This window comes from Scrofimicrobium canadense, from assembly GCF_009696615.1.
GTDB classification, from domain to species: Bacteria; Actinomycetota; Actinomycetes; order Actinomycetales; family Actinomycetaceae; genus Scrofimicrobium; species Scrofimicrobium canadense.
Genome location: NZ_VULO01000008.1, coordinates 57672 through 115342, shown reverse-complemented (window position 1 = coordinate 115342; position 57671 = coordinate 57672). Strand labels below are relative to the sequence as shown.

The window sequence follows — 57671 nt, the reverse complement described above, 5'->3', positions numbered from 1 at the left end:
CTGGGCCACCCCGGCACAGGATCCAGCAGCTATGGCAGTTAAGGGGTACGAAGTAGGAGCAGCTATTGTCGCGGGTAATCCTCCGGCTGACTCCCAAATCCTTATTGAGCCCTTCACAGTCGACAAAGATAACGTGAACGAATACGCCGGTTGGTGATTCCGTAGTTCTGAGTTATGAGGAATAGATGGACATGAGTGAGAAAACGACTGATGAGTATCTGCTTCAAGCAGTGGGTATCAGTAAGAGATTTGGGGCGACGCAGGCGCTAGACAACGTTGACTTTGATCTCCGACCAAGTGAAGTGCATGCCTTGATGGGCGAAAACGGTGCCGGGAAGTCGACACTCATGAAGATCTTTTCAGGAGATTACGCTCCGGATTCTGGGGAAATAGTGGTTGGTGGAAACCGTGTGGTCATGGCATCGCCCAGAGATGCGATGACCCACGGTATCGGAATCATCCATCAAGAGCTCAACACGTTGCCAGAAATGACAGTCGCCGAAAACCTGGCTATCGGGCAAGAACCCGTCAACTCGTTCGGAATGCTAGACCGGCGGAGGATGATTGAGGCAGCTCAGCAAAAACTGGCAGCTGTTGGAGCGGACCTGGATCCGCGTATGCCTATCGGGAGACTGTCGGTTGGTATGCAGCAAATGGTTGAGATCGCCCGAGCGATAGCCGAAGATGTCAACATATTGGTGTTGGATGAGCCAACGGCAGCACTGTCGGTAACTGAATCACGACGTCTTTTTGAGCTGATTCGCGGGATGAAGGCCAAAGGAATGGGCCTTATCTATATATCTCACCGTATGGAAGAAGTATGGGAACTGGCTGATAGGGTTACCGTTTTTCGCGATGGAAAATTGGTTGGAACGCGTGACATGCGAGCTCTTGGCGACGAAGAGGTTAAGCCGCGCGACATCGTTCGGATGATGGTAGGTCGTGATGTCGATGACCTTTATGGAGATCAAAAGGGTTCCATAGGCGAACCGCGAGTGATAGTCCGTGAGCTACAAGGAAATGCGGTTGGGCCTGTATCTTTTGATGTGAGAGCGGGAGAAATCGTGTCATTCGTCGGGCTAATCGGAGCAGGGCGAACTGAAGTAGCCCGAATGCTCTATGGAGCAGACCCGTCCATTGGGGGCAGCGTGAGTTTGGATGGGAAAGAGGTGAACCTCCAGAGTCCGGCTGCTGCCATGGCACAGGGAATCGGTCTGTTACCCGAGAGCCGGAAAGAACAGGCGCTCTTTCAAGAAATGTCGGTTAGTGATAATACCGTCATATCGACTTTGAAGAAGTTCTGCACGGCTGGAGTACTCGACTCCGGCAAGATTAAGCAAAGCGTGAAGAATACCTTTTCGGCATTACAGGTGCGTGCTGCATCCCCGGCTGCGGAAGCACGAAGCCTCTCTGGTGGAAATCAGCAGAAGCTTGTCTTTGCGCGGCTGGTCGAGCAAGCCCCTGCCATGCTGATACTTGACGAGCCCACACGCGGAGTCGACATAGGGGCAAAAAGCGAAATCTACCGGATCATTCGTAGCATCGCGGACAGCGGTACAGCTGTCATGGTCGTATCCTCAGATTTGCCTGAAGCCCTAGGGATTAGTGATCGTTTGATGGTGATGCGCGGAGGTCGCATTGTTGCTGAGCTATTGGGCGTAGACGCCACTGAAGAGAAAGTGATGGAGCACGCAACTGGCGTGTATTCCAACGAAGCTGAAGGACGTGAAAAATGAGTACACCAGCCATTGATACAACGGCTGCTAACAAATCTTCTCGGGGCATCTCCTATTGGTGGGATCGAGTGGGTATTGTCTTGGTGCTGCTTTTGCTCATCGTGATTATGGGGTTGTTGGCTCCTAATTTTTTCACAGTCGACAATGGCCTTAATGTGGTGCGCGCAGTCTCAATCAATGCGATACTTGCCGCTGGAATGACTCTTATTATCCTCACTAGCGGAATCGATTTGTCTGTCGGGTCAAATCTGGCTGTTGCAGGAGTTGTTGGTGTTCTCTTGGCCACGGCAGGAGTCCCTGCCTTCCTGGCGGTATTGGGTGGAATGCTAGCAGGCGGAATCGCGGGATTTCTCAACGGGGCGCTGGTTGCGTGGTTGGCTCTTCCTGCGTTTATTGTGACGTTGGGGTCCATGACGTATCTGAGAGGCACTGCCTATTCACTTCTTGGGGGAATGCCACTTGTTGCATCCGATCTCAACTACGGTGGGATTGGTAATGGTGCTCTCGCGGGTATCCCTGCTCCCGTTGTCGTGATGGCGATCGTGTATGTAGCTATCTGGTTTTTGCTGGAGAGGACGCGTTTTGGACGCCACATCTATGCTGTGGGAGGCAATATTGAGGCCGCGCGTTTGGCCGGTATTAATACCAAGGCAGTATTGACATGGGTCTATACAATAGGCGGAGTTACTGCAGGGTTGGCTGGCATTATTTTCTCTGCGCGAGTGTTATCAGCGCAGCCCACCGCCGGAACCGGTTATGAACTTGATGCCATTGCTGCTGTTGTTCTGGGCGGAACCTCGTTGGCGGGAGGCAGAGGCAGGATCCTGGGAACTTTAGTGGGGGCACTAATCATTGGAGTGCTTTCCAATGGCCTAGTATTGATGAATGTTCCGTTCTTCTATCAGTTGATCGTCAAAGGTGTTGTCATTGTCTTGGCGGTTGCTTTGGACTCATTGAAGGGATGGGGCACCAATAAGTGATGCTGTTCTGACGTACTCTGGCTGGGAAGGAAATCTGTGCGTAAACGTCCCGCGACAATGAACCACGTTGCTGAACGTGCGGGAGTGAGCCTGAAGACTGTTTCTCGGTACGTCAATGGCGAGACCAATATTGCTCCTGAACTGGGGGAAAGAATTGCTGCTGCGATTGCAGAACTAGGTTATCGGAGGAACTTGGCTGCAGCCAGCATTCGTCCGGGGCAGGCAAGTCGATTGATTGGTCTGATTATTTCCGATCTGGCGAACCCCTATTATTCCGCACTGGCAGCGGCCGCAGAACAAGAAGTGATGGCTCAGGGTTATGTCTTGGTGGTCTCAAGTTCCACTGACGATATCGCCCGCTACGATCACTTGGTGAGTCGTCTAGTGGAGCAACGTGTGGATGGGTTGATCATTGTCCCCCCGCGAGGAGGCCATGATCGGATTGACTCAGATTCGCTGCTCTCTCCTGCTGTTTTCCTCGATAGGCCGCCGCTGTCGGGTGGTGCTGACTGTGTGTTGGCGGATAACCGCGGGGGGGCCAGAAGTGCCATTGAAGCCCTACTTAATGGTGGTCTACGTCAGGTTGCTTTCCTGTCGGATTCCCTCGAAGTATTTACTATCCGTGAGCGTTGGTTGGGGTACTTGGAGACGATGGCATGCCATGGTGTCGATCCGGTTAGTCTTCCGAACTGGACGGGTGCTCATTCGCGTGAAGAAGCCAAGGCCGGAGCGATCAGACTGTTACAGGAAACCGAAGTGGAAGCTTTTTTTACCGCGAATAACCGAGCTACATTAGGTGCGTTAGAAGCCATGCAGGAAACTGGAATACAGAGACCGATTATCGGCTTTGACGACTTTGAAAGTGCCAGTCTTATTGGCGGTGGTATTAGCGTTGTCCGTCAGCCAGTGGAAGAAATGGGGAGAGCCGCGGCGCAGATGCTGTTGGCGAAGATGACCCGCGAAACTAGCCAGCAGCAACAGGTGGTTCTTCCTACCGAGTTGGTTCTTAGAGGATCAGAGGCCCGATAAGCGATTGACACGGCTATAGGAAAGATTCTAGTCTACTTTCAGACAACGTTGTTTTACGAGTTGTGGCCTACGACCACACAATGAATGAAAGGATGCATCCAGCAATGGAACCGCACATGTCTTTAGCTCATTCTGAGCATCATGAATGGCTGCGCAAACAGCGTCAGCAACTATTGGACTTTTACCAGCCAGAAGTGTGCAGGGAAGAAGGGGGAATGGCTTGGCTTTCTGAATCAGGAGAGCCGATAGCTAGCAAGGGAGCGCAGCTGTGGTTAGGTGCCAGGATGATCCATGTTTTCGCTCTAGCTCACCTCAATGGGCGGCAAGGAGCTGCGGAGGTAGTTGAGCATGGGTTGGACTTCTACTGTGGTGGTCCGGGCAGTGACCGGGAATATGGAGGCTGGTTTCCGGTAGTGGGAGGCGATAGTCCAGAAGACCAGAAAGAACTATACGGAATTGCGCATATGCTGCTGGCGGGCAGCTCTGCCACAGTTGCTGGGTTTACACGAGGCCCCGAATTAATGGATGAAGCTCTGCGGGTTATCGATAGTCACTTTTGGCAAGAATCTGAGGGGCGGTGTGTTGAGGCATACGACAGGCAGTTCTCGGTTTTGGACAGCTACCGCGGACAAAACGCCAATATGCACCTCACTGAAGCCTATATAGCTGCCTACGAGGCTACGGGAAACAAAACGCTCTTGGATCGCGCTACTTCAATAGCGAGGTTCATCGCGGGGCGTGCAGTTCTGGACACTGAGAGTCCAGCGCCGTGGAGGTTACCGGAGCACTTCACTCCCGATTGGGAGCCGATCCCTGATTACAACAGAGACGATCCACGTCATCCTTTTCGTCCCTACGGCACGCAGGTGGGGCATTGGCTAGAGTGGTCCAAGTTATGCATGCAGCTGTGGGGGCTTGAAGTGGACGAGGCATGGTTGTTGCCTACAGCCGAGACGCTATTTCACCATGCTGTCGCTGAGGGATGGCACGCCGATGGTGGTTTTAGCTATACGCTTGACTGGGATGGAAATCCAGTCGTTCCCGAAAGATACTTTTGGCCTCCTGCGGAAGCGATCGGTGCAGCAAAACTGCTACATGATGCGACTGGAGACCAGAAATATCTCGACTGGTATCAACGGTTCTGGGAATTTGTTAACAATCGTTTAACCGATCACGACCGCGGTGGTTGGTACCACGAAATAGGCGCTGATGGGACGCCTGCTCGACATACGTGGGAAGGAAAACCCGACCTTTATCATGCCTACCAGGCAACTCTCTATGCGGAAGTTCCGACTGGCTACGGTCTAGCAACGTGTTTACGGGATGAGCCCACAGGAAATAGGGGACAGGTATGAGTGGCATAGGTGTTGCTGGCAATCTCATCCTCGATCGGTATATGGAAATCGAAGCATATCCAGAGCGCGCCTCACTGACAACGATCCATTCCGTGACTCCGTCACCCGGAGGATTAGCGTATAACTGTGCCGTTGACCTGGCACGGTTGGATCCCAGCCTTCCGATTTCGGTGGTTGGTCTAGTGGGCGACGACAGTGATGGTGATGCCATTGTGAGCCATTTTCACCCGTATCCTTCGATTGACACATCCCGTATCCGCAGAGTCGGACAAACATCATTTTCGGATGTGATGGAGGACGCTCAAACTCGCGAGAGAACTTTTTTCCAGTTCCGTGGAGCCAACGCACTCTTGGACGAGGAAGACATCAACTTTGCGAGTGCCGACATTGATCTATTACATGTCGGGTACATTCTTCTACTAGACCGGCTAGATGCCCCGGATCCGGAATTCGGAACCCGTATGGCCAGATTGTTGGCCCAGACTCAAAGTCGCGGCATCAAGACATCTGTCGATGTTGTCAGTGAAGTATCGGATCGATTCCGCAGCATCGTTCCAGCCGCATTGCGATATTGCGACTACTGCATTGTCAACGAGGTGGAGGCTTCCCGAACGACGGGCATAGAGATTTCACATCAAGGAACGGTTGACGTTGAGGCACTGCGGCGAGCCGCACAAGCCATTGTAGAGATGGGAGTTTCCACCTGGGCGGTTATTCATTGGGCTGGAGGTGCGGCAGGGCTGACGCCTGATGGTGAGTGGGTTGTACGACCTTCTATACGGCTAGCCCCCAACGAGATTGTCACTTCGACAGGTGCTGGTGATGCCTTCGCCTCAGGCGTGCTCTATGGGGCATGGAAAGAACTCAGCTTGGCCGAGTCTATAGAGCTGGGAAGTGCGGCAGCTGCTGGGTCTTTGCACCACGGAAATTCCACGGATGGCGTAGGTCCGTGGCGAGAAATGCTTCAAGCGTACGCTGACGCCGAGTATGAGGATTTGTCATGAGCCAGTCATCAGCGGTGATTTTTGGTGCCGGTGCGGTTGGCAGGGGATTCATTGGGGAAATTTTTAACGAGGCTGGCCTAGAAGTAGTCTTCATCGATGTCGATCAAGCCTTACTCGATGAGCTTGCGAGAGATGGCAGCTACACACACATTACCGTCGACAAAGGTACACGTGATTCCAAGACCATCGCACCAGTCAAAGCTATCCACTCTGAAAATGAGCAGGCAGTAGGTATCGCCATCAGCCACGCTGAAATTGCCGCTACTTGTGTAGGGCCACGAGCCCTTCCAGCAGTCTGCCGGACCATTGCGAGAGCCGTGAGACTCCGAGTAAACCAGGGACGACCTCCGCTGAACCTACTTCTGGCCGAAAACCTTCATGATGCGCCCCGCAAAGTGAGAGAGTGGCTAAAGGCAGCAGATCCAGCCATGACCGACGCGTTTATTGACCAGCACCTCGCACTAATATCGACGTCAATCGGTCGGATGATTCCAGTTGCAGACCAGTCACGAAGTCATCAGAAGATAACGACTATCGAAGTGGAACCGTATAGATTCCTTCCGCTAGATGTGACGGCCGCCAAAGGCCAATTGGTGGACGCTAAGGCTTTCGTTATCGCCCCTGATATTCCATTCGAGTACTACTCTGATCGGAAGTTGTATGTGCACAACATGGGGCATGCGATGTGTGCGTATCTCGGTGCCTGCTGTGGGGACACATATATTTGGCAAGCAATTGGCCGAATTGAGGTCCGTTTCTTTGTTCGCGCTGCAATGATTGAATCTGCTACGGCTGTCGCGGCTCGCTACGGGCAACCAATGGGGCCCCTGTTAGACCACATAGACGATCTTTTGCACCGGCTTGCCAACGAAGCTCTTGCGGACACGGTTGCGCGAGTTGGACGCGATCCTCGGAGAAAACTATCCCCGGAGGACCGATTTTTGGGTGCGGTGCAACTGTGTCGACAGGAGAGTATTCCTTCACGGTTTATTCTCACTGGTTTAGCCGCTGCATTGAACTATATGGAAATGAATGAACCTGGGTCTAGTGTCACTATGCGTGAGGTCTTCTACAAGTCGGACCTCCTAAGTGAACAAGAACGAGAACAGGTGTTTGCCCAGCTAGAAGCATTTCAGGGCGGATTCGATTGTGAACAGCAGCTAAGGATTGTTGATCAGCCATTCAAACGTTCTTGGGTGGCCTAGTAATTGAGACGGTGCTGACAGAAAACATGACAACAGAAGATATAAGGAAAATGGAACGTACTCAGTGGGCAGTTAAGTTCGTTGGAAAAGATGATATTCGAATTGATAAAGAGCATCCTGTGCGGCCTGTGGGCCCGAGACAACTACTACTAAAAATAGAAGCATGTGGAATTTGTTTTTCGGATACGAAACTTCTGCGATCCTACGACCAACATCCGCGAAAAGCAGAAGTGGTCGGCGGAATTTCTGGAGAGGAGTTACTCGAAATTCCCTCATACGTGCCGGGAAGTCAGGCGACGGTGCCGGGGCATGAACCGGTTGCGCGAATTATAGCAGCAGGGACTGATGTTCGTCATTTCTCTGTCGGTGATCGCGTATTAGTCCAAGCTGACTGGAAGCATCTTCCAACTGCCCACTCAAATGCTGCGTTCGGGTACAACTTTGAGGGTGCTCTGCAAGAATACGTAGTAGTCGATGAGCGTTGCGTTGTAACGAAATCCGGCGAAAAATTTCTTTTGCCTGTGAGTGAAACTCCATCGGCGGCTTCAGTGGGCCTTGTTGAGCCGTGGGCAACAGTCGAGGGTGCGTATTCTCAGGAAGAGAGGAAAGGACCCCTGCGGGAGGGGAGAATGCTTATAGTATTCGAATCGTCTTCCACTGACAGGAAGCTTGAAGCCTTCTTAGAAGAAGCCTCAGCTGGTGAGGTGGAATATGTTGATTTGTCCCAAGGCGACCAACTACCAAAACCTTCAACTGAGGGATTCGATGACATCGTTTATTTCGGTTCTAAGGCCGTAACTATAGAAAAACTCGAACCTCTCTTGCGGGCTCATGGAATTCTCAATGTTGTTTTGTCGGGGGAAACCATCGAGCGTGAGGTGGCGGTCGATATTGGTAGGATCCACTACGATTTTATTCGCTACTGCGGCACAACTGGCAGCAACCCAGCGGATGGGTATCGGTGGATTCCAAGTAGCGATGAGTTGCCACCTCGTGGGCGCATACTACTGATCGGCGCCGCCGGACCCATGGGAAGTATGCATGTTATTAGAGCAATTTCGCTGCTGGGGTCCAAATCGGAAATCATAGGCACTGATGTCAGTGATGAGCGTTTGAACCATTTAGCGTCCCTAGCGGGCCCAGCAGCAGAAAGTCGAGGCATCAATCTGCAGCTAGTCAACACTGCTCAACGTCCTATGGGGGATGGTTACGACTATGTGGTGTGTTTGGTTCCTTCACAGCAGTTAGTGGCGGAGGCGATTCAGGCTGCCGGCTCTTCCGGTGTGTTGAATATTTTCGCAGGGATTCCCGCAGGTACCCTAGGGCCGATTGATCTGCAACGAGTCATCGCTCAACATATTTTTCTGATTGGCAGTTCTGGATCTACCACCGCAGACATGCAGACGGTTCTGTCCCGCATCGAAGCAGGGACACTGGATACGACCGTTGCACTGGGGGCAATCACCGGGATGGCCGGTGTGCCGGAAGCTTTCCAAGCGGTCCAAAACCGAACGGCACCAGGCAAAATCATGGTGTATCCCCAGCTGCATGACTTGGGTTACCTCACCATGAGTGATTTGATGCGCACCTACCCATCGGTTGCACGCCTTCTGAGTGATGGACGTTGGACCCCTGCAGCCGAAAAAGAGTTGCTCGAGTGCTGTGGCGCGTGACGGAGGGGAACGCGCATGACCGCGCTCCCCTCCGAATTAGATTGCCTGACGAAGACCTTTCACATCATCACTCTTCCACCTGATAATGCCCACCGTTTAGCCGAAACCGCAGAGTAACAATCTGGAAGGGCCGCAAGGAAAAGGAGACAGACTTCGCCTCGGCAGTAATGCGCGGATTATCCAGGGGTTGCTCTTGCAAGTTGACGGCCGCAACGGAATCAAAATCGAAGTCACCCATCACTGTCGCCGCAGCCCGCGTCCCATGAGCTTCGTATGCGCGCACTATGACATCGCCTGAACGGTCTTCGGCTAGTTTGACTGACTCGATCACTACCGCAGGATTATCGACCTGCAGTAGTGGCGTTGGTGCAGATCCGCATGGAAGAGGGATCAGTGGCAGGTTCAACTGGTATCCGTCAGCTATCGCTTGCGGGATTGTCGCCCCAATGCGCAACCGAGTGACGAAAAAATGTTCACCTTGATCTGTTTGCGGATCAGGGTAGAGGGGTGCGCGAAGTAACGATTGACGTATCTGAGTGGTCGTTCCGCCGTCGTCCTCTCGCGTCCAGCGCCCAAAGTCGTGGCCGTACGTAGCGTCGTTAGCGAGAGAAACGCCAAACCCGGGCTCGCCTACATGCACCCAACGATGCGCAGGCGTTTCGAAGCGGGCGATATCCCAGGACGTGTTCGTGTGGAGAGGCCTATGAATATGTCCGAATTGTATTTCGGAGGTGGCCTGCTCAGCTCGAAGATCAAGAGGGAACGCCAGTTTCAGCATCTTCTCTTTCTCGTGCCAGTCGACTTTTGTGGTGATTGTGATGAGGGGAGCATCGGCAGGGATTGAGATTTCTTGAATGATTGTCGAGGCGCCACATTGTCTGTTTGTAATGATGCGTACTTCGCTGCCGGCTTCCTCTATGTGCATAGAAGTCACGTCTTCGAGATTTATCCGGGTTTCGCGATCAATAATATCAATATCCCACGCATCCCACTGCGCTGGGGTATCACGGAAAAGCTGCAGCTGGTTGAGTGGTGTACTTGGCGGCACCACTTGACGGCCCGATGTTTTATCAACGATTGAGGGTAAAGTCCCGTCCTGTGCAACCGTTACTTCCAGTGCTTGAGTGATGACCGTATGTGATCCATCATTGTTGTCGCGAATCTCAGGGGTTTGTTCAATGGAGTTTCGCTCAGCTGGGGTCCCGGCTGCCAGCGCCGGAATCCCCTGCACAGGGAATGGGCCGTAATTGAGAACCGAGCTCTTGGAATCACTGCCGTATCGTGGGGACAAGTGCTGGTCAGCATCCTCAATGATTGCTTTGAGTTGCTCTGCCAACTCAGCATAGGTTCGTTCTACCTCGTCATGAACCCATCCGATGGAGGTACCTGGAAGAATATCGTGGAACTGGTAGAGAAGGGCTTTTTCCCATATGCGGTCAAGAGTCTCATATGGATATTCGTATCCGCCTCGAACGGTCGCTGTGGTTGCCCAGAGTTCTGCAGCTCGCAAGAGCGACTCAGTAGTCCGGTTCCCACGCTTAGTCCTGGCCTGTGAGGTGTATGTGCCGCGATGAATTTCGAGATAAAGTTCCCCAGACCACACGGGGGCGTTCGGATACTCAGCTGCCGCCACTTCAAAGAAAGCTGATGGGGAAGAGAGTTGTACTTTAGGCGATCCCTCGAGGTCGCGGGTGCGATGGGCAATCCCTAACATTTCGCGGGTGGGGCCGCCTCCGCCATCGCCGTATCCGAATGGTACTAGGGAAGTAGTGCCAACTGCCTTATCCGCATATTCATCTTCAGCGTGTTTGAGTTCTTTTGCGGTGAGCTCACATGCGTAAGAGTCGACGGGTGGGAAATGGGTGAATACTCGTGTTCCGTCTATACCTTCCCACCAGAAAGTATGGTGGGGCATGCGGTTGACTTGATTCCAGGAAATCTTTTGGGTGAGGAAACGTGAGGCACCGGCAAGACGAATGATCTGCGGAAGGGACGCCGAATAGCCGAAAGAATCAGGTAGCCACACTTCGGGCTGTTCAATGCCGAATTCGCGACGAAAGAATCCAGCGCCTCGGACAAATTGGCGAGCCAGGGCTTCGCCGCCAGGTAGGTTGGTGTCGGACTCTACCCACATTCCACCTACGGGTACGAAGCGTCCCTCGGCAACTCTCTTTTTGAGCCGTGCAAAAAGTTCAGGATAGAGTTCTTTGATCCAAGCGTATTGTTGGGCTGAGGAAGCCGCAAATACGAACTCGGGATCCTTATCCATCAGATCAAGAGCATTGGAAAAGGTTCTGGCGACTTTTCTTGCGGTCTCGCGTATCGGCCATAACCATGCGGAATCGATATGAGCGTGCCCGACCGCATAGAGAGTGTGAGCGGAAGCGGTTGCAGGAGAAGCGAGAACGTCGCGTAGAACCTGGCGTCCCGCCTTGGCCGAACCAGCAACGTCATCAGGATTGACAGCGCGAAGGCAATCACTCAGCGCCGCAAATATCCGCGCGCGACGCGATGACGCCTCGTCCAAGGTGAGAGCTAAATCCAGCAGAACCTGAATGTCTCTTTCTAACGACCACACTTCACAATCAAGGAGGCCTAGGGCAAGTTCCTTTACGCGGTAACAGGTGCGCGCACGGCTGGTTTCTTTTCTTCCAAGATAGGTCGGGCGAAAAGACCAGTTGTCGATGACGTCAGGGTTTGAAGCCGCCTCGAGGAAAATGTCAATGTCAGTCGCTGCCCCGGGAAGAGAAATGTAACGGTTATGGGGTTCTACTGCTTTGATAATCGAACCATCGGATCGATACGCCATTCCTTCGCATTGGAACCCGGTTTGTGTGGTGTTGAATCCGATATCTGCAATTATTTCAGGAGCTGTTCCTTCTTCGCTCAGCCACTCATTGGGTATCTTGCCGGTGAGGTGAAACCATGTGGTTCCCCATGGCTCTCCCCATGACTGGCCGTTGCCGAAGGAGGTGAAGGTCTGGTGTTTGGCTTCCGCGAAGGGTACTGGTTCTCCAGGAGCTTCCCACCTGGTAATGGTCAACGGTGCACGTTGGCGGTATTTTGCCGGGGAGATGCGATCTCGAAGAAGGCGTTCAATCCGGGTCTTGATCAAAGGAGTGTTGTCGTGCATGAAACTTCCTGGCTACGTTGGAGTAAGTCGATCGATACTTAGTAAATCATATTTATTAACGTGGTGGCAACGATAGGATTGGACAATGGAATCACTTGGCAGCAATATCACTCGCGTTGGCTCATACAACCAAAGGTTGGTGCTGTCACAGGTCCGGCGTGCAAGAGAAACTAGTCGGGTGGAACTGGCGCAAGCAACGGGACTCAGTACTCAAACTGTGGGAAATATTGTCCGCAAACTTCTGTTAGAGGGGCTGCTGGAAGTCTGCGGAACCGAGATGCAGGCGACAGGTAAGCCTCGCGAACTTCTGCGATTGCGGGCTGCAGGGGCCCATGCTTTTGGAGTGCATCTTGACCCCGCGCTACTCACCGTGGTCGCAGTTGATCTTGAAGGATCGATTCAATGTGAAAAATCCTTTGGGCTAGACGGAGATGAAAAGCCAGAACGTGTCATGGAGATGGCTGCGCAGGCAATATGCCGAATGTCCACATCGAAGGAACTTGCTGGGCGCCGATTGGGCATTGGTCTTGCAGTACCCGGCCCCGTCGATATGGGTCGCGGAGAAATCTTGTCACCACCACATCTTCCCCGGTGGGAGGGAGTACCGATAGTGGGACTCTTGAAAGAGTTGACCGGAATGCCAGTGTGGATGGCTAAGGATGTGATGGCTGCTGTCACCGCTCTTCGATGGCTCGATGCTGACTTGGGTGACGACCTAGTTTTGGTATATATCGGAACGGGCATTGGACTGGGCCTTGTTAGTGGCGGCTCTATTGTCAAGGGTTTCTCTGGAAATGCGGGACAGGTGGGGCATATAGTCGTGGATACGTCAGCTGACGTTTCTGTGTGTGAGTGTGGGCAGGTGGGGTGCGTTGCGCAGGTGCTTGCTCCGAGTGCTTTAGCTGGGCGTGCTGTGGCAGCCGGTATTAATGTCGATCCGGCGCACATAAGTCTCACAGCCGCGTTGAAGGAACTCGTTGATGTGGCCCAGTCTGGAGATGCCAGAGCTTTATCGTTGATGGATTCGGCACTGACTGGCTTGAGTCAGTTGCTGAGAATTGCGGTTGATTTTATCGACGCCGACCACGTGGCTTTCACCGGTCCTTTATGGCCCCAATATCGGCGAGCAATGGAAGTGCTAGGCCGAGAGCTGCACGATATTCGGGCCGCCGCTGGCGCTGTGCATGTGGTGGAAACTGAGCTCGATCGCCATGAAGGGGCCGGTATTATCTCTGGAGCTTTGGGGGCCGGGATTATGGTTCTAGATCAAGAATTGTCGCCGCATCCTGAGAATCTGTTTATCCAGCTCTGACAAAAACAGTTGACGACGAAATTCTGAAGGCGGTTGCATCTACAGAGTCTATGCGGGTAGACTCTCGAAAAAGCAGAATATATGACTAGATTTAGCGAAAAAGCCTGGTAGTTAGAATTTGCATCTACTGGGGTGGATTATAAATGTTAGGAAATGTCATGGGCAAAGATGCGCTTGCACGCACGATCCACGCACGCGCCGGTGGTTTATCTTTGGTGTTGGACACAAGTTCTCAGCGGATTCCCCGAATCGTCTATTGGGGAGCAGAACTCACAGGTGAAACGTCTGTAACTCTTGAGGCACTAGTGTGTGCTTCCCGCGAGCCGTTGGCAGGCAACGCTCCAGACCTCCCCGCGGCCACCGGGATTGTTCCGCTAGAATCTGATGGATGGCTGGGTCGGGCCGGACTCAAAGGTTTTCGCTCCGGCGGGGTCGACTGGTCGCCACGATTCGATCTAGTCTCGGTTGAAACCCCAGAGACCGACGGAGTGAAATCTGACGGGGTACTTGAATGCGGTGCCGGAAAACTCATTTTCGGGCTGACCGATGAGCGCGCTCATCTTGATCTAAGAATCGAGGTGGAGCTTTTTCCCCAGGGACTCTTCCGAACTCGTTGTAGGCTGGGCAACAGCGGCGATGGTGTCTACCATCTTCAAGAACTAGGGATCGCTTTGCCCCTACCTCTCACAGCTAATGAAGTCCTCGATATGACGGGGCGTTGGGGGAAAGAACGCCATCCTCAAAGGCAAGATGTTCAGGTGGCTTGCCGGTTACGTGAATCCTGGAGAGGGCGCACTGGCTTTGACGCACCCGATATGACGATGGTGGGTGAGAAAGGATTCTCCTTCCAGTCAGGAAATATTTGGGGCTTGCATACGGCGTTTTCGGGGAACCACCGCACGTGGGTGCAAAAACTTCCTTCGGGGGAAGAAATTATCGGTGGCTCTGAAGCCCTATATCCTGGCGAGGTGTCTCTCGAGACGGGAGCAGAATACGCGACGCCATACTTCTATGCTCTTCACGCGGTGGGGTTGGATGACGCAGCAAATCGCGTGCAGTCGTGGATGCGTAGCCGCAACAACCACGTGAAGACCCCTCGTCCAGTGACAATAAATGTTTGGGAGGCGGTGTATTTCCGTCATGATCTTCCTGAGCTACTTGCTTTGGCAGATAAAGCAGCATCCATTGGTGTCGAACGATATGTCCTCGATGATGGCTGGTTTCGAGGTCGACGAGATGACCACCAAGGCTTGGGAGATTGGTACGTCGATGAAGAGGTATGGCCGCAGGGTTTAGGGCCACTAGCCGACTACGTTCACAGCAAAGGAATGCAGTTTGGTCTGTGGTTCGAACCAGAGATGGTCAGTATGAACTCAGATCTTGCACGTAGTCATCCCGACTGGGTGATGGGGGCGCGCGGAACAGACTCAGAATCGCTCCCGCTAGAATGGCGGCACCAGCAAGTCCTTAACATTTCGATTCCTGAGGCAAGAAAGTACCTAGAAGACAGGATTGTCTCCCTGGTCAAAGAGTACGGAATCGACTACATCAAGTGGGATCACAATCGCGACCTCATCGACGCTGGAAATCTCCAACAAGAAGGACGTGCCGCTGTCCATCTTCAGACGCTGTCGACATATAAGCTACTTGACGACATTCGGTCGCAGTGCCCCGGATTGGAAATAGAATCATGTTCCTCAGGCGGCGGTCGTATCGATCTAGAGATTCTTCAACATACGGATCGCGTATGGGTCTCCGATTGTATTGACCCTGTAGAACGCCAAGAAATGACTCGGTGGCTGGCGCAACTTTTGCCACCTGAGCTCATGGGAACTCATGTGGCGTCTCCGCATTCGCATACAACAGGACGTTGGTCAACGATGTCGATGCGGGGTGCCACCGCTCTATGGGGACACTTCGGTATCGAGTGGGACATATCCAGTGCCGACCCTGAAGAGATTGAAGAACTGCGGCAATGGATTTCTTTCTACAAACAACAACGAGCTTTTCTTCATAGTGGGTCGCTAGTTCGGTGCGAGACACCGGATGACTCTTTGTGGTTGCAGGGAATCGTCGCCCCTGATAAAGATAGGGCTCTTTTCCAACTAGTGACACGTCATCGTCCATCTATCTCTCCGTGGGGGCGCATCACCTTTGCGGGTCTTGACGACAAGAAGACCTACCAGATTCGCCCTATTCTCATTGGCGCAGCTCCCAGCGGTCTGCAAATGGTTGATTGGTTTGGAGCCGAAGAGAACTTCTACGTCTCGACAAACCAGGGAGTTATTCCAGTAGATACCGATCTTCCTGGTATCACTCTTACGGGGGCAGCATTGCGTCATGTGGGAGTGCAAACACCGCTTATGCACCCAGACCAGGCGTTACTCATCGAAATATCCTCAGAAAACTAGCACATTCAGCGTGGACTCCCAGGTGGAGTCGACAACCCATAACCGCACCAGGAAACCGAAGGAGGTTCGCCCATGCGAAACAATAGAGGAATACATGTAGCAGCAATAGTCGCTGCCGGTGCCATGGCATTGGCAGCATGCAGTTCAGGTGGTGACCAATCAGGTGGTGGCTCTAGCGGGGCACTTGACCTATTTCTCAATATGCCAGCGGGTAGCCCGCAAGAAGAAGTAATGAAAGAACTAGTCGCGACTTTCGAAGAGAAAGAAGCGGTCAAGGTCAATCTCACAACGGCAGCGGCAAGTTATGAAGATGACATGAAAGTCAAAATGGCGTCGGATTCAATGCCCGATGTCATCTCAACGCATGGATGGTCGGTTTTACGCTATAGCCCCTTCCTCATGCCACTGGAGGACCAGCCTTGGGCTGAATATATGAATCCTTCTCTGGACGAGGTGATGCTCGACTCAGAAGGTCACCTGTATGCGTTGCCACTGGAGTACGGGACCACCGGTATGTTGGTGAATTATGATGTCCTAGAGGCAGCCGGTGTCGATGCTGAGGGAATCGATTCGTGGGATAAACTCAATGAGGCGATGGCCGCCGTAGCCGAGAAAACTGATGCAGTTCCTTTCACCTCGGCCGGTAAAGACAAGAATGCTGGCGATGTCGGTAACTTCATTGCTTCTGGGCAGTACACGCAACAAGAACTACAGCAGTTCGCAGACGGTACCTTTGACCCTCAGTTGTGGGAATCAGGGGTGACTAATCACCTCCAAGAGTGGACTGACAAAGGCTGGATCAATCCTGACTATGTCTCCGCAACCTACGATGACATGGCACGTCAGCTGGCCGAAGGAACTGCAGCCTTTGCAATGTCATGGCCTTTCGTTCTTTCCGATGCCTATGATTTCAACCCAGATGTGAACCTTGGCTTTATTCCTCTTCCAGGAATAGACGGTCCCTATCTTGTCGGCGGCGAGGGCGTGAGTGCGTTTGGCGTGGCAAAGGATGCCAAAAATCAGGAAGAAGCACTGAAATTCCTAGAGTTCTTGGCAGAACCCGCCAATGCGAAGAAACTTCTTGAAGCGTCTGGAGCATACTCAGGACTGACCAACGTCGAGGTCGATCTAGGCAATATCCAACCTTCATTCGACAAATACGTAGCGCCTGGGACTATCCCCACCAAGGCATTCTTCGACCGTGTTTATCTTCCAAATGGAATGTGGAACACGATCATTACCAGTACCGATGGGGTATTTACTGGTCAAATGGATTCGGCGGCGGCTGCTAAGCAGATGGAAGAACAATTCAAAACACTTTACGGTCAGCAAGGCTGACCCTGCGGTGGCATTCGGGAGAAAAGATCCTTTGAGTGCCACCGTATCTTTTCGTCAGCAACGATGCTGACACGGATAGAAGGAGCGCAAGGTGAGTGTCCAAACAATGACACTTCGAAAGTCCAACCGCTTGCGAGGGGCCTCCATTAACCTGATGTATTTCCCCGCACTTGCGATGTTTGCAGTATTCCTGGTGTGGCCCGTAATTCAGGGTGCGATTTTGTCTTTCACCAACTGGGACGGATATTCGCCCTCGTACGCAGACGTTGGTTGGCAAAACTATCAGCGACTGTGGTCAGACCCGAATTTTATGGTGGCTCTTCGCAATACTTTTATTTTTGGTATCGGATCAACCATCATCCAACAGATTGTTGGTCTCTTTTTGGCAGTACTGCTTGATCGTGCTGGACGCAACACTAATGTGATGCGCGCAATTGTCTATTTGCCAGTATTGATCTCACCCGTCGTCATGGGAACCTTTTACTACTTGATTTTTCGGTACCGTCAAGGTGCCCTCAACGACATTATGGAAGCTTTTGGGGGAGGGGCGGTTGCCTGGCTAGCTGATCCAGGATTTGCAATTGTGGTAATCGTGTTCATTAACTCGATGCAGTTTGTTGGCGTCTCTATGATCATCTATCTGTCGGGTTTGCAGGCTATTCCCCAAGAAATCTATGAGGCTGCAGCATTGGACGGTGTCAGTCCATGGCAGCGTTTCACAAAAATCTCCTGGCCCATGCTTCACCCGGCCTTTGCCTCGTCTGTCGTCCTCAATCTCATAGGCGGTTTGAAGCTGTTTGACATTGTCAAAGTGCTCACTGATGGGGGACCGGGATTTGCCACAAACTCCGTATCCACGCTCATTGGTCGGACGTATTTCGGTAGCCAAGCTGCGGGATACGCGGCGGCACAGGGAGTGATCCTCTTCCTCGTAATTGCCATCTTTACTGTGTTTACCAACAAATGGCTTGATCTGCGCGCAAATCGGATAGGAATGTGATGGTGATGGATAAAGTAAAGGTCAAACAACCAGGTACCCCTACACTCGTCGTTGCGCTCTTACTCATCGTTGTCCTAGTTCAGCTTATTCCTTTCTACTTGGGATTAGTCACAGCATTCAAAGACCCCCACGACCAAGGATCAGTGTGGGCACTTCCGTTTTCTAGTGGCACTCTTGAAAACTTTGCGATTGCATGGGGCGCAGGCCATATTGGTCAAGCAATAATCAATTCTGTCATCGTCACGCTAGGTGCAACTCTGATTGTTGTCGTCCTGGGAGGGCTGGCGTCATATCCTTTGGCCAGACGAAGAACCAGTGGAAATCGCTGGATACTCCTGGGGACCCTCGCCGTGATGATGATTCCTCCCTTGAGTATTCTGGTCCCATTAATACGCCTGTTGAAGAGTCTGGGACTCATGAACACCTATCCAGGTCTTATTTTGCCGCTGGCTGCTTTAGCGCTCCCGCAGGCAATTTTTCTTTACACACAGAGCCTTCGCGGAATTCCTGAGAGTATGGAAGAAGCTGCCAGGATTGATGGTGCAGGAAAACTACGGACGTATTTTTCAGTTGTCTTACCGATGATGAAGCCCGTGACGATCAGCGTCATTATCTTGACAGGTACGGCAATATGGAATGAGTTTGCCCTGTCAACCTACATCATGACTACAGATGAAACCCGTCCTTTGGCTCCCGCAATTGCGTCGTTCTTTGGCTCAGCAGGGTCCAATGTCAACGCTGCGATCGCAGGATCGATGATGGGCGTGCTTCCAGTTCTCGTTATTTACCTCTTCTTGCAGCGCTATTTTATGAAAGGTATGACTGACGGCGCCGTGAAGTAAAATAGGAGTTTCTCAGTACTAAGACTCTGCAGGAGGTCTGCACATGGGCGCGGCCAAAAGGCGTGCAGTCACTCGCGAAGATGTTGCTCGACTGGCTCAGGTTAGCACGGCGGTAGTAAGTTACGTCATCAACGACGGTCCACGGCCGGTTGCTGAAGACACCCGAGCGCGCGTGCGTTGGGCCATCGACCAACTGGGCTTTAGACCCAATGCGCGCGCCCGGGCGTTGAGTCTTGGGGCCTCTTTTACCTACGGTGTGATGGTTCCTAATGTGCAGAACATGTTCCATGCGGCAATAGTGCAAGCACTTGAAGACGCGTTGGCCGCGCGGGATTTATCGATGCTTCTTGCTCATGCTCGCGGTGCGGCCCGCATGGAGGAGCAAACGCTCAACGACATGATTGGTCGTGGGGTGGACGGGGTTATTAGCCTCATGACCTACACCTCTGAGATCGAGTGGATGGAACGCAACCTATCGGTTCCAGCAGTACTTATGGATCGGCAAAGTCCTTTGAAAGGTCTGGTGACAATCTGCCCGGACTTTGAGGAAGGGGGATTCATAGCAACCGAGCACCTCATCAGTCATGGCGCGCGAACGGTCGTCCCCGTATTCGGCCCCATGCATGCGGGAGAGCGCAACTCCCGCCTTATTGGGTATCAGAGAGCCATGGAGGCTGCTGGTTTGCCAGAGCAGAAGTCGGTAATAACTGCTTGGTCAATGAGGGGAGGCTTTGAAGCAGCCCAAGTCTTACTGGACCGGGGACAGCTACCCGATGCAGTCTTTTGTTTCTCTGACATGATGGCGGTCGGTTTTCTTAGCGCTCTGAGCCTTAGAGGCTTGCATGCGCCCGACGACATAGCTGTCATATGTTTCGATGGAACGGACGCGGCTCGATATAGCTCTCCGCCATTATCTTCGGTAACTCAGCCCGTCCAAGCGATGGCTGAGGCGGCTGTCGCAGGAGTTCTACGTCCAAAATCAACAGATATAGACCACCAAGTATTTCCCGTCTCACTCACAGTCCGACAATCGTGCGGGTGCCAGTAGTCCCAGGTCGCCACTCAACCAGCTTCCACTCACCCGCGATATCCTCGACTCCTAGCTGATCCGGCCTCGGAACTCTCGACCGAACATCCAGAACGCCATTTTCATATAGCACAATGTCGTGCGCAAGTATTATTCCATGCCTGCTTAGCTTACTCATGACGGTGTGGTTAGAGGCCTCTTGCTGAGACTGCAGTCAACTGATTCAATCGCCGCTGTTAGGGAAGCTGTACCTGATGCAACTGGGGTCGGAACTTCATTTTCTGCAGGTTTCTCGCCGAAGTATTGAGAGTTGCAGAGGCAGTCGAGTATTCTGATGCGGTCTTGCATGTGACGGCTGTCCCGCAGCTACTGGACTGCAGCTACGTGCTAAGTGCTCAGCCAGAATTGTGCGCGCAGTGCCCGCGGTGCTAACGCATGACCCGGGCGAACATCAGGTCCACATGATCGACTTCCGAGTCCGTGATGTGCTAAATCAATTGAGATGAAAGTGTCGTTAGAGGGCGGGAGTTCCCAAGAGTGTGGAGTCTCGGCAATAATTGAGTTGCTCCAGTCTGAAACACTAATTGAGCAGTCATCGGTCTCGAACTTGATTGCTAAAGTCTTCGAAGAAAAATCTAATGTTGCCCATCGCAACCGAGAACGTCGTCCCCACTCTTGTGGTCGCAGCGGCATTTTAGAACTCCCCGGTTCTAGGAGGGAAAAATGTCCTAGATAGCTTCCAGCCTCCATGTCTGGGTAGGTTTCTTCCGGACCTAGACCGCACCATGAAAGTGAATGAGCATGTTCCGGAATGGATAGAGTAAGACCCGCACGGCCCCAGTATCCTTGCCACTGCCCCAGAGGTACCATCGTCACATCGCACATTAGGCCATATTCATTTGCGCGGTAGGTGATGGAAGTTTCTAGACGGTTCCTCTCACCAGGAGCAGAACTGATGACCACGGCACTGATACTATCTTTATAGTGTCTCGGCTCTAACCAGCGATGCGTGAGATGCTGTAGGTGCTCTTTATCCCAGCGATCGGCGGTTGACGTTCCTCGCTGGCCAGATCCCGCCCCCAGACTAGTTCCTGGATCTGAAAAAGTATAATCCAACGGGCCACGACCGCGATCATTGTCGGTAGGCGCCCGCCATAGCTCTGGCGTCAAGCTCAAAACGTTGAAATCCCCAATTCGAAGCAGTTCTCCATGAGGTCCGAATGTGGCATTGCCGAGTACTGACCCACTGCGTTTTGCCCACACGAACGGATGTTTGGTGGGAGCAGGCGCCGAGGAAGCTGGAAAGACCAGTTGGGAAGGGGGAATGTTGGCTGGCCACCTTGTTTCAGTTTCTGTGAGGAAGAAAGTCAACCAAGTTTCTTCAGAAGCGGACGGAAAAGACGGGATGAGTGAAGTCAATGACATCTTGGTTGAGTGTCCGGCTTGCAGTTCTACCGAACCAAGTCTTCCTGATTTCAATTCTCCGTCTGCGCTCTCTAATCTGTATTGGACAGAGAGATTCGCTTTTCGGCTGTGATAGTGGTTAGTGATGGTAAGCCATTCCGTGGTGACTTGTGTGGAAATAGGTGATGACGAAGCCGCCCACGCTGCCAACCCACCACGGCCTTGTCCATTGCCATCAACCAGGCCATCGCACACAAAGTTTCCATCGTGAATGACCTCACCAAAGTCACCTCCATACAGGAGTTTTGACGCCTCCTGGTAGGTGGGAGATAGCGCGTGATCGCGCCACTCCCAGACGAATCCACCTAGTAATCCAGGAATAGAATTGAATGCTTGATGATAGTCCACTATTCCACCGGGGCCTGTTCCCATGGCATGCGCATATTCGCACAATAGAAAGGGACGCTCTCTTTGGCGTGCACATTCTGCCGGAGTCAGTCGACTGACTTCATGATGAGCTGGGGCAAGCGGTCCACTTGGTTCTGAATAGGCCCGAAGTTCTTCAAGTGACGGGTACATCCGAGAATATAGATCGGTATAAACACCTTCATGGTCTCCTTCGTAGTGGAGTGGCCGATTTGGGTCGCGTAGTTTTACCCACGCGCTCATGGCGGCAAGATTCTCTCCAGTTCCAGACTCGTTGCCAAGTGACCAAAAGATGATGGAGGCATGGTTCTTGTCGCGTTCGACCATCCGCTGCATGCGGTCCACCATATTGTCTCTATAGATGGGATCATTGGCCGGATTCCCAACCCAACTGGCGCGTTCGAAACCGTGAGTCTCTATGTCGCATTCGTCCATCACCCAAAATCCCATTTCGTCAGTGAGATCTAGGAGATGCGGGTGGGGTGGGTAGTGTGATGTGCGGATGGCATTCACGTTGTGGCGTTTCATTAGTTCTAGGTCGGCCCGTGCCGCAGCGCGGTCGAAGACTCGGCCCCGCAGCGACGAAATCTCGTGGCGGTTGACGCCGCGCAGCCGCAGAGGGATGCCATTGACCAGTAGTTGGCGGCCTTCAATTTCAATCCGACGGAAACCGATTTTCCAGCTCAGAGTTTCGCCGCGGCTTTCGAGCTCAAAATGATAAAGAGCTGGACAATCTGCGCTCCAAGGTTCAACGTTGCCAACTTCGATAGCCCCAAGTTCTTCTTGACTATCCCAGGTGTGGTCAAAGTCGATTGCTGGGATCCGAGCCGTGAGGGGCCACGACTCCGCAGATGCCTTGATGCGCGGAATGATGATTCCTGTGCCGTCTTCATAGTCCGCTTCAATCCAGGCATCTTCAATTCCATTACCGGGACGTTGAAGTACTGTAATTTCACGGAAAATCCCTGGAAGCCACCATTGATCTTGATCTTCCAAGTAAGTGTTTGCAGACCATTGACTGACTCGGATGATCAGAGTGTTTTCTCCATCTTGAGCCCAGTCAGTCACGTCGAACTCGGTCGGAAGCCGTGAGCCTTGTCCCCATCCGATGTAATGACCGTTGAGGTAGACAATGTAGACGGATTCTACGCCTTCGAACCGAAGGTAGATTCGGTCTTCAGGTCCAGTTACGAAGTCGTCAGGAAGATGGAAACAACGCTGGTAGTCGCCAGTTGGATTGGAATGAGGAATGTGGGGCGGGTCAACAGGGATGGGAAAACGCCAGTTAGTGTAGATCGGTTTTCCCCACTGTGGATTTTGGAGACACCAATGGGATGGGACTTCAATCAAGTTAGAAGGTGCATTGCCGAAGGACTCAGTGGGAGGCTCATTTGGAACTTCCGGCCAGAACCGAAATTCCCATGTCCCGCAGAGATCGATGGAGTTTGCGTCAGTAGGCAGGTTTGCGCGAGGGGCGACCCGAGACCCTCCGCCGGGGGCAGTGTTCTCAATGTAATCGGCAGTCTGATTCATCCTGATCCTCTCCAGAGCGAAGTCTGTCAAGACACTTCTCCATCGGCACTTGACAGATATCAGATAACTGAGATGTACTGTACTCGACAACAGTGAGGTGACCAAATGAGAGTTTCGTTGACACAGCAGGCGCAAGATGGGATTCGGGAGTACATTGCCGAGAATTCACTGCAGCCGGGGGACGCTCTTCCAAGTGAAGGCGCTTTTTCAGAACTATTTTCAATGAGTAAAGCTACGGTTCGAGAAGCAGTTCGCCAACTAGAAATGTTGGGAATTGTTCAGGCAAAACGCGGGAAAGGCCTGTACGTAGGAGAATTTACTTTCGATCCTGTCCTCAAAGTATTGCCATATCAGCTACGAATCGATGACACTCCACTTTTGGAAATTCTTCAAGTCCGTGCTGCGCTTGAACAGGGCATGGTCACCCGGGCAGCGCAACTTCTTTCTGAAGATGACTTGACCGCTCTGGATGACTTAGTTGAAAAGATGCGGGAGACATCACATCAAGGAGACATTCCCCCAGAAATTGACCGACAGTTCCACATGACACTTTTTGCACCCCTCAATAACGTGTTGCTCAATCGGCTGATTGAACTCTTTTGGCAGATCTATTCTGAATTCGCCGCTGAGACAGAAACACCAGTGAACCAGCATGTTGTTGATGATCACGCGGAAATTGTTGCCGCAATTCGCTCCGGTGATCCACAACGAATGACGAGGGCGATTGCCGTCCATTTCGCGCCGATAAGCACTGCGATTGAGCTGAAGGACAGTGACGTTGTGGGCTACGTTTCGCTTTCCACGAAGGAGTCTTTGTGACTACACTGCTTGCCGCCCTCATAGCTTGTTATGACGAAAACGGCTCCGTTGATGTCGGTAGACAAAAGGAACTTATAGATTATGTTCTCTCCCAGGGGATTGACGGTCTTTTCGTGTCAGGTTCTACCGGTGAGGCTTTTACTCAGTCAATTGAGGAACGCAAACGAACGATTGCTGCTGCAGTCCAACATGTTGACGGTCGCGCGAAAGTCTATGCTCATGTGTCGGCTCTCAACACTGCAGAATCGATTGAACTTGCCAGATATGCTGCTGAAGTGGGCGTGGACGCATTAAGTGCGGTTAGCCCCATCTACTATCAGTACAGCGAAGCTGACTGCAGAGACTTCTACACCACAATCGCACGGGCAACCGATCTTCCGCTATTTGCCTACCACATCCCTTCGCGAACCCATCAAGAACTGAGTCCTCGGTTTTTTACTCAGCTTGGGGCCGAGGGAGTTCTGCAGGGAATCAAATACACCTCTACAGATTTGTATCCTCTGACGGAGCTTGTTGGTATGGCACCGGAAGGATTCACAATCCTCAACGGCTCGGATGAAGTTTTGTTAGGAGGCTTGGCCCTAGGAGCAGATGGCGGAGTGGGGTCGACCTACAACGTCATTGGAGGCCTTTACCGCGGCATCGCCGAAGCTTTTGCACAGCAAGATATGGAACAAGCCAGTGATCTTCAACAACGAGCTAATCGTTACATCGCTGTCATGAATGCTGGTAACTTCTTAGCTTTTCTTCGGGCGTCTTTGGTGCATCTTGGAATCGAAACTGGGCAATCACGGCGGCCACTGCCTCCAACCACTCCGGAGATCCAAGAACTTGCGGCAGTTGAAACAGATAGAGCATTTTCGCTATTACCTATGAGATGAAAATCGACACGAGACGGATCGGAATCATATGACAACGAAGTCAATCACGGTCGACCCGAATGTGCGGGTGCGTAAGAGAACCGTGGCGGGAAGATGGTCAGGATGGGTCTTCATGGGACCTTTTATGCTGATATTCCTGTTAGTTTTTATTTTACCTATTATTTATTCGATATATCTAAGTCTTTACCGCAATCCACTTGTTGGCGGTCAGATTTTTGTGGGTCTTGATAATTATCTGCGCGTTTTTTCTGACGGTCAGTTCCTGCAGGCGTTGGGCCGTGTTAGTGTTTTTCTAATCGTTCAGGTGCCAATCATGCTTGGAATTGCCATGTTGGTTGCATTAGCTATTGACTCTGGTCGATTGTGGGGAAAGAGTTTTTTCCGACTCTCAATTTTCATGCCGTATGCAGTTCCCGGCGTAGTCGCTACTTTGATGTGGGGGTTTATGTACGGGACCCAGTTCGGACTCGTCGGGAATCTCAATGAAATGTTTAGCTGGTCGCTTCCTAATCCACTTTCCTCAGATTTGGTATTAGCATCCATTGGAAACATCGTAACTTGGGAATATGTTGGCTATAACATGCTTATCTTCTATTCGGCATTGCGAACAATTAATCCGTCGCTCTATGAAGCCGCCCGTATTGACGGTGCCTCAGAGATAACAATGGTTTGGGCCATAAAATTGCCAGCTATTCGTGGAGCCATGGTGGTGGCAACGATTTTCTCCATCATAGGTAGTTTCCAGTTGTTCAACGAGCCGAACATTATGAAAAATCTTGCTCCCAATGCGATTACGACAGGGTTCACTCCCAATATGTATGCGTATTCTCTGTCGTTTTCGGGGCAGCAATATAACTATGCTGCCACTGTCGCCATCGTGATGGGAATAGTCACTATGGTGATTGCTTACGTCGTTCAGCTGCGTGGCATGCGAAAGGACATCTGACATGTCTGCTATTACTAGTCCGTCGATTAATGAGAACAAATTGCTGTCGAAGCGGCGCAGTAGCCCACTGGCGAGGAAGAATGCGGGGTATTCGACGTTGCGGCCTGACCGGCGCCCTCGACGAAGTCCGCTATTGACATTCTTGACAGCGATAGTAGTTATTTATAGTTTGTTGCCAATCTTTTGGCTTGTCGTCAACTCGACAAAGGCTCAGTCGGGGCTATTTTCGTCTTTTGGCCTTTGGTTCGCGGATGATTTCAATCTCTTTTCTAATATTGCACGGACTTTCTCATATGACGATGGAATCTTTCTCACTTGGTTCGGAAATACGCTCATGTATGTGGTGGTTGGTGCCGGAGGTGCAACCCTACTATCCATTCTAGGTGGATATGCACTGGCCAAGTTCAATTTTCCTGGAAAAAAAGCTGTGTTCGCCATCATCATTGGTGCAGTTGCGGTTCCTGGAACTGCCTTGGCCGTCCCGACGTTTTTGATGTTTTCAAAACTGGGGTTGACAAATACTCCTTGGGCTGTGATTATTCCGTCGTTGATCTCGCCTTTTGGATTGTATTTGATGTGGGTCTATGCGTCTGAAGCTATCCCCACTGAGCTCCTGGAAGCCGCTCGCATTGATGGTGCAGGAGAAATTCGAACTTTCTTTATGGTGTCTTTGCCGTTATTGGCTCCTGGCACCGTTACGGTCCTTCTGTTCACCACAGTAGGCACTTGGAATAACTATTTCTTACCGCTGATTATGTTAAAAGATCCCACATGGTATCCACTGACGTTGGGGTTGAACTCGTGGAGCCAACAGGCAGCAACTGCTGGAGGTGAGGTCGTTTATGACCTTGTGATTACTGGTTCGTTACTCACGATTCTGCCACTGATTGCAGCATTTCTTTTCCTGCAGAGGTATTGGCAGTCGGGTCTCACCGCCGGTTCTGATAAATAACCCACTACCTATTGGCCCCGTCAAAGGGGCAGAACTAACTGCACCTAAAAATGAAGAAAAGGAGAATAAAATGAATATTTCAAAATGGGCGCAACTGCCCATCACGGTTGCGGCACTCCTCACTGCTGGAGCACTTACTTTAGCCGGATGTTCTGCCAATGGAGGCGGAAATAACGAAATAGCAGAAAGCGGAACAACCGCCTCGTCAGATGAGGCGCTTGCGCAAGGGGGTGAAATCACCATTTGGTCCTGGGAGGGAACACTCAAAGATGTCGTCGCGGATTTTGAAGCGGATAATCCTGGGGTCAAGGTTAACTTGGTCAATGCCGGTTCCGGAAATGACCATTACGCAGCACTTCAAAATGCAATCGCTGCTGGATCGGGGATCCCCGACATCGCCCAAGTCGAGTATTTTGCGATTCCTCAGTTTGCGTTACCGGGTTCCCTCGTTGACTTAAACCAATTCGGTGCCGCCGATCTCGATGGAAAATTCAGTCCGGGCCCTTGGAACTCTGTCCAGTTTGGCGAGGGAATCTATGGAATGCCTATGGACTCCGGTCCTATTGCATTGTTCTACAATGCGACGCTATTTGAGGAAAACGGTGTTGAAGTTCCAACTACCTGGGAGGAATTCGTCGAGGCTGGGCGAGCACTAAAGAAAAGCAATGCCAAGGCATACATCATGACCGATACCGGTAATGCGGGCGTAACTCAGGCGCTAATCTGGCAGGCCGGCGGAAGACCGTTTCAAGTTGAGGGGACGGATGTATCGATCAACTTTGATGAGGCTGGTGTGCACAAGTATACCGATATGTGGCAAACGCTCATTGATGAGGACTTGCTTGCACCATTCAGTTTATGGTCTGACGAGTGGTATCAGGGATTGGCTGATGGCTCGATCGCGACTTTGGTAGCCGGAGCGTGGATGCCCGCGAATTTGGAGTCAGGAGTTCCAACTGGCTCTGGTGATTGGCGAGTGGCCATGATTCCTCAGTGGGAGGCTGACCAGCGGACCAGCGCTGAAAATGGAGGCAGCTCTTTGGCCATTATGGAGGGAACTCCGAATGCAGAATTAGCCTATGCCTTCCTCGAATACGCAAATCTGGGAGGGGGGGTAAAAACTCGGGTTGAACTGGGTGCATTTCCTGCCACGACTGCTGAGCTGAACTCTGAGGAGTTTAAAAACCGCGAATTCGAATATTTCGGTGGGCAAAAGGCGAATGAGATTTTCGTTGACTCTGCCAACGCAGTGGCTGAGGGATGGTCATTCCTTCCTTTCCAGGTTTATGCGAATTCAGTGTTCGGAGATACCGTCGGGCAGGCATATGTTGGTAAGACCACACTGCAACAGGGATTGGAAGACTGGCAGTCATTATTGACGCAATATGGGGCCGATCAGGGCTTTGCAATGAAGTAAGGAGTTCTGATGATTAACCCAAACAAGCGGATGATTGTAAGACGAGTGGGGATAGCGGTTGGCTGCGTACTGGGGCTATCGTTGTTCATTTCAGGAACGGCCGGTGCTGATGCGATTGATGAGATTGACCAACAAGTCCTGTTCTCACGCGGACAAGAGGGGTATTTTTGCTATCGCATTCCTGCACTTGTCACCACCAACGAGGGAGAACTACTGGCTTTTGCTGAAGGCCGTACTTCCAGTTGCGCAGACAAAGGCAATATTGACACAGTCTTGCGTCGGTCTAGTGATAACGGACAGACCTGGGGACCAGTCGAGGTGGTTGCTGAGCAAGATGGCGATACGGTCGGTAATCCGGTTCCGATCGTAGAACGTGAAACTGGTCGAATTGTTCTGGTGACTACTCACAATCCGGCAGAGAATGACCATATTCGCACGCCGTTTGTTCAAGTAAGTGACGATGGAGGAAGAACATGGAGTGAGCGTCGCTCGTTGCCTGAAGCGACTGAGCCAGACTGGGATTACTGGTTAGCTACCGGTCCAGGACACGGTATCCAGCTAGAGAACGGGCCCCATGCGGGTCGCCTGATCTTTGCCGTCAACTTTGAGGGAGAAGGCGGGGCTCTGCGTGGCGCCCGCCTCGTCTATAGCGATGACAAAGGTGACAGCTGGACTGCTGGAGCTCTGTTCGAAACAAGTGATTCTTCAATAAAGCCCCAAGAGATGAGTCTGGTTGAGCTGACCAATGGTGGCATTTACGTTGCGGCGCGGGACAGTGCTGGAGTTCGGATTGGTCATCGGGCTCATGCGATTAGTGAGGATGGCGGACTAACATTTTCTGGCGACTTTCAAACTACAGAGGGGCTGCAGGCACCGATCATCCAGGCGTCCCTCTTGCGCTGGTCAAAAGGACAAGAAGAAATAGATCTGCCTGGGAGGATACTATTCTCCTCTCCTGTCCATCCTGCATCTAGAGAGACATTTGCGATTCGTTCGTCTTTCGACGAGGCCGAGACTTGGCAGGCTTGGAATCAAGGAAAGATCCTGCATTGGGGTCCTTCTGCATACTCGGATATGGCAATTCAAGCCGACGGACGATTGGGGGTGCTTTATGAGGCTGGGAAGGAGAGTGCGTACGAAGAAATCAGATATGCACGATTGACTGAGGAAGAGCTAGACACCCCCAACGACCCGGCACAGGGGATCACAAAGTATCCAATGGGACGGACAACACCAGACCTGTCAGAAAATGACGTCACTGCCTACGTGCGTGGGATACCAAAAATCGGCGCCGGACCAGAAGGCAATGGTGCTCTACAGTTTTCGGGACTCACTACCGCACACCCCTATGATGATCGAGTAGAAGTGCCTTTTAGTGATGCAACCGACCTAGCAGATGATGATTTCACAATCAGTGCATGGGTAAATTACGGTGAATTCAACCATCAACAAGTTATCTTTTGGGCATATTTGCAAGGTGAGGGGCCGACACCGGGAATCTGGGTTCGTGGTGAACCAGGTAGCAATCGAATTCGAGCCTTTTTGGGAACCGAAAATGGTACAAGAACCGTACAGACTCCATCGAGTTATGCTGACCAGAAGTGGCATCATATTGCGTTTCGACGGCATCATGACCAAATTAGCTTGTGGGTAGATGGTCAGAAAGAAGCCGAAGCCCCGGCGCCCATTGGTTCAGTGACTAAGGGGAGTGATCTACGTATGGATGGCTTCTTTATTGGGCAACGACTTGATGGGAAAAACCCTTTTGGAGGAGGTATAGCCGACGTTCGGGTGTATCGACGTGGATTGAGTGACTCGGAAATGAGTGAGCCCTTGCAGGCCGACGGCGTAGATTTAGTGGTGCATCTACCTCTTGATGTAATTGACAACTCCCTTTCTCCTTCCGAGAGCTCGGAGAACGGAGGTATCGAAGTGACTCTGATTGGGGAGCGAATTGACCAATCCTCTAACGTCTACTTTGGAGACAAAGAAGCAGAAGTGCTGAAGAGTGAAGGGGTTGATCTTCTTACAGTTCTTGCCCCCGCTCATCCGGCAGGAGAGGTTCCTGTCGTCGCGAGAGTAGACGACAAGGAAGTGCCTATAGGCAGGTTTACGTACCTGTCATCGGACTCATCTGGAGATATTGATGACGGTGAATCTGAAACGTATCCTCTCCGACCTGGGCTAACGGATGAAGAAACGGGTAAACGCGAAGAATCTGGAACTCTGAGCCGACAGTCAAAATTAGCAGACACTGGTGCAAATGCATTACCTATAGTAGCTGGCGCGGCGCTTGCACTCGCGGTTGGAGGAATCTTCGCCTGGAGAAGATCCCGGCCCGAATAGTATTGAGAAAAATGGGTTCGCAGTGTTCATAACGAGAGTGCTGCGAACCCATTCACGTTTTGCTAACGTAGCTTCCAATCATAGAAGTTATGTGGCATTGGAAATAGCTAGCGCGTGTCAGCTAAACATAGTGAGACATGAATCCGAGGATCTGAAATGAGACTCGCGCTTTGAGATTCAAGGGGAAGGCGTGTGAAGAGTAAAAATATTTCGTTCTGAGGGCGTTAAATCCTTAACGTCCTTGTCACAGTGAACTTGTGATTGCGTGCGATCTGCGTGGTTGGTCCAACGATTCTCTCCAGCGTGCGCTTGTGGGGTAGATGACTATTGAACACAGTGATAAGGGTTCCCCCAGGTTTCAATGTGCGGGCAGCATCCACGAAGAGAGAACGGGCTGCATGAGGGTTGACGGCGTGACCAGAATGAAATGGGGGATTACAGACGATCAAGTCGACGGAGGCATCCTCTTGCCTGCTGAGCCCCATGTCACGACGAACCGTGTATCTTTTCGCCTCGTCCATTTGAGAAGTGTACGGTCCATTCATGGCTATTGTGCGTTCGGTAGACAGGGTGGCAAGAGATGAAATATCAGTTGCCACGACTGATGCGTGGGGAAGTACTTTGAGAAGGTGAGAGGTGAGGAGTCCGCTACCGCATCCCAGATCAACTGCGAGATTCACAGAATCTGGGAGGTTATCAGAGGTGAGCTGCGATATGAGAAACCTGGTTCCGATATCGACGCTGGCATGCGAAAACACACCAGGTAAAGAGCTCACAGTCATGTGCAGGTCAGGGTCAACTTCATCGACAAATGGCAGATGCCAATCACCTTCATGGCGAATAGGCTGCAGAGCCAGAATCACCCGAGCTTTTCTCTCTGCAAGGGACCTTGAGACCGAGGCAAAACTTGCGTGAAAGCTGTCGGTGGCACGTGCGGGAAGATGTTTGGTCATCGCGCCAGCAATCACCGTGACGTGAGGGGAAGCAAATCTCGCAGCTAACTCCGCAATCATGCGCAGAAGGCCGAGGTCCTTAGGGACTCGCATGAGGATGAGGTCGACTCCATCAAAGGCGCTTGGCGTCCAACCACAGTGGGCGATACCTAGTTCTTCAAGTGACCCAACCTGAAAGAGTCGCCTGGCGTTCGCCTTGAGAGCTGCTTCCGCAATAGCTGAGTCTTGGATAGAGCGGATGCTACGTGCACCCAGCGCATGCGCTCCAAGTGCGAGTGCGCCATAAGAATCCTCGACAGTAAGAACTGTTCCTGCCGGATTGTCAGCAATCTTCTGTTTGGCATTGTCCAAAATGAGTCGATCAGCTGCGTCCGAGGCAAAAAGGTTGTTGCTTTCCCAGTCTGGCCAACGTCTCAGTTGTGTCAATGGAAAATGTTCCATGAGAAAACCTCCAAACATAATGGCCGCTGTCCTAGGTTACCTGGAGTTAGGGGGCGGGGAGGCTGACTGTGGAGGAACACGCGTAGTGGATCAGCCTTTGAGCTGGCGCATTGTCTGATGGGATAAGAGCCTTCTGACAGCAGGAAGTCTTGAGAGCGTCCGCAATGTGAGTCGTTCGTAGGCGTCGGGGTCAGCAACCTGGACACGTAGATAGTAATCGGGCTGTCCAAGCATTCTGCGCATTTCCGTTACTTCAGGAATAGCCACAGCGGCAGCCTCAAAATCTTCTATGGTTTTGCCGTCGTTGACGGCAATATCGATGGCGACGATTACTTCGAACCCGCGTTGAGAAAACTGGGGGTCTACGTGTGCATGATAGCCACGGATTGCTCCGCTCTTTTCTAACCTTTGGATGCGACGCAGGCAAGGACCTGGGGTGAGTCCGACTCTGCGGGCAATCTCTGTATTGGGTAAACGTGCGTCTTTCTCAAGTTCAGCAATTATCGCCCAATCAAGGCTGTCTAGTGTGTGATCATTGCCCATTTGGCCACTTTAGCATCGCAAACGCGCAATCAAAATACAAGAGTTTTTTCTTACTATTGCTTCTATGGGAGTGAGACGGCCAACCGATATCCAGACGCAATCTCCGCATGGACGAAAAGAAGTAGTGGCCGGATGGCTTATCGCTTTGCCCGCTTGCGCCGCAGTAACTCCACTGGGTCTGGCACTGGGTGTGATGGCACACCAAACGGGATTGCCGTGGTGGTGTGCCCCTCTGTTAGCCGCTCTGGTTTTCGCTGGTTCTCTAGAATTCTTGATGGTGGGGATGCTTGCGGCAATTGCCCCACTCACCCAGATCGCTCTAAGCGCATTCTTAGTGAACTTTCGGCACATATTCTACGCACTTTCTTTTCCTCTCCATCGTGTCCAAGGGAAAGGGTGGAAAGCGTATAGCACCTTTGCGCTGACCGATGAGGCTTTTGCCCTCACCAGTTCTGAAGCTGCCCAAACGTGGTCTCGCGCGCGCATCGTGAGTATTCAGATGTCGTTTCACTTGGCCTGGATACTCTCAGTTTGTGCTGGCGTGGTCTTAGGTTCTCTGGTTCCTGACTATGTGGTGGGGCTTGACTTTGCGGTGACTGCCCTCTTTCTAGCTCTGGCAATAGAGGCCTACAAGCAACGCCGATCAGTTCCTGTGACGGTTGTAGCTTTATTGTCTTCCCTGATAGCGATGATTATTTCACCCGATAACCTGTTAGCTATTGCAATGACAGCAACGGTTGTGGCTTTGATAGGTGGCTATGGAATATCGCGGTGGAGAAGTCATGCCTAGCCCCACATATCTCATTGTTTCCATAGTTGTTGCTGCGAGTGTCACGTGGCTTCTTCGGTCGGTGCCTTTTGCCATGCTAGCCCCTTTGAGGCGCAGTAAGATTCTTGGATTCCTAGGCGACCACATGCCGCTGGCTATCATGGTGATTCTCGTTGCCTATACCCTGCGTGATCTCGATGTTTTTTCTCCTAGCGCCGTTGTTCCGGCGGCGGTGGCTCTCCTGATTACAGCTACTTTGCAGTTGTGGCGGTCCAACATGATTCTGAGTGTTCTCTGCGGAACAGCGGTGTATGTGGTGATGTCTTCACTGGTTGCAGCTTACATGCGGTAGATTTTGAAGTGAGTGGGGTTACCTAACTAACCCATCACGGGGCATTATTTGTTCTGTTAAATAGTCTGTCTACGCATCTCTTGTAATAACAAATAACTAGTGCTACGCTTCAATGCATTGATCGTTGGCGCGCGCCAATGAGGGTGCATCAGCGATCAAACAGCCTCGTGCTGGCTAACGACGAAGTGATAGTGCCAATATGAAAGTCAGGGTGAGAAGTATTATGAGCGCTCAATCGAAGGCTCGAAACACAGCGGACCCGAAGTACTCAAAACTTGCCATTGGAGTCTGCCCAGACCAATGGGGTGTATGGTTCCCGCAAGATGAACACCAGATGGAACCTCGTAAAGCAATGGAGCAGATGGCAGAAGCTGGATTCGAGATTCTTGAGACTGGTCCGTTTGGTTACTTTCCAACGGATCCTAAAGAATTAGAACGCTGGACGTCAGACCTAGGTTTAAAAGTTGTCGCGGGGACCGGCTGGGGTATACTCCACAAAGCAGAAGCCTGGGCCGAAACCGAAAAGACCTTCCGCAGAATCGCTGAAACTCATGCCGCTGTAGGTGCGGAATACATTGTCCATCTGCCGCCACTGTACCGCGACGATAAGACGTGGGAATGGACTGATGATCGGGTGTTATCGCCCGATGCTTGGAATCTTTACGTCGAAAACGCCAACAAGCTGGGTGCAATGCTCCTCGACGAATACGGTCTTAAGATGGTTTTACACCCACACGGAGATTCGCACATTGAGACCCCTGAAGAAATCGCGCGCATCTTCGACGCAACGGATCCCAAGTACGTGAATCTGTGTCTTGACTCAGGCCACGTCGTGTACGGGGGAGGGGACCCCGTGGAGCTCATCAAGAAGTACCCGGACCGGATTACGTATGTACATATCAAGGCGTTTGATGAAGACATCACACGTGAAGCTCATGAGAAGGACTGGCCCTTCGGTGAGGCTGTTGCTAAAGGCGCTTCGGTATGTCCTCCTGCAGGATTACCTGAAATGCATGCATTTGTCGATGCCTTAGCTGAACTTGATAAAGACATCTACTGTATATGCGAACAAGATTGTTACCCTTGTGCGCCAGATTTCCCACTGCCCAATGCAATCAACATGCGCAAGTATCTTGCTGAATGCGGCCTGGGTCTTGCCTAAAGATACATTGATTGGAGATATGAAAATGACACTGAAAGTCGGTCTGATTGGTGCAGGCGGTATGGGAAGAGCTCATGTTGATAGAATCAAAAATGATCTATCAGGGGCTGAAATTGTCGCTGTTGCAGATATGAATATTGATGCAGCCAAGGGTGTTGCTGGTCCTCTGGGGGCGAAGGCCTATGCCTCGGGCTCAGAATTGATTGCCGATTCTCATGTTGACGCAGTACTTATCGCAACCTTTGGAAAAGCCCACGCTCCTGATGTCCTCGCGGCCGTGAATGCAGGAAAGTATGTTCTGTGTGAGAAGCCTTTAGCGACCACCGCTGCTGATTGCCGAGCTATCCTTGACGCTGAGATAAAAGCAGGAAAGAAGCTGGTGACGGTTGGCTTCATGCGTCGGTTTGACGAGGGGTATCAGCAGATGCGGAAGGCGCTAGAGTCTAAAGACTACGGGTATGCCACACTGCTTCATTGTCGCCATCGCAATCCAAGTGTGCCTGAGAATTACACGACCGAAAATATGATTGACGACACCGCTATTCACGAATTCGATATCTGTCGCTATCTTCTGGGTGAAGAAATCACGCGGGTTCGTGTAGATAAAGCTCGGGCGACTTCACACCGCTTCGATCATCTTCACGACCCCCTTGTCGTAGTCGCATACTCTGAAAGCGGAGTGCGCATCGACGATGAAGTTAACGTCAATATCGGATTTGGGTATTCCATCGAATGTGAACTGGTGATGGAACAAGGCACCGTGCGCCTCGGCGATCAAGAAAAGGTACATGTGCGCGACATTCATGGTGACCGTAATGCTATGTGTCAAAGCCATATTGACCGTTTTGAAAGCGCCTTCAACTGTGAGGTGCAAGAATGGATCAATGCTGCTAGCGCCGATCGGCATACAGGTTCCTCTGCGTGGGATGGCTACGCGGCAACTGCTATTGTCGATGCCGCATTGGAATCTCTACGAGGCGATGGCGGCGAGGTAAAGGTTGATATGATCGACAAGCCCCAACTGTACAGGTGAAATCATGGTTGATATCGCGTTAGATCCGAATATGTACTATCGCTCCATGTCTACTGCCCAGACTCTGCATAAGGCGGCCGAGCTTGGGTACCAGTACGTTGAGCTTTCACCCAACAGTGAGTTTCATTTCTGGCATCATTATCCAAAAGCAGATGATGCTTTTGTTGACGAGCTAAAGAAAGCCCAAAAGGATACTGGGGTGCGGGTTCGCACGTTGAATCCAGTGTTCAATTGGTCATCAGTTGACGAGGCTGAGCGCACAGCTCAAGTGCGTAATTGGAAACGGCTTTTAGAGCTGGCAGACCAACTCGATGTTCGAGATATTGTCTCTGAGTTCTCTGGGAACCCGAACACTCCACGCGAATGCGAAGCCCAATGGTACCGCTCAATTGAAGAGCTCACCCCATACTTTGAGAAGTACGGGATCCAGCTCAACATGGAAGCCCACCCCTATGATTTCGTAGAAACGAACGATGCTGCGTACAGCATTGTGCGAAGTGTCAACAAGGACTGGATAGGGTATGAGTATTGTTTCCCCCATACTTTCCACCTCTCGGAAGGAGACGGCGACATTAGTCGTATGATTAAGCATACGGCAGCCAAATTGCGTGAGGTTCACATCGCGGATTCGTTCAACCATTTGGCCAACGATGGTAACCGCTACATCATTAATCCTCCAGGCGTTGATGCTCGCGTTCACCAACATAATGAGATCGGATTGGGCGATGTGCAATGGGACAGTGCCTTCGAAACGCTACGGGAAGTTGGCTTCGATGGGATAGTGTCGGTGTGCGTATTTGGATGGCATGAAAAAGCCGACGAAATAAATCGGCGTATGCTCAAACGCATTCAAGATGAACTCGCTTAACATGCGGTGGACGTAGAAAGATTCCAGAGGGCGCGCAATGAAATATGTGAGACCAACTCAAAATGATGTTGCGCGCCTGGCTGGCGTCTCTCGCCAAACCGTATCCCTGGTGACAAATGCAGATCCTCGCGTGTCGGAGGAAAGTCGAAATGCGGTTCTTGCAGCAATGAAAGAACTCGGATATCGTACCAATGCCGCTGCTAGGCAACTTGCTTCTCGCAGAAGTGACACCGTTGGTATCATCTGCGCTGATCTACTCAACCCGTTTATCGCTGAGCAAATCGAAGCAATTCGACGAACTGCCAGAGTAGCCGGATTTTCAGTCGTAGTTTTTCCTGTCGACGAGAATGCGCGATCAGAACGAGAAGCATTAGAACGTCTCGTTGAAACGGATGCAGCGGGCGCAATCATGGTTGCGCCTTTGGCTGACCGCGATACCTTGGAAGAATATGGCAAACTCTTGGCCATTGTTGCGCTCGGTCGTAACATCAGGGTACCTGGAGTTAGCTTTGTCAGACCAGCAGATGAAGCTGGCGCAGCACAAGTAACGCGGCATTTAATTGATCAGCAATACGATCCCGTTGTATTTGTCGGCCCCTTCCGCGAAGGAGAAGGCGACTCATCCCAGGAGCGGTATAGAGGGTACTCACAGACGATGTGTAATCAAGGGTTGCTCCCGGTACGCATTGTGACGCGCATCGAGTATCAAAGTGAAATCTATCGATTTCTTAGCGAGCATGGACATGGAACGGCGTTTGTTTGTCACAATGACAAGATTGCACTAGATGTTGCGAGTGCCGCGATTGACCATGGCCTAGCTTTAGGCTCTCAGGTGGGAGTTGCTGGGTATGACAATTCCTATCTATCGCAGTATTCAGGACTGCAACTCACCACTGTTGATATGCACATTCAGGTGATGGCTGAACGTGCATTGGAACTGTTACAAACCATGCTGATTGGCGAAACTCAGGACGCAGACGTTGTCGTGACGCCAACACTAGTAATGAGAGATTCCACTGATAGACACCAGTGACCACTGACGTGCTGGTCTCTTTCAGATGGGCGTAACCCCTGTTTTAGGAGAACGTAATGTCGAATTATAATTTGACCAGGGAAAAGGCAAACCCGTCTCGGTCGGAAATTGCCGAGATGGTGAAAGAAACTCCACCGTCAGGAAAGAAGCGTTCTATCGGTCTTATGGCCGTAGTCGTGACGCTAGGATCTTTGCTTTTTGGCTACGACACCGGAGTAATAGCTGGTGCACTGCCGTACATGTATTTACCGATGGAAGCCGATGGGCTCCACCTGACTGCCGTTGAGGAGGGTTTAGTAGGCGGCCTACTGGCAATTGGGGCGGCATTTGGCGCTGTTATTGGTGGACGAATCTCTGACCGATATGGGCGAAGAAAGAATATCCTGATACTAGCGGTAATTTTTGCGATAGGAACCATAGGCTGCACCATTTCACCGACAGTGTGGGTCCTCTACCCATTCCGCTTTATTCTCGGATGGGCCGTTGGCGGGGCTTCTGCGACTGTTCCTATTTACCTATCTGAAACGGCACCTGCTCGCATTCGTGGCCCGCTAGTAGCCATAGACCAATTTATGATCGTTTTCGGGCAGCTTTTAGCCTATTCAATGAACGCATGGCTTTCTTCATCACACGGCGGGCCACAGGTCCAAATAGCCAGCGACCCAAGTGGTACCTACTCTGAAGGGCAATGGGTTGCCTGGGATGCGGTCCAGTCAATTTCTGGAGTTATTGTCCAAGATGGAAACGGCGTTGCTTGGCGCTACATGCTGGTTCTTGCCACTATTCCCGCGGTTGCATTGTGGATAGGCATGCGAATGATGCCGGAGACTGCTCGCTGGTATGGAATGAAACAGCGATACTTCGAGGCAATAGGTGCGCTAAAACGCGTACGTGATGAGAGCAAAGATGACGTCGTTGAAGAAATAACCCAAATCGTTGAAGTCAACGAAATGGAGGCTAGGCAAGAAAAATGGAACTTGACGCAAACCATAAAGACTAAGTGGACCAGAAAGATCCTGATCATCGGTATCTTCTTGGGATTTTTCGATCAGTTGACTGGCATCAACACCGCTATGTATTATCTGCCAAAAATTCTTCATTCGGCCGGATTCTCGTCAGCGGACTCCATCATGCTCAATGTGATTACAGGAATCGCATCTGTTATTGGAGCCGGCATAGGACTGATATTGGTTGCAAAGTTTATGCGTCGGCACGTCGGGATTTACCAAGAACTCGGTGTTGTCATATCCCTCTTCGCTCTAGCCTTGGTGTTCCATTTCGGTATTAGCCCGCACATGGATGGGGACGGAAACATTCTAGGTTCAGTTCCACAATTCGTTCCGTGGTTGGTACTTATTCTTGTTGCAATTTTCGTTTTCGTGAAGCAATCCGGGACAGTCGCCTGGATACTTGTATCTGAAATATTTCCTTCAAAGATTCGCGGAGTCGCCCAGGGCGTTGCAGTTGGCGGCTTGTGGATAATGAACGCGATTGTCACGTTCGCGTTCCCCGTCATGATCAAAGGTTTGGGTGCAGCCTGGACGTATGGGATCTTTGGAATCATCAATGTGTTCGCGTTGATTTTTTACATCAAGTTTGTCCCAGAAACGAAGACCTCGACGTTAGAGGAAATCGAAGAGACCTTGCAGGAAAAGTATTCCTAGAGTGACCTACGGATGGAGCCGGCACCCACAGGGGGGTCGGCTCCTTTGGGCATCCAGAAGATTGTATCCACCCGAATAAAACAGTGTCCCGGCGACAAATATCAAACTGCCATGGGAATTATGACACCGTGATGGGTGAGGGAGTGGAGGAAGGGGAGAGAGCAGCAAAAAAGGTCGTGACTTCGCTGTCACGACCCTAGTGTTGTGCTATCTGGGGCTATCCCAGTATCCGCCGACTATTCTCCAAGTTGAGCGCGGAACACTAGGGTAGCAGTGACGAGAGCACTAGTAAGGCCAGCCAAAATGGTGACCCAGAATGCGCCAGTGACGACGCCGAGGACAGCCACTCCCATAGCAACGACTCCAACAATGACAATCGCTAACAGTAGTAGTGAGCTTGTAGGAATAGCGGTTTCCTGACGCTGGACAACACCACTCAAGTGGATTTGATCAGTTGACATAGTATCTTTTCCTTTCCTGTACCGCTTGCAGCGGTGCCCTGCGGAAAAGCACTTGCCGTGCTGCCCCGCACGGCTGTGTGAGGTGAGTAGACAACTCACCGTCCTGGGGTTTTTCCAAGACGCCTTTATCATCACACTATTTGTCCTTACATTCAAGGCGAGTGTGAAAAACGTGATTGACAGCATGAAAAAGTGGGGACGTCTCGAAAGACGCCCCCACTGGCAGTGAATAAAACTAAGTGATACTAGAGTGTCACCGTGCGCAGCTCACGGGCTGAAGTTTCAGCAGCTTCTGCGATACGCAGGGCTGCCGCTCCATCAGCAATTGATGGCGAGAAATCACGTTCTCCCCTTGCTGCAGAAACGAAAGCAGCTAATTCTAGGGCATATGCTTGGGCATAGCGATCGAGGAAGAAATCCAGGTAGGTATCTTGAGCTCGTGAATGGTTCGCAGTCGAAATGTGGGCGGTTGTGGGCAGTACATTTTCACAAAATACTGATCCTTGGGTCCCAAAGATTTCAAGACGTTGATCATAGCCAGTTGCGCAATGCCTGGAGTTCACCACTGTCGCGGAAGCTCCTTCAGTGTTCACCATGGTGATAACAGCACCGTCAAAGTCTCCGGTGTCTGCCAAGTCTGGGTCCAGGTTCTGTCCTACAGCACTCACAGAAGCAATATCTCCAATGAGGAATCGCGCCATATCAAAGTCATGAATTGTCATGTCTTTGAAGATTCCACCTGAAACAGCAATGTACTCCTTCGGAGGAGCAGCAGGATCACGCGAAATAATAGTGACCTGCTCAACCTTGCCCAGTTTGCCCGCATCGCTTGCTTGCTTAGCAGCGGCAAAAGAGGGATCAAAACGCCTGTTGAAGCCCATCATGACTCGTGGGTTGAGTCCCTCGAGTTCGCGGTAGAGTTGCTCAACAGTTGCGCTATCCATCGCAATGGGCTTTTCGCACAGTGCCGGTTTGTTTGCCTTCGCTGCTGCCAAGATCTGCTCAGCGTGAAAAGGCGTGGGCGAACATATGACGATAGCCTCAACTTCAGGGTTATTGATGACCTCTTCAGCAGTTGCAACCGCCGTTCCACCATAACGAGCGGTGACAGATTGTGCGGCTTCGATATGGGGGTCAGAAACTGCGACCAGAGTGGTGTCGGGATTCTGCCACACACTGCGTGCATGAACTTGGCCGATTCTTCCTGCACCGATAATTCCGAGTTTCATGGTTTCCCTTTACTTTGCTGCCGGAGTGATAAGATCGCGTACTAGTTGATCTAGCTGTTCATCAGCGCCTAAGAACTGGCGTAGCGTACGAACTGTGGCTCCGAAGGTCAAAAACTCCTCCGGCTTCATTCCGTCTTCGTCATAGGCCCTATTGAAATCGGGGATACGACGGAGCTGCTCAACGTAGTACGGATCAACCGGCACGCTCATTCTTTCAACAGGTGTGTAATCCGAATTATTGATGATTTCCTGCCACTTGAATGGAGGAGAAACCACAACGTCACCACCTTGGAATTCGCTCCACTGCAGAACATTGCGGAATGCAGCTGATAGAAGACGAGACCGGAAGCCTCGTTCCTGGAAGATTTCATAGGCTTTCTTGAACGCCGCAACCCCCGCCCAATCGAGGCACGCAGGGTCAATGTAGATGCCGTCGCGCGCGACGACGTGTTTCAACCAATCATCCAGGCGTCCCACCATGATTGTGACGACAGGGGCCATTTGTGAGATGTCGTATCCTGCATCTGCTCGGCGTGAGAGGCCTCTTTCGATTGCTTCCGCGGCAGCTACCGCTTGCGGTACGGAAAATGACACGGTGACGTTGATGGATACACCGCGGAATGTTGCATCCTCAATCGCTTCTAGCCCGGTAGCAGTTGCAGGAATCTTTACGATGATATTGCGTGCCAGACTGTCGAACTCTACGGCTTGGTCTGCTAAGGCTTTTGCATTGCGATATAGGCGAGGATCAGTTTGAACTGAAAGCCTTCCGTTACGTCCGTTATAGTGATCAAAAGCCGGTTCTAACAGTGCCGCTGCTTCGATCGACATTTCCCGTACGGCTTTCCAACCGATTTCTGATTCTGTCCATGTGGGGTTCTCTTGAGCGATCTTGAGGATACGTTCATTCCAGATTTCCGGATGCTTAGAAATCGTCGTATATGCAATCACGGGGTTGCACGTAGCCCCAACGCCTCCAAAAGAAATGGACTGGCGTAGCTCATCGAGGTCTGACGAGTCATTCCACAGAACAGTGGGGAACTCTTTTGTCGCCTCAAGGAGCGGACCGGGTGTCTGTTTGATCGTCATTGAATCTCCATCGTCAGGAAGCTGCAGTTTCGCAGTGATCGGCACTTCGGTGTGTGCCTTTGCCTTACACACAGTATTCAATGACAATAGAGCAGCTTTGTCAAGTCTTTGTTCGGACAAAGACTTGACTTTGGGGATATGTTACTCGGCAGCTGAGGCGAAACTCAGTGTGTAGCGGGCTGCGTTGTAGACGTGGTCTCCATACTCGACGACTGCTCCCGAATGATCGTAGACAGTTCTACTGAGTGTGAGGAGGGGGTCCCCTTTTGACACTTTCAGCAGTTGTGCCTGCTCCGATGACGCCGCCAGTGCAGTGACAGCCTGCTGGGCAGTGGCAAGTGTTACTCCGTTGGATCGCAAACAAGCATATAGTCCGGCGCGGGAAAGATCGCTCAGAGTAGGTGCGATGGCCGCGGGCAAGAGGTTTACCAGAATTGCGAGAGGCTCTCCGTCACTCCAGCGAAGCCGTTTGACGCGGACGACTTCGACACCTCGCTCACAGTGGAGTAGTTGCTGTTCTTTTTCTCCCGCCAAAAGCACCTCGTAGCTGAGGACATCTGTCTTTGTTTCAAACCCAGCTTTTGTGAGGTCATCTTCTAGAGATGTGAGCCCAATTGGGCGATGTACATGTGTCGGAGTTACTCGGGTTCCGGCTCCCCTACGTCGCGACAAAAGTCCTTTTCCGACTAAGTCTTGAAGCGCGCGTCTTGCGGTAGGGCGGGACACGTTGAGACGCCGTGCCATAGAAACCTCATCCTCGATGAGTGTTCCAGCAGATAGGGAGCCCGAGAGGATTTGTGCTTCTAGCGGCCCCGAAATTTGATAATGCAAAGGAGTGGAGGAAGACCTATCAACTTCGATTTCCAATCGGAATGGAATGTCAGTGTTCACGTCTGAAGTATTCGCGACTTCAGATTTCGTCTTTTTCTCAGGCATTGCTATGTATCTCCTGGTGATATTGTTCCCACAGCACTGTACGAAAGTCAGGCCAACTATGGCATTACGTTAGCACAGCAAATTTTGATGTTAGGTCCCAAAGGAGGAATCTGACGACATATTTGTAAGTACAAAGACTTGACTGTAGGTCTCTCAGTGTTGCATCATTAGTGCAACAGCCCGAACTTCGGGCGACGCTAAGCGTGTCATAGAGGCGTGGCGGTTTTGCCGGGCGATGACGCGGTGTTGGCGCGAGACAATGAGGTGTTTACTTGTGGCTATGACCGATATGTCATCTATTCAGGAAGTAGAACCAATCTTCGACGTGCTCTCTATAGGTCGCTGTGGGGTGGATGTATATCCACTTCAAATCGGTAAGGGGCTTGAAGAAGTCACATCATTTGGAAAATTCTTGGGAGGCTCACCTACCAACGTGGCAGTTGCCGTTGCGCGGTATGGAAATAGTTCTGCAACAATCACTGGTGTCGGAGATGATCCTTTTGGTCGTTATATTTGCCAAGAAATGGAACGTTTGGGAGTATCGTCTGCTTTTGTCGTGACGAACGAAAACTTCCATACTCCTGTCACATTCTGTGAAATATTTCCGCCCGACGATTTTCCCTTGTACTTTTATCGATCACCTTCAGCACCTGACCTTGAATTGGGAGTAAGAGACATTCCCCTGGAATCCGTAGCGAAGTCACGAATTCTCTGGCTTTCGGCGACGGGTTTGTCGGTAGAGCCAACGCGCAGTGCGCATTTTGCGGCGCTTCAACATCGGGGGGCTGCCAGTAGCTCCTCTGGACACTGGACCATCATTGACCTGGATTATCGAGACATGTTCTGGGATTCTCCAGTCAATGCAAGATCACAGGTGCAGGCCGCATTGACCTACGCGAATGTGGCGATAGGCAATCGCGAAGAATGTGAAATTGCTGTTGGGGAGACCGAACCGGACCGCGCTGCAGATGCCCTGCTAGATAGAGGTGTAGAGATAGCGGTAGTCAAACAAGGGCCTCTGGGCACGCTAGCAAAAACAGCTGATGAACGCATTGTTGTTCCTGTCACCCCCGTCGAGGTGATGAACGGATTAGGCGCAGGAGATGCTTTTGGTGGTGCTTTCTGTCATGCCCTGCTAAGTGGATGGGACGTGGCCGAAGCTGTTCAGTTCGCCTCGACAGCGGGGGCGATCGTAGCGTCTCGGCTTGAGTGTTCGACTGCGATGCCAACTGAGTCTGAAGTACAAGAAATGATCAGTCAAAATCCGGCATCAGCGCCCATTGTTGAGAAACGGAAGTAGAAGAATGAGTATTCTCAGTGAAATCGTGGCCACCCGTGCTTACGATCCAGATGCCATACCTGCGGCTCTTCGTCGTCGGGCTCGTCGCTCGATGCCAATTCAAGGAGAGAAGATTCTCGTTCTAGCGTGTGACCATCCGGCGCGCAGTGCCCTAGGAGCAGGAAATGATCCGATGGCGATGGCTTCGCGCGAAGAGGTTTTGGAACGTTGCGCGCAGATTCTCTCGCATTCATCAGTATCTGGCTTTTTGGGTACTGCAGATATGGTTGAAGATCTGGCCCTTATGGGAGCTTTGGATAACAAGTTGGTGTGGGGATCGATGAACCGAGGTGGCCTGCTCGGTTCATCGTTCGAGATGGATGATCGTTTTACTGGCTACACAGCCAAGGGGATTGATGCTTCCCACCTTGACGGCGGGAAAATGCTCACCCGAATCAACTATGAGGATGCCGGGACTGTTGCCACTCTTGAAGCCTGCGCTGAATCCATAGATGATCTGTCGTCGTATGGGTTGAATGCGATGGTTGAGCCGTTTATCTCCCGGTGGAGCGATGGAAAAATCGTCAACGATTTGAGTCCTGATGCGGTGATCCACTCGATAGCTATCGCTTCTGGATTGGGTACGACTTCGCGCAACACGTGGTTGAAACTTCCTTGCGTTCCTGAAATGGAACGGGTTATGGAATCGACAACACTTCCATCGTTGATTTTGGGTGGGGCGGTAAGTGAGGACCCTGAGACCACTTTCCGTCAGTGGAATGATGCGCTGAGCCTTCCTAATGTGATTGGCTTGGTGATTGGGCGCTCATTGATGTTCCCTCCCAATGGGGATATTGACGGGACAGTTAACAAATTAGTGGAGATGCTATGAGCCAACATGACAAGTACCTCATCAAAGCTGGAGAGACGGCTCACGGGCCTTACCAGACTGATATTACGACTCAGAGAGCCGGCTGGGAGTATTCCTCGATCCGCGTACTGGCACTTGCGCCGGGCCAAGAAGTGTCGGTGCCTGGCACCGATGCAGAGTTCCTGGTTCTTCCTTTAGAAGGATCATGCGAGGTTGTACTAGGTGCGGAAAGCTATGCGTTGGAGGGGAGGGAATCGGTCTGGACCGATATTACGGATTATCTCTATATTCCACGCAACACCGATATTGTGGTTCGCAGTAAGGAAGGCGGGCGCTTCGCACTTCCGGGTGCAATCGCCTCGGCAGACCTTCCCGTGACCTACTGTGATCGGTCAAAGGTCATTACATCTTTGCGTGGCGCAGGGCCTTCCTCACGCCAAGTGAACAACTATGCTCTTGGAAATGACGTGAAGACCTCTCACCTGTTGGCATGTGAGGTGCTCACACCTGGAGGAAACTGGTCGTCGTATCCACCGCACAAACACGATGAACACACCGATGTGGAACGCAAGTTAGAAGAGATCTACTTCTATCAGGTGCGTCCAGGTGCCCAGGACTCTGAAGGATTTGCATTCCAACGGATATATACGTCAAATGTTGCCGAAATAGACTTCTGTGCCGAGGTTCGTGACGGTGACGTTGTTGTGATGCCTTTTGGGTACCACGGGCCCTCTGCCGCGGCTCCCGGGTATGACCTCTACTACCTCAATGTCATGGCTGGTCCTGCCGAGGACGCAGCGTGGTTGATGACAGATGACCCAAAGCATGCGTGGATTCGGGACTCGTGGAAGGACCAAGAAGTAGATCCGCGCTTGCCAATGACCCCTATGAACCCCTAGTTAACAACTCTCCTCAAGGAAACATTATGGAACGACAAGAAACTGTGCGTTTGACAGTAGGCCAGGCAATTATTCGCTTTCTCGTGCACCAGTACACTGAGCGTGATGGCCAAGAACAACGCTTGATAGCAGGAGCCTTTGGGATATTTGGACACGGCAACGTCGCTGGAATTGGCCAGGCGCTCCTGCAAAATGAGATTGATCCTGACGCTGATGGCGGTGCAATGCCATACATCATGCCTCGCAATGAGCAAGGCATGGTGCATGCGGCCACAGCTTTTGCGAAAACTCGCAATCGTATGCAGACCATGATGTGTACTTCATCGATTGGGCCAGGCTCATTGAACATGGTCACTGGAGCGGCGACCGCGACGACGAACCGACTTCCAGTCTTGCTGTTCCCTTCCGACCAGTTCGCTACCCGTTACCCCGATCCGGTGTTGCAACAGATTGAGAACCCGCAAACTTTGGCTACCACCGCCAACGATTGCTTCCGCCCGGTAGCGGCATTCTTTGATCGTATTGAGCGCCCGGAGCAGTTGGTTCCATCCTTGATCCACGCTATGCAAACGCTGACTGATCCCGCAGCAACCGGAGCAGTGGTTATTGCGCTGCCTCAAGACGTACAGGCTGAAGCCTTTGACTTCCCAGTCGATTTCTTCCGCAAGCGAGTCTGGCATGTTCGCCGGACTCCTGCTGAGATTTCTGCTGTAGAACGTGCGGCTGAGGCAATAAGGAATGCGAAGCGACCGATGATTGTTGCCGGTGGCGGTGTGATCTATTCTTCGGCATCAGAAGAGCTGCGTGCATTTGCTTCGAATACGGGAATTCCTGTTGCTGATACTCAAGCTGGTAAGGGTGCTATCAACTTTGATCATCCGCAGTCAGTGGGAGGTGTCGGGTCAACTGGCTCAAATGCGGCTAATCATGTTGCGGATCAGGCTGATGTAGTGATTGGAATTGGGACGCGGTATTCGGATTTCACGACCGCCTCCCATACGCAGTTCAAGAACCCTGATGTGCGTTTTGTGAACATTAATGTGCAGCCATTTGATGCTGTGAAGCATGGGGCGCAGATGCTGGTTTCTGATGCCCGTGAGACTCTTGTTGCCCTGAACTCGGCTCTTGAGGGATACCGTGTAGAGGCTGAGTATGAGGCTGAGATTGCGCGTTGGAAGGCCCAGTGGGATGAGGAAATTGAAGCGTGCTATCACCGTGGGTTGGAGCCGGTTCCAGCGCAGACGGAGATTTTTGGTGCTCTCAATGAGTTGATGGGAGATAGAGATATCGTCATCAATGCTGCAGGTTCGATGCCGGGCGATCTGCAGGCACTGTGGCGCGCGAAGACTCCAGAGCAGTATCACGTTGAGTATGCGTTCTCTTGTATGGGCTATGAGATTCCCGCTGCGATGGGCGTGAAGCTGGGGGCTCCCGATCAAGAAGTTGTGGCGATCGTGGGTGACGGTACCTATCAGATGCTTCCAATGGAAATGGCGACGATCTCTCAAGAAGGTATCAAGGTCATCTTGGTCCTTCTGCAAAACTATGGGTTTGCTTCGATTGGTTCTCTATCGGAGTCGAGAGGATCTCAGCGCTTTGGAACCCAGTATCAAAAGGGCCAGGGAGCACACCTTGGTGCTGGCGACCGTATCGATGGTGTCGATATTGCTGCTAATGCACGTTCTTGGGGATTTGATGTTCTGGAAGTGCGCGGGGTGGAGGAATTCCGTGAAGCGTATCGGAAGGCTGAGGCTTCGGATCGTCCAACCTTGATTTATGTGGAGACCGCGTTGAAGGGGCCGAACCCAGATTCAATTTCGTGGTGGGATGTGCCGGTATCGCAAGTATCGCGCATTGAATCCACGCAGAAGGCCTATCAGGAGTACGTTGAGGCCAAAAAGCCTCAGCGACATTACCTGAAATAGGGGTGATGAGGGGGTTGTCTGTTGAAAGGAGGGTCAACAGACAACCCCCTTTTTGCTGCGCTGAGCAGCTTGTTACCGCATAGCAATCTTTGTTAGGACAAAAGACCGTTTTGTGCTAACCTTGGGTACAAGGTCACTTGCGGCCCAGCGTGTGGCGTAGCAAGAGATAGACATTCAACGGTGAAACAGGAGAAGTGAAAATGTCGAGAATTGTCCATTGGGTAGATGGCGAATACTATGAGGGGACACCAACTGGAACAGTTCCTGTCGAAAATCCCGGGACCGGTGAAAAAATCGGAGAGCTGCTCACGGCCTCGCGTGAGGACCTCGATCATGTGGTCGACGTGGCCCGTCGCGCACAAAAAGAGTGGGCTGCCACACCGCTGTCAAAGCGCACGCAGATCATGTTTCGTATGCGCGAACTCGTCGTAGCAAATCAAGACCGTTTAGCAAAAGCCACCGTTGAGGAACACGGGAAGAACTACTTAGACGCGATTGGCGAAATCGAACGTGGTCGTGAAACCCTAGACTTCGCTTGCGGAATTGGTGCGGCGCTCAAGGGAGAATTCACTTCGGATGCTTCTCGTGGAATTGACGTCCATAGTCTGCGTCAACCGGTTGGAGTAGTCGCTGGTATTTGTCCCTTTAACTTCCCTGTGATGGTGCCCATGTGGATGCATCCTGTTGCTCTAGCTACGGGCAACGCATTCATCCTTAAGCCCGCCTCGGCTACTCCCACGGCTTCATTGATTGTTGCTGAACTGTATAAAGAAGCTGGATTGCCAGACGGGCTGTTCAACGTGCTATCGGGAACGCGCGACATGGTGACGGAGATTCTTGAGCACCCCGGTATCAATGCGATTTCGTTTGTGGGATCGACTCCGGTCGCGCACATCGTTCAGGAAGTTGGCACACGCAACGGAAAACGCGTGCAAGCGCTGGGCGGAGCCAACAACCACGGCATCGTGATGCCCGATGCCGACCTTGATTTCACCGCCGCACACCTTTCTGCAGCCGCATTCGGGGCAGCAGGTGAACGGTGCATGGCCCTGCCTGTGGCAGTTGCTGTAGGGGGAATCGGTGAAGAACTGGCGAAGAAGGTTGCTGAAAAGGGTGCAGCCATCAAGGTCGGTTATGGCATGGGCGACGGGGTAGAGATGGGCCCGGTGATCACTGCCAAAGATAAGGACAGGATCGTCGGTCTCATCGATGACGCGGAGTCTCGCGGCGCTACAGTCGTTCTTGATGGGCGTTCACTGGTTGTTGAAGGTCATGAGGCAGGGCACTTTGTGGGTCCCACCGTTGTCACAGGAGTACCCTTGGATTCTCCTCTCTACACCGAAGAGGTCTTCGGGCCAGTCTTGGTGATTGTCGAGGCAGAATCTTATGAGGAAGCAATTGATTTGGTGAATGCGTCGCCGTTTGGCAACGGCGCAGCCATTTTCACTAATGATGGGGGAACGGCTCGCCGTTTCACTCTCGATGTGGAAGCTGGCATGGTCGGGGTGAATGTTCCAATTCCTACGCCTGTTGCGTACTACTCCTTTGGAGGATGGAAAGAATCTCTCCTCGGAGACCAGCACATTCACGGACCTGAGGGAGTGCGCTTCTACACCCGTGCAAAGGTCGTCACTGAGCGGTGGCCTTCTGAGTCGGGTCTGTACAGTGCGTCAATGTCCTTCAAACGTGAGGATTGAGCGTATAGACGCGTAGTCCTTGACCCGACGCGGTGGGCGAAGTGGAGTGCATTCCACTTCGCCCATCTTTAACTCCCACTTCCCACGTACGGGGTCATAAAGCTGTACCCGGGGCCGTATACGGCTCCGGCACTTGTCACATGGCCCAGGCTGCTGCACTGAGTCAGTTAATGGACAAGGTGATGACAAGTGGCAGCGCCACCCGAAGCGTGCATAGCTGAGCTTCCTTTGCCACTGTCGCCGCTAACGGTGTAAGCAGCACGATGCCGACGGGGCCGAACAGAGGAATTCCGAAGATTAAGCCTAGAGTGGCCATCACAAGTAGGGAGCGCCGACTGCCAGATTTCGCCAGCAAAGTAGTAGCTATCGAATGCGCCCCTCCAGACTCTTCGACACTTTTCCCCAGGATAGACCCAAGCCAATTGTGAGAGTGAGTGATCCTAAGATCGATGCAACCCCCTCAGCAATGATGCCAATAATGTCGGAGAGGGGAGTTCTCGTCACTACTGCCATTGCTAAAGCAGCGAGCAGTAGTGCGATCGAGGCATGACATCGAGCTTTGAGAATGAGGACTATGACCAAGAGGAGGTCAATGGCGAAGACAACGATTAAAAAAGTGTTTCCCACGGATACTCCCACATGGATTTCGAGTGTGCACGCCGCACAGTAGTTCACAATAGAATAACATCTTTGTTAGGACAAAATAAGTGCCTAAAGCCCTAGTTCATGTTGTTCAAGGTCGTAGTGCCCAGATTTACCGGCATTATGGCTAAAGGTGGAAGCCGTGAACAGCAAGTAGCTACTTTAAATGTCAGTACAAATGGTACACTTGTGGTGTGGGCGTGACCCGCACTCGTAACGAACAGAGAGGTTACCGATGACAAGCTGGGTACAGTACTCGCCGACTCGGATCATTTTCGGGCGTGGTGAAACGCAAAATGTAGGAAATAGCCTGAGTCAAACCGGACACCGCAGTGTCCTCCTGGTGGCAGACCCTTTTATGGCGCACTCTGGCGTCGCAGACAAACTGGTTGCCGCCTCACAAGGAATTATTCGCGGGGTCTACTCTGACGTAGATCCCAATCCCACCGTCCATAATGTCAACGGTGCTGTAGCCGCTGCGAAGAAAATACAGGCGGATGGGATTGTCGCTCTTGGTGGGGGATCGGTAATTGACGCTTCCAAAGCCGCGGCAGCGGCAATCGGCTCCGATGTCAGTGCAGAGGATTTGGTGACCGGTTCACCCGTTTCGCGTGCATTGCCGATTATCGCGGTTCCTACGACGGCCGGCACCGGCAGCGAGGTTACACCGGTGGCAATCATTAGCTGGGAAGAAAAAGACATCAAGTTTCCCTTGGGAAGCCCACTCCTATTTCCCGAACTTGCCATAGTCGATTCAACGCTGGTCTATTCTGCACCGCCACGGATTATTGCTACAGCGGGCGTAGACGTCATAGCTCACTGTCTCGATGCTCTCAGCAGCGTCAAACACACTCCACTGAGCGACATGAATGCGCTCAATGGGGCTGAGATTGCCTTCGCGAACCTCGAGAAGGCTGTGAATGATAAAGACCATGACAGCATTGATGCAATGATGCTTGCCAGTCTGATTGCAGGCTTAGCGTTCTCGCAGACTGGAACCACTGGTTCGCACGCGGCATCGTACTACCTCACGTCAAAGTATGGGGTCCCCCATGGCGAGGCTACAGCCTTTACAGAAGATGCATGGATACGTGTCAATGCTCAGGCTAGGCCCGAAATTAACACGCTGCTACAGAGGATTGGCTTTAAGGATGCTGACGAGGCTGCTGATCGTCTCAACGTGGTGAAGGCGAATATCGGTATGCGGATGACTCTTGAAGAAATCAATGTGCCCCTAGAAGATATTGAGATAGTTGCGCAAAAGACTCTGGAAGCAAATAACTATAAGAACAATGTCGCTCAGCTCTCGCTAGCGGAAGTAGTGGAATTGCTGAGGACAAAAAGCGCCCAACTCATGTAGTGCCACCGATAACGACAACGGAAACGCGGGATAGCGGACATGTTCGATGTCGATCTTTTGGGGTGGGTTGTTCTCACTGTTGCAGCGTTTCTTATCGGTATATCTAAAACAGCATTGCCCGGTGCTGGGACGCTGGTTGTGGCGCTATTTGCGGCAGTTTTGCCAGCGCGCCAGTCCACCGCGGCAATGCTTTTATTGCTCCTTATGGGAGACCTCATTGCTGTGTGGACATATCGCCATGATGCTGATTGGCGAGTACTGAAAAACTTAGTCCCCACTGTTCTTGTAGGAATTGTTCTGGGCGCAATCTTCCTTTTGTACGTCAATGACGCAGTGATGAAAAAAGCTATTGCGATTATTTTACTGTGTCTGATAGGGCTTACTTTGACTATGCGTTCTCCAATGTGGAAACGCATGTTTGCCGCAAATAATGAGAGTTCCACTAAGGTGTCGGTTACTGCCAATCCTCTTATACGCGGAGCGTACGGCGCTCTGGGGGGATTCACGACGATGGCAGCAAACGCAGGTGGGCCTGTCATGTCGCTCTATTTTCTAGCCGCTCGTTTCGAAGTTGTGAAATTCTTAGGGACTTCAGCGTGGTTTTTCTTTGTCGTCAACCTTCTCAAAGTTCCCTTTTCTGCCGGCATTGGCCTCATTACCTCGCAAACGCTTCTTTCTACCCTTGTATTAGCTCCGATAGTTATTCTGGGGGCGGTAGCAGGAAGATTTTTTGCCCTACGCATGACGAATCGCATATTCGATCCCATCGTATTGGTTCTCACCGTCGTAAGCTCGGTGGCGTTGCTCTTCTGATTAAAGTCGATCTGCACGCCGAACCGTTCAGAAACCTAGAAATCTGCGCAGAGGCGCAGTCCGCTTTTTCTAGAGGAAAAGTAGTGACTAGTCGGGGTCGCTGGGGTCGAGAGGCGCATGGTGATCGAGGTTCGCCTCACCGCGCTTCCAGTATCCGCTGGCGTCAACCTGAGAGGCAGAAAGCCCCAGGTCTCGGCGTAAATGCCGGCGCAATGGAATAAGTGCAGTTGCCTCGCCCGCGAGGAAAACAAACGTTCTATCGGTGACCGTCAACTCCCGCAGTGCTATCTCTACTTGAGTTGAGCGGTCATCGCCAAAGAACCAACGGAGACTATGCGGGGCGTCTGAGTCTAGATAGCTTGTTGCTTCAGGATCGCTGACCGACAATAGGGCAGTGACAGGTATATTGTCGCCCGCAAAGCTCAGCCACCTCTTAGCTGCAGGAAGTGCAGTTTCGTCGGCCACCACGATCAAGTGTTCGATATTAGGCGGCGGTAAATGGGAGCCTCGTGGGCCTGCAATAGTGAGCGAGTCTCCAGGGGTAGCCCGCGCTGCCCAGGCTGAGGCCGGTCCATCATCGCCGTGTAACACAAAATCAATATCAAGTTCAGGGCCGTGGGGGCCGTCTGCTCGAAACTCCAGAGGCGTGTAGTCCCTGGCGATAACAGTTCCAGAAGCGGGTGGGTGTATCCCCTCGGAAGTGAACTGTGGGACAGCTGTCACGCCAGTGACAGGATCAGGGAAGAATACTTTTATATGATCAGCAGGACCAGGCGCGGTGAAACCAGCTAATTCTTCTCCGCGCAACGTAATCCGCGTTAACGAAGGAAAAATTCTCGAGGAGGCGGAAACCTGCAGAGTGCGCCTGTGGAGGGGATGCCTCACGCGTTCGCGGGCGAATACTACGCTCATAAAACCTCAATCACTATCAACTAACGTCAATACACAGCGGCTATCAGTCCATCTTAGGCTACCCTAAGTTTTGTGAAGTTTCTTGGTTGTGCTGTGGAGTCGGGATATTGTCACTTGCATAAAGTCAGTGTGTGTTGTCTGCGACAATGGACGAGGAGCTATCATGCAAGGTTAGTTACAGTAGGAACTATGTCCCTAGCTCTGTATAGCGCTCCGGGGTCATTGCGTGCGCGGATCAGCTGGTGAGGCAGATGAGATAGTGTTCGCCAGGTAGTTCGTCTTAGTCGACTCTGCGGTAATGGCAATTCTAAGAAAAGGAAGGAAGGTCTAAAAACTTGCGTTTTTACCTATTATCCTTGTAATAAATACCCAAGGAGGTACAGGTGGGATCACGCTCACGCATGTTAGTGCGAAAGGGGTGGCTTCCTAGCCAGCACGGAGGCTGGGCCATTGTGCTGTTACCCGTACTGGTAGGGATGGGGGTGGGCGGTTTTGCACCTGTGCAGCTGGCTTTGTTAGGAGCTGCATTGAGTACGTTCCTTGCGGCGCAGGTGTGGGAAACCTGGCTCAAATCTCGCAGAAAACCCCGTTACTATCCCGCTCTTGTGACGTATGTTGGGCTGACGGCCATTTTTGGACTCATACTGCTCATTTCGCGCCCTTTTCTCTTTACATGGTCCTGGGTTCTTCTGCCATATATTCCTTTCTTGATCTACGAGTGGTATTGCGGAAGAAGTACTGGAGTGTGGGCGAGGGCTCTTCTTGTCGTTGTCTGCGTATTTCTCTCACCGGCGGCCTACATGATCGGTCCAATGCTTCGCTCGTGGAGCGAGGAGATTATCGCCACCGCCGTTGTTTTGTGTTACCTTCTAGGCTCGATTTTCTACGTTCGATCTATGATTCGTGGGCGTAATAACCCCAGGTGGATGTGGGTGAGCTGGACATACCACGGCGCATTGCTGGTAGTTGCTCTACTGCTGGCAATCTCGCGCGGGTTTTCGTGGTGGTACATGGTACTGGCGGCTGTGCTCGCGACTCGTGCGGTAATGCTTCCGCTTATGCAGAAAAAAGGAACTCGCGTGCGTCCCGGACTCATTGGGGCAGGAGAGATCGCGATGTCAGTTCTTACCTATTGCGTCGCCATCTACGGCTGATGAGGCGTGGGGCCGGTAGCATAGACTCGACGTTAGGAGAATCAAGAGTGAGTGACCCGATAGGGCGTTATATGCCCCCCAGTGAACCTGAAGAAAATAAAGGCGTGGAACCTGGTCCTGATCCTGCTGAGGACTCGGCACCTTCTATTCCGCCACACAATGAGGATGCCCCCAGATATGGGCAGCGGTCTCAGAACTGGGGTACCCAGCCAGCTTCGACTCCCACAGAGCCTGAACGCCCCTGGCCGGTGTATTCGGGTGGGCAGGCACCCACACCGCCGCCTCCTGGTCCGGCAGCATATGCTGGTCCTACTGGCCCGATGCCCTCGCGGGCCGGTGCAATATGGATGCTCGTCATTGGTTTGGTGTGCGTTTTTATTCTGCCCATTGCTACCGCGATCGGCATCATCCTAGGAAGTACAGACTTCGGGACGCTGGTTGGAGGCATGGGGGCCAACGGTTCGACAGTCACCGTCGATGACTCTGGCACCATCGGAGTATTCGGGTCGGGCGTGCAACAGCCCGATGAGTGCACACTCAGTGGTGACGGTGGAGAGTTCACCCTCTACCAAAGCACAGATGGTGTTGTCTCGGGAACGGGTATTACTCCAGGAAGCTACACAATTGACTGTGGACCTGCAGGAAGTAGTGGACTCATGGTCATGCAGGGTGGTCAGCTTGGCGATATGGTGCAAGGAACCGTCATTGCGCTCATCGTTGCCTCCGTCATTGGCGTCATTGGTATTGGCCTCACGATCGGCGGAATTGTGTGGCTGGTGTCGCGCAACCGGGCGCGAAGAGAGTACATGCGCACTTCTTGGTAGTAGAAAAACTGTGGTGATTTCAACGCGCAAGAAAAACTTGAGCGGGGTAGACTCAACTATGTGAACGAGGTGGTAACGCCTCGCAAAAGACATTATGAACGCATAGTAAGGAGTTATTCGTGAGTCAAAATCTCACCACTAAATCTCAAGAGGCGGTGAGCGCTGCAGTACAGATGGCAGCGGCCGCCGGGAACCCGCAAGTAGAACCGCTGCACCTCCTCGAGGCGCTGCTAGAACAGCCAGAAGGAATTGCCATTTCGCTCCTAGCGGCGGTTGGTGCGCAGCGCGGACAGGTTGGCGCTCAAACCCGTACGGCACTTGTGGCGCTTCCAGCAAGCTCTGGAAGCAGTGTCGGGCAACCTCAGCCCAGCAGGGCCTTCCTCAATATTATTACAGCCGCTCAAAAACTGGCAGAATCGCGGGGGGACACCTACGTTTCCACAGAGCATCTATTGATCGCACTGGCTGGGTCAGACACTGAAGCAGGGAAGATTCTCCAAGCAGATGGGGCGACCCCAGAAGAACTCGAGGCGGCTCTTACACGGCTGCGCCCCGAGCCTGTTGATAGCGCAAACCCAGAAGGCACGTTCCAAGCATTGGCGAAGTACGGTCGTGATCTGACAGAAGTGGCCAGGGAAGGAAAACTTGACCCGGTGATTGGTCGCGACGCCGAAATTCGGCGCGTAGTTCAAGTTCTCTCGCGGCGCACAAAAAATAACCCGGTGCTCATTGGAGAACCCGGCGTGGGTAAAACAGCTGTTGTCGAAGGACTAGCACAACGCATTGTTGAAGGTGACGTTCCTGAAAGTCTGCGGGACAAAAAACTCATTGCACTAGACCTAGGGGCCATGGTTGCTGGCGCCAAATATCGCGGAGAGTTCGAAGAACGACTCAAGGCCGTCCTAGAAGAGATCGCCAACTCTGACGGGGAAGTCATTACCTTCATTGATGAAATGCACACCGTCGTCGGCGCAGGAGCATCAGAAGGCTCCATGGATGCGGGCAACATGCTCAAGCCAATGTTGGCACGCGGTGAACTCCGCATGGTGGGTGCCACCACACTTGATGAGTACCGGGAGAATATTGAAAAGGATCCCGCACTAGAGCGCCGATTCCAACAAGTCTTTGTTGGAGAACCCAGCGTTGAAGATACCGTGGCCATATTGCGTGGCATCGCACCAAAGTATGAAGCGCATCATAAGGTCACTATTTCCGATGGTGCGTTGGTAGCGGCGGCACAGCTATCAGACCGTTACATCACGGGACGGCAACTGCCCGATAAGGCAATCGATCTTGTTGACGAGGCTGCTTCGCGCTTGCGGATGGAGTTGGACTCTTCGCCGGTAGAGATTGACGAACTACGCCGGGCGCTTGACCGCATGAAGATGGAAGAGACGTACTTGCGTGAGTCTGATCCCGAACAGGCTGATGACGCGGCCCAAGAGCGCCTCGTGCGGCTCCAAGACGAAATTGCTGACAAAGACGAAGAGCTTTCTGCGTTAGTGGCACGGTGGGAAAATGAAAAAGCTGGACGCAACCGCGTCGGTGACTTGCGCGCGAAACTTGATGAGCTGCGTACGGCTTTTGAACTGGCTATGCGTGATGGTAGGTATGATGAAGCCGGGCGGATTCAAAACGGCGAGATTCCTGCTATCGAGGCAGAAATTGCCGAGGCTGAACTTGCAGACGCGCAGCAAGCTGAGGATTCTCTCGATCCGATGATCGCTGACAAGGTTGGGCCGCAAGAAATCGCTGAAGTTATCCAGTCATGGACCGGCATACCTACGGGACGCCTGCTCCAAGGAGAAACTGAAAAACTCCTCGAAATGGAGAAATGGATTGGTGAGCGACTCATAGGACAAGAAGCCGCGGTCAGGGCTGTGGCCGATGCTGTTCGGCGGTCGCGTGCGGGCGTGTCGGACCCCGATCGTCCAACCGGCTCGTTCCTCTTCCTCGGGCCTACTGGTGTTGGTAAGACCGAACTGGCGAAGTC

General features: G+C 52.0%; 46 protein-coding genes and 1 pseudogene (2 of these 47 cut by a window edge). 37 read left to right on the top strand and 10 right to left on the bottom strand.

Features of this window, described 5'->3' with window-relative positions; genetic code table 11:
- The 8 genes from FYJ24_RS07755 to FYJ24_RS07720 all read left to right on the top strand — a co-directional run.
- Positions 1-157, top strand: partial view of an ABC transporter substrate-binding protein gene (locus FYJ24_RS07755; protein WP_154545209.1) — the final stretch only. 836 nt of this gene lie to the left of the window's left edge; only the last 157 of its 993 coding nucleotides appear in the window; its start codon lies beyond the left edge, outside the window; its stop codon occupies positions 155-157.
- A 34-nt stretch (positions 158-191) separates the two neighbouring features.
- Positions 192-1736, top strand: a complete 1545-nt coding sequence (locus tag FYJ24_RS07750; RefSeq protein ID WP_154545207.1) for a sugar ABC transporter ATP-binding protein — start codon at positions 192-194, stop codon at positions 1734-1736.
- Positions 1733-2716, top strand: coding sequence for an ABC transporter permease subunit (locus FYJ24_RS07745; protein ID WP_154545205.1), 984 nt, complete (start codon positions 1733-1735; stop codon positions 2714-2716). The genes FYJ24_RS07750 and FYJ24_RS07745 overlap by 4 nt, the downstream gene beginning before the upstream one ends.
- Positions 2717-2752: 36 nt before the next feature.
- Positions 2753-3745, top strand: coding sequence for a LacI family DNA-binding transcriptional regulator (locus FYJ24_RS07740; RefSeq protein WP_206192584.1), 993 nt, complete (start codon positions 2753-2755; stop codon positions 3743-3745).
- A gap of 80 nt (positions 3746-3825) precedes the next feature.
- Positions 3826-5100, top strand: coding sequence for an AGE family epimerase/isomerase (locus FYJ24_RS07735; protein WP_206192583.1), 1275 nt, complete (start codon positions 3826-3828; stop codon positions 5098-5100).
- A complete protein-coding gene (locus tag FYJ24_RS07730) occupies positions 5097-6104 on the top strand; it encodes a carbohydrate kinase family protein (protein ID WP_154545203.1) in 1008 nt (335 codons plus the stop codon). The genes FYJ24_RS07735 and FYJ24_RS07730 overlap by 4 nt, the downstream gene beginning before the upstream one ends.
- Positions 6101-7309 (top strand): mannitol dehydrogenase family protein, encoded by a 1209-nt coding sequence (locus tag FYJ24_RS07725; protein ID WP_154545201.1) that lies wholly within the window; start codon positions 6101-6103, stop codon positions 7307-7309. Before FYJ24_RS07730 ends, FYJ24_RS07725 begins: the two co-directional genes overlap by 4 nt.
- Positions 7310-7359: 50 nt before the next feature.
- On the top strand, positions 7360-8982 hold the full coding sequence (locus FYJ24_RS07720) for an alcohol dehydrogenase catalytic domain-containing protein (protein WP_225872070.1): 1623 nt from the start codon (positions 7360-7362) through the stop codon (positions 8980-8982).
- 67 nt (positions 8983-9049) lie between these two features.
- Here FYJ24_RS07720 and FYJ24_RS07715 read toward each other — a convergent pair whose 3' ends face one another.
- The gene (locus tag FYJ24_RS07715) at positions 9050-12115 is read right to left on the bottom strand and encodes an alpha-mannosidase (protein ID WP_154545197.1); all 3066 of its coding nucleotides are present in this window, start codon (positions 12113-12115) and stop codon (positions 9050-9052) included.
- Between the two features lie 85 nt (positions 12116-12200).
- Here FYJ24_RS07715 and FYJ24_RS07710 point away from each other — a divergent pair, with 85 nt between their 5' ends.
- The 6 genes from FYJ24_RS07710 to FYJ24_RS07685 all read left to right on the top strand — a co-directional run bounded on the left by FYJ24_RS07710 (position 12201) and on the right by FYJ24_RS07685 (position 20066).
- A complete protein-coding gene (locus tag FYJ24_RS07710) occupies positions 12201-13427 on the top strand; it encodes an ROK family transcriptional regulator (protein WP_154545195.1) in 1227 nt (408 codons plus the stop codon).
- Positions 13428-13570: 143 nt separating this feature from the next.
- Positions 13571-15838: an alpha-galactosidase gene (locus tag FYJ24_RS07705; RefSeq protein ID WP_225872069.1), complete on the top strand. Its 2268-nt coding sequence runs from the start codon at positions 13571-13573 to the stop codon at positions 15836-15838.
- Between the two features lie 72 nt (positions 15839-15910).
- Complete coding sequence (locus FYJ24_RS07700; protein WP_154545193.1) at positions 15911-17176, top strand: ABC transporter substrate-binding protein; 1266 nt, start codon at positions 15911-15913, stop codon at positions 17174-17176.
- A gap of 91 nt (positions 17177-17267) precedes the next feature.
- Entirely contained in the window at positions 17268-18176 is a 909-nt protein-coding gene (locus FYJ24_RS07695) for a carbohydrate ABC transporter permease (protein ID WP_318656588.1), read from the top strand.
- Between the two features lie 5 nt (positions 18177-18181).
- Entirely contained in the window at positions 18182-19018 is an 837-nt protein-coding gene (locus FYJ24_RS07690) for a carbohydrate ABC transporter permease (protein WP_225872068.1), read from the top strand.
- A gap of 43 nt (positions 19019-19061) precedes the next feature.
- Positions 19062-20066: a LacI family DNA-binding transcriptional regulator gene (locus FYJ24_RS07685; protein WP_154545191.1), complete on the top strand. Its 1005-nt coding sequence runs from the start codon at positions 19062-19064 to the stop codon at positions 20064-20066.
- Between the two features lie 366 nt (positions 20067-20432).
- On the opposite strand, the gene FYJ24_RS07680 is transcribed toward FYJ24_RS07685, so the two are convergent.
- Complete coding sequence (locus tag FYJ24_RS07680; RefSeq protein WP_154545189.1) at positions 20433-23408, bottom strand: glycoside hydrolase family 2 TIM barrel-domain containing protein; 2976 nt, start codon at positions 23406-23408, stop codon at positions 20433-20435.
- A 105-nt stretch (positions 23409-23513) separates the two neighbouring features.
- On the opposite strand from FYJ24_RS07680, the gene FYJ24_RS07675 reads away from it, so the two are divergent.
- The 6 genes from FYJ24_RS07675 to FYJ24_RS07650 all read left to right on the top strand — a co-directional run bounded on the left by FYJ24_RS07675 (position 23514) and on the right by FYJ24_RS07650 (position 30769).
- Entirely contained in the window at positions 23514-24227 is a 714-nt protein-coding gene (locus tag FYJ24_RS07675) for a FadR/GntR family transcriptional regulator (RefSeq protein WP_154545187.1), read from the top strand.
- Positions 24224-25108, top strand: coding sequence for a dihydrodipicolinate synthase family protein (locus FYJ24_RS07670; protein ID WP_154545185.1), 885 nt, complete (start codon positions 24224-24226; stop codon positions 25106-25108). Before FYJ24_RS07675 ends, FYJ24_RS07670 begins: the two co-directional genes overlap by 4 nt.
- 28 nt (positions 25109-25136) lie before the next feature.
- On the top strand, positions 25137-26054 hold the full coding sequence (locus tag FYJ24_RS07665) for a carbohydrate ABC transporter permease (protein WP_154545183.1): 918 nt from the start codon (positions 25137-25139) through the stop codon (positions 26052-26054).
- 1 nt (position 26055) lies between these two features.
- On the top strand, positions 26056-27006 hold the full coding sequence (locus FYJ24_RS07660; RefSeq protein WP_154545181.1) for a carbohydrate ABC transporter permease: 951 nt from the start codon (positions 26056-26058) through the stop codon (positions 27004-27006).
- 70 nt (positions 27007-27076) lie between these two features.
- Positions 27077-28423, top strand: a complete 1347-nt coding sequence (locus FYJ24_RS07655; RefSeq protein WP_154545179.1) for an ABC transporter substrate-binding protein — start codon at positions 27077-27079, stop codon at positions 28421-28423.
- 9 nt (positions 28424-28432) lie between these two features.
- Entirely contained in the window at positions 28433-30769 is a 2337-nt protein-coding gene (locus FYJ24_RS07650; protein WP_154545177.1) for an exo-alpha-sialidase, read from the top strand.
- 224 nt (positions 30770-30993) lie between these two features.
- Here the strand turns inward: FYJ24_RS07650 and FYJ24_RS07645 are convergent, their stop codons facing one another.
- Together FYJ24_RS07645 and FYJ24_RS07640 are read right to left on the bottom strand one after the other, a co-directional pair.
- Positions 30994-32163, bottom strand: a complete 1170-nt coding sequence (locus FYJ24_RS07645) for a class I SAM-dependent methyltransferase (RefSeq protein ID WP_206192582.1) — start codon at positions 32161-32163, stop codon at positions 30994-30996.
- A gap of 90 nt (positions 32164-32253) precedes the next feature.
- Positions 32254-32706 carry an Lrp/AsnC family transcriptional regulator gene (locus tag FYJ24_RS07640; protein WP_154545173.1) on the bottom strand — a complete coding sequence of 151 codons (453 nt, stop codon included), beginning with the start codon at positions 32704-32706 and terminating at the stop codon, positions 32254-32256.
- A 64-nt stretch (positions 32707-32770) separates the two neighbouring features.
- Between FYJ24_RS07640 and FYJ24_RS07635 the strand changes: the two genes are divergently transcribed.
- The 7 genes from FYJ24_RS07635 (at position 32771) to FYJ24_RS07605 (ending at position 39587) form a co-directional block, all read left to right on the top strand.
- On the top strand, positions 32771-33496 hold the full coding sequence (locus tag FYJ24_RS07635) for an AzlC family ABC transporter permease (RefSeq protein ID WP_154545171.1): 726 nt from the start codon (positions 32771-32773) through the stop codon (positions 33494-33496).
- Positions 33489-33827 carry a branched-chain amino acid transporter permease gene (locus tag FYJ24_RS07630; RefSeq protein ID WP_154545169.1) on the top strand — a complete coding sequence of 113 codons (339 nt, stop codon included), beginning with the start codon at positions 33489-33491 and terminating at the stop codon, positions 33825-33827. The genes FYJ24_RS07635 and FYJ24_RS07630 overlap by 8 nt, the downstream gene beginning before the upstream one ends.
- Positions 33828-34050: 223 nt before the next feature.
- On the top strand, positions 34051-34989 hold the full coding sequence (locus FYJ24_RS07625) for a sugar phosphate isomerase/epimerase family protein (protein ID WP_154545167.1): 939 nt from the start codon (positions 34051-34053) through the stop codon (positions 34987-34989).
- A 25-nt stretch (positions 34990-35014) separates the two neighbouring features.
- A complete protein-coding gene (locus FYJ24_RS07620; protein ID WP_154545165.1) occupies positions 35015-36022 on the top strand; it encodes a Gfo/Idh/MocA family protein in 1008 nt (335 codons plus the stop codon).
- A 4-nt stretch (positions 36023-36026) separates the two neighbouring features.
- The gene (locus tag FYJ24_RS07615; protein WP_154545163.1) at positions 36027-36890 is read left to right on the top strand and encodes a sugar phosphate isomerase/epimerase family protein; all 864 of its coding nucleotides are present in this window, start codon (positions 36027-36029) and stop codon (positions 36888-36890) included.
- Positions 36891-36927: 37 nt separating this feature from the next.
- Positions 36928-37923, top strand: a complete 996-nt coding sequence (locus FYJ24_RS07610) for a LacI family DNA-binding transcriptional regulator (protein ID WP_154545161.1) — start codon at positions 36928-36930, stop codon at positions 37921-37923.
- 56 nt (positions 37924-37979) lie between these two features.
- On the top strand, positions 37980-39587 hold the full coding sequence (locus FYJ24_RS07605) for an MFS transporter (RefSeq protein WP_154545159.1): 1608 nt from the start codon (positions 37980-37982) through the stop codon (positions 39585-39587).
- Positions 39588-39823: 236 nt separating this feature from the next.
- On the opposite strand, the gene FYJ24_RS07600 is transcribed toward FYJ24_RS07605, so the two are convergent.
- The 4 genes from FYJ24_RS07600 to FYJ24_RS07585 all read right to left on the bottom strand — a co-directional run bounded on the left by FYJ24_RS07600 (position 39824) and on the right by FYJ24_RS07585 (position 43302).
- Entirely contained in the window at positions 39824-40048 is a 225-nt protein-coding gene (locus tag FYJ24_RS07600) for a hypothetical protein (RefSeq protein WP_154545157.1), read from the bottom strand.
- A 245-nt stretch (positions 40049-40293) separates the two neighbouring features.
- The gene (gene iolG / locus FYJ24_RS07595) at positions 40294-41277 is read right to left on the bottom strand and encodes an inositol 2-dehydrogenase (RefSeq protein WP_154545155.1); all 984 of its coding nucleotides are present in this window, start codon (positions 41275-41277) and stop codon (positions 40294-40296) included.
- A gap of 9 nt (positions 41278-41286) precedes the next feature.
- On the bottom strand, positions 41287-42366 hold the full coding sequence (locus FYJ24_RS07590) for a transaldolase family protein (RefSeq protein WP_154545280.1): 1080 nt from the start codon (positions 42364-42366) through the stop codon (positions 41287-41289).
- Between the two features lie 141 nt (positions 42367-42507).
- Positions 42508-43302: a GntR family transcriptional regulator gene (locus tag FYJ24_RS07585; RefSeq protein ID WP_154545153.1), complete on the bottom strand. Its 795-nt coding sequence runs from the start codon at positions 43300-43302 to the stop codon at positions 42508-42510.
- Between the two features lie 280 nt (positions 43303-43582).
- On the opposite strand from FYJ24_RS07585, the gene iolC reads away from it, so the two are divergent.
- From iolC to FYJ24_RS07560, 5 genes are all read left to right on the top strand, one after another.
- Positions 43583-44602: a 5-dehydro-2-deoxygluconokinase gene (gene iolC / locus FYJ24_RS07580; RefSeq protein ID WP_154545151.1), complete on the top strand. Its 1020-nt coding sequence runs from the start codon at positions 43583-43585 to the stop codon at positions 44600-44602.
- Positions 44603-44606: 4 nt separating this feature from the next.
- The gene (locus FYJ24_RS07575) at positions 44607-45473 is read left to right on the top strand and encodes a Cgl0159 family (beta/alpha)8-fold protein (RefSeq protein ID WP_154545149.1); all 867 of its coding nucleotides are present in this window, start codon (positions 44607-44609) and stop codon (positions 45471-45473) included.
- Complete coding sequence (gene iolB, locus FYJ24_RS07570; protein WP_154545147.1) at positions 45470-46351, top strand: 5-deoxy-glucuronate isomerase; 882 nt, start codon at positions 45470-45472, stop codon at positions 46349-46351. The genes FYJ24_RS07575 and iolB overlap by 4 nt, the downstream gene beginning before the upstream one ends.
- A gap of 26 nt (positions 46352-46377) precedes the next feature.
- The gene (iolD, locus tag FYJ24_RS07565) at positions 46378-48276 is read left to right on the top strand and encodes a 3D-(3,5/4)-trihydroxycyclohexane-1,2-dione acylhydrolase (decyclizing) (protein WP_154545145.1); all 1899 of its coding nucleotides are present in this window, start codon (positions 46378-46380) and stop codon (positions 48274-48276) included.
- Between the two features lie 200 nt (positions 48277-48476).
- Entirely contained in the window at positions 48477-49973 is a 1497-nt protein-coding gene (locus FYJ24_RS07560) for a CoA-acylating methylmalonate-semialdehyde dehydrogenase (RefSeq protein ID WP_154545143.1), read from the top strand.
- Positions 49974-50136: 163 nt separating this feature from the next.
- Here the strand turns inward: FYJ24_RS07560 and FYJ24_RS12955 are convergent.
- Positions 50137-50600: pseudogene (locus tag FYJ24_RS12955) on the bottom strand (GntT/GntP/DsdX family permease).
- Between the two features lie 250 nt (positions 50601-50850).
- Here FYJ24_RS12955 and FYJ24_RS07545 point away from each other — a divergent pair.
- Together FYJ24_RS07545 and FYJ24_RS07540 are read left to right on the top strand one after the other, a co-directional pair.
- On the top strand, positions 50851-51975 hold the full coding sequence (locus FYJ24_RS07545) for an iron-containing alcohol dehydrogenase (RefSeq protein ID WP_154545137.1): 1125 nt from the start codon (positions 50851-50853) through the stop codon (positions 51973-51975).
- 39 nt (positions 51976-52014) lie between these two features.
- Positions 52015-52788 (top strand): sulfite exporter TauE/SafE family protein, encoded by a 774-nt coding sequence (locus tag FYJ24_RS07540; RefSeq protein WP_154545135.1) that lies wholly within the window; start codon positions 52015-52017, stop codon positions 52786-52788.
- An 87-nt stretch (positions 52789-52875) separates the two neighbouring features.
- Here the strand turns inward: FYJ24_RS07540 and FYJ24_RS07535 are convergent, their stop codons facing one another.
- Entirely contained in the window at positions 52876-53700 is an 825-nt protein-coding gene (locus FYJ24_RS07535) for a siderophore-interacting protein (protein ID WP_154545133.1), read from the bottom strand.
- A gap of 383 nt (positions 53701-54083) precedes the next feature.
- Here FYJ24_RS07535 and FYJ24_RS07530 point away from each other — a divergent pair, with 383 nt between their 5' ends.
- The 3 genes from FYJ24_RS07530 to clpB form a co-directional block, all read left to right on the top strand.
- Positions 54084-54854 carry a YwiC-like family protein gene (locus FYJ24_RS07530; protein ID WP_154545131.1) on the top strand — a complete coding sequence of 257 codons (771 nt, stop codon included), beginning with the start codon at positions 54084-54086 and terminating at the stop codon, positions 54852-54854.
- Between the two features lie 47 nt (positions 54855-54901).
- Positions 54902-55678: a hypothetical protein gene (locus tag FYJ24_RS07525; protein WP_154545129.1), complete on the top strand. Its 777-nt coding sequence runs from the start codon at positions 54902-54904 to the stop codon at positions 55676-55678.
- Between the two features lie 119 nt (positions 55679-55797).
- On the top strand, positions 55798-57671 hold the 5' portion of the coding sequence (clpB, locus tag FYJ24_RS07520) for an ATP-dependent chaperone ClpB (RefSeq protein ID WP_318656587.1). The gene runs 727 nt beyond the window's last position; the window shows 1874 of its 2601 coding nt (coding positions 1-1874); the start codon lies at positions 55798-55800; its stop codon lies beyond the right edge, outside the window.

What these genes read in the sequence shown, in the direction of transcription:
- FYJ24_RS07690 (WP_225872068.1), top strand. Translation starts at nt 18,182, where the DNA reads ATGGATAAAGTAAAGGTCAAACAACCAGGTACCCCTACACTCGTCGTT.
- FYJ24_RS07720 (WP_225872070.1), top strand. Translation starts at nt 7,360, where the DNA reads ATGGAACGTACTCAGTGGGCAGTTAAGTTCGTTGGAAAAGATGATATT.
- FYJ24_RS07680 (WP_154545189.1), bottom strand. Translation starts at nt 23,408, where the DNA reads ATGAATCAGACTGCCGATTACATTGAGAACACTGCCCCCGGCGGAGGG.
- iolC (WP_154545151.1), top strand. Translation starts at nt 43,583, where the DNA reads ATGACCGATATGTCATCTATTCAGGAAGTAGAACCAATCTTCGACGTG.
- FYJ24_RS07640 (WP_154545173.1), bottom strand. Translation starts at nt 32,706, where the DNA reads ATGGGCAATGATCACACACTAGACAGCCTTGATTGGGCGATAATTGCT.
- FYJ24_RS07600 (WP_154545157.1), bottom strand. Translation starts at nt 40,048, where the DNA reads ATGTCAACTGATCAAATCCACTTGAGTGGTGTTGTCCAGCGTCAGGAA.
- FYJ24_RS07745 (WP_154545205.1), top strand. Translation starts at nt 1,733, where the DNA reads ATGAGTACACCAGCCATTGATACAACGGCTGCTAACAAATCTTCTCGG.
- FYJ24_RS07545 (WP_154545137.1), top strand. Translation starts at nt 50,851, where the DNA reads ATGACAAGCTGGGTACAGTACTCGCCGACTCGGATCATTTTCGGGCGT.
- FYJ24_RS07540 (WP_154545135.1), top strand. Translation starts at nt 52,015, where the DNA reads ATGTTCGATGTCGATCTTTTGGGGTGGGTTGTTCTCACTGTTGCAGCG.
- FYJ24_RS07535 (WP_154545133.1), bottom strand. Translation starts at nt 53,700, where the DNA reads ATGAGCGTAGTATTCGCCCGCGAACGCGTGAGGCATCCCCTCCACAGG.
- iolD (WP_154545145.1), top strand. Translation starts at nt 46,378, where the DNA reads ATGGAACGACAAGAAACTGTGCGTTTGACAGTAGGCCAGGCAATTATT.
- FYJ24_RS07620 (WP_154545165.1), top strand. Translation starts at nt 35,015, where the DNA reads ATGACACTGAAAGTCGGTCTGATTGGTGCAGGCGGTATGGGAAGAGCT.
- FYJ24_RS07615 (WP_154545163.1), top strand. Translation starts at nt 36,027, where the DNA reads ATGGTTGATATCGCGTTAGATCCGAATATGTACTATCGCTCCATGTCT.
- iolG (WP_154545155.1), bottom strand. Translation starts at nt 41,277, where the DNA reads ATGAAACTCGGAATTATCGGTGCAGGAAGAATCGGCCAAGTTCATGCA.
- FYJ24_RS07560 (WP_154545143.1), top strand. Translation starts at nt 48,477, where the DNA reads ATGTCGAGAATTGTCCATTGGGTAGATGGCGAATACTATGAGGGGACA.
- iolB (WP_154545147.1), top strand. Translation starts at nt 45,470, where the DNA reads ATGAGCCAACATGACAAGTACCTCATCAAAGCTGGAGAGACGGCTCAC.
- FYJ24_RS07650 (WP_154545177.1), top strand. Translation starts at nt 28,433, where the DNA reads ATGATTAACCCAAACAAGCGGATGATTGTAAGACGAGTGGGGATAGCG.
- FYJ24_RS07630 (WP_154545169.1), top strand. Translation starts at nt 33,489, where the DNA reads ATGCCTAGCCCCACATATCTCATTGTTTCCATAGTTGTTGCTGCGAGT.
- FYJ24_RS07675 (WP_154545187.1), top strand. Translation starts at nt 23,514, where the DNA reads ATGAGAGTTTCGTTGACACAGCAGGCGCAAGATGGGATTCGGGAGTAC.
- FYJ24_RS07645 (WP_206192582.1), bottom strand. Translation starts at nt 32,163, where the DNA reads ATGGAACATTTTCCATTGACACAACTGAGACGTTGGCCAGACTGGGAA.
- FYJ24_RS07660 (WP_154545181.1), top strand. Translation starts at nt 26,056, where the DNA reads ATGTCTGCTATTACTAGTCCGTCGATTAATGAGAACAAATTGCTGTCG.
- FYJ24_RS07635 (WP_154545171.1), top strand. Translation starts at nt 32,771, where the DNA reads ATGGGAGTGAGACGGCCAACCGATATCCAGACGCAATCTCCGCATGGA.
- FYJ24_RS07710 (WP_154545195.1), top strand. Translation starts at nt 12,201, where the DNA reads ATGGAATCACTTGGCAGCAATATCACTCGCGTTGGCTCATACAACCAA.
- FYJ24_RS07715 (WP_154545197.1), bottom strand. Translation starts at nt 12,115, where the DNA reads ATGCACGACAACACTCCTTTGATCAAGACCCGGATTGAACGCCTTCTT.
- FYJ24_RS07705 (WP_225872069.1), top strand. Translation starts at nt 13,571, where the DNA reads ATGTTAGGAAATGTCATGGGCAAAGATGCGCTTGCACGCACGATCCAC.
- FYJ24_RS07625 (WP_154545167.1), top strand. Translation starts at nt 34,051, where the DNA reads ATGAGCGCTCAATCGAAGGCTCGAAACACAGCGGACCCGAAGTACTCA.
- FYJ24_RS07750 (WP_154545207.1), top strand. Translation starts at nt 192, where the DNA reads ATGAGTGAGAAAACGACTGATGAGTATCTGCTTCAAGCAGTGGGTATC.
- FYJ24_RS07575 (WP_154545149.1), top strand. Translation starts at nt 44,607, where the DNA reads ATGAGTATTCTCAGTGAAATCGTGGCCACCCGTGCTTACGATCCAGAT.
- FYJ24_RS07590 (WP_154545280.1), bottom strand. Translation starts at nt 42,366, where the DNA reads ATGACGATCAAACAGACACCCGGTCCGCTCCTTGAGGCGACAAAAGAG.
- FYJ24_RS07735 (WP_206192583.1), top strand. Translation starts at nt 3,826, where the DNA reads ATGAATGAAAGGATGCATCCAGCAATGGAACCGCACATGTCTTTAGCT.
- FYJ24_RS07665 (WP_154545183.1), top strand. Translation starts at nt 25,137, where the DNA reads ATGACAACGAAGTCAATCACGGTCGACCCGAATGTGCGGGTGCGTAAG.
- FYJ24_RS07730 (WP_154545203.1), top strand. Translation starts at nt 5,097, where the DNA reads ATGAGTGGCATAGGTGTTGCTGGCAATCTCATCCTCGATCGGTATATG.
- FYJ24_RS07725 (WP_154545201.1), top strand. Translation starts at nt 6,101, where the DNA reads ATGAGCCAGTCATCAGCGGTGATTTTTGGTGCCGGTGCGGTTGGCAGG.
- FYJ24_RS07605 (WP_154545159.1), top strand. Translation starts at nt 37,980, where the DNA reads ATGTCGAATTATAATTTGACCAGGGAAAAGGCAAACCCGTCTCGGTCG.
- FYJ24_RS07700 (WP_154545193.1), top strand. Translation starts at nt 15,911, where the DNA reads ATGCGAAACAATAGAGGAATACATGTAGCAGCAATAGTCGCTGCCGGT.
- FYJ24_RS07585 (WP_154545153.1), bottom strand. Translation starts at nt 43,302, where the DNA reads ATGCCTGAGAAAAAGACGAAATCTGAAGTCGCGAATACTTCAGACGTG.
- FYJ24_RS07655 (WP_154545179.1), top strand. Translation starts at nt 27,077, where the DNA reads ATGAATATTTCAAAATGGGCGCAACTGCCCATCACGGTTGCGGCACTC.
- FYJ24_RS07685 (WP_154545191.1), top strand. Translation starts at nt 19,062, where the DNA reads ATGGGCGCGGCCAAAAGGCGTGCAGTCACTCGCGAAGATGTTGCTCGA.
- FYJ24_RS07610 (WP_154545161.1), top strand. Translation starts at nt 36,928, where the DNA reads ATGAAATATGTGAGACCAACTCAAAATGATGTTGCGCGCCTGGCTGGC.